At 61.5% G+C, this 57671-nt stretch carries 53 protein-coding genes (2 of these 53 running past the window's edge); 24 read left to right on the top strand and 29 right to left on the bottom strand.

The features are described 5' to 3' along the window. Positions 1-598, bottom strand: the 5' portion of a protein-coding gene (fabI, locus tag AC07OO_RS20635; protein WP_495084024.1) for an enoyl-ACP reductase FabI. 194 nt of this gene lie to the left of the window's left edge; the window shows 598 of its 792 coding nt (coding positions 1-598); its start codon is at positions 596-598; its stop codon lies off the left edge, out of view. A 269-nt stretch (positions 599-867) separates the two neighbouring features. Here fabI and rimP point away from each other — a divergent pair, with 269 nt between their 5' ends. The 8 genes from rimP (at position 868) to AC07OO_RS20595 (ending at position 11517) form a co-directional block, all read left to right on the top strand. Next, a complete protein-coding gene (gene rimP, locus AC07OO_RS20630; protein ID WP_495084023.1) occupies positions 868-1482 on the top strand; it encodes a ribosome maturation factor RimP in 615 nt (204 codons plus the stop codon). 90 nt (positions 1483-1572) lie between these two features. Next, the gene (gene nusA, locus AC07OO_RS20625) at positions 1573-3069 is read left to right on the top strand and encodes a transcription termination factor NusA (RefSeq protein ID WP_495084022.1); all 1497 of its coding nucleotides are present in this window, start codon (positions 1573-1575) and stop codon (positions 3067-3069) included. Positions 3070-3149: 80 nt separating this feature from the next. Beyond that, positions 3150-6032, top strand: a complete 2883-nt coding sequence (gene infB / locus AC07OO_RS20620; protein WP_495084021.1) for a translation initiation factor IF-2 — start codon at positions 3150-3152, stop codon at positions 6030-6032. Positions 6033-6044: 12 nt separating this feature from the next. Further along, complete coding sequence (rbfA, locus tag AC07OO_RS20615) at positions 6045-6419, top strand: 30S ribosome-binding factor RbfA (RefSeq protein WP_495084020.1); 375 nt, start codon at positions 6045-6047, stop codon at positions 6417-6419. Position 6420: 1 nt separating this feature from the next. Beyond that, positions 6421-7533 carry a tRNA pseudouridine(55) synthase TruB gene (truB, locus tag AC07OO_RS20610; protein ID WP_495084019.1) on the top strand — a complete coding sequence of 371 codons (1113 nt, stop codon included), beginning with the start codon at positions 6421-6423 and terminating at the stop codon, positions 7531-7533. Next, on the top strand, positions 7523-9352 hold the full coding sequence (typA, locus tag AC07OO_RS20605; protein ID WP_495084018.1) for a translational GTPase TypA: 1830 nt from the start codon (positions 7523-7525) through the stop codon (positions 9350-9352). Before truB ends, typA begins: the two co-directional genes overlap by 11 nt. Positions 9353-9490: 138 nt before the next feature. After that, complete coding sequence (locus AC07OO_RS20600) at positions 9491-10375, top strand: DMT family transporter (RefSeq protein WP_495084017.1); 885 nt, start codon at positions 9491-9493, stop codon at positions 10373-10375. Next, entirely contained in the window at positions 10372-11517 is a 1146-nt protein-coding gene (locus AC07OO_RS20595) for an enoyl-CoA hydratase/isomerase family protein (protein WP_495084016.1), read from the top strand. Before AC07OO_RS20600 ends, AC07OO_RS20595 begins: the two co-directional genes overlap by 4 nt. A gap of 110 nt (positions 11518-11627) precedes the next feature. On the opposite strand, the gene smpB is transcribed toward AC07OO_RS20595, so the two are convergent. Further along, the gene (smpB, locus tag AC07OO_RS20590; protein ID WP_495084015.1) at positions 11628-12101 is read right to left on the bottom strand and encodes an SsrA-binding protein SmpB; all 474 of its coding nucleotides are present in this window, start codon (positions 12099-12101) and stop codon (positions 11628-11630) included. An 80-nt stretch (positions 12102-12181) separates the two neighbouring features. Here smpB and AC07OO_RS20585 point away from each other — a divergent pair, with 80 nt between their 5' ends. Together AC07OO_RS20585 and AC07OO_RS20580 are read left to right on the top strand one after the other, a co-directional pair. Continuing rightward, positions 12182-12625 carry a type II toxin-antitoxin system RatA family toxin gene (locus tag AC07OO_RS20585; RefSeq protein WP_495084014.1) on the top strand — a complete coding sequence of 148 codons (444 nt, stop codon included), beginning with the start codon at positions 12182-12184 and terminating at the stop codon, positions 12623-12625. 1 nt (position 12626) lies between these two features. After that, entirely contained in the window at positions 12627-12965 is a 339-nt protein-coding gene (locus tag AC07OO_RS20580) for an RnfH family protein (RefSeq protein WP_495084013.1), read from the top strand. Positions 12966-12989: 24 nt separating this feature from the next. On the opposite strand, the gene AC07OO_RS20575 is transcribed toward AC07OO_RS20580, so the two are convergent. Next, positions 12990-13667, bottom strand: coding sequence for a DUF4124 domain-containing protein (locus AC07OO_RS20575; RefSeq protein ID WP_495084012.1), 678 nt, complete (start codon positions 13665-13667; stop codon positions 12990-12992). On the opposite strand from AC07OO_RS20575, the gene guaB reads away from it, so the two are divergent. The 7 genes from guaB (at position 13666) to AC07OO_RS20540 (ending at position 22647) form a co-directional block, all read left to right on the top strand. Beyond that, complete coding sequence (guaB, locus tag AC07OO_RS20570; RefSeq protein ID WP_495084011.1) at positions 13666-15135, top strand: IMP dehydrogenase; 1470 nt, start codon at positions 13666-13668, stop codon at positions 15133-15135. The two genes, AC07OO_RS20575 and guaB, sit on opposite strands and share 2 nt — an antisense overlap. After that, a complete protein-coding gene (locus AC07OO_RS20565; protein WP_495084010.1) occupies positions 15125-16393 on the top strand; it encodes an MFS transporter in 1269 nt (422 codons plus the stop codon). Before guaB ends, AC07OO_RS20565 begins: the two co-directional genes overlap by 11 nt. Before the next feature lie 10 nt (positions 16394-16403). Beyond that, the gene (gene guaA / locus AC07OO_RS20560; protein ID WP_495084009.1) at positions 16404-18017 is read left to right on the top strand and encodes a glutamine-hydrolyzing GMP synthase; all 1614 of its coding nucleotides are present in this window, start codon (positions 16404-16406) and stop codon (positions 18015-18017) included. A 23-nt stretch (positions 18018-18040) separates the two neighbouring features. Beyond that, positions 18041-18268 (top strand): hypothetical protein, encoded by a 228-nt coding sequence (locus AC07OO_RS20555; protein ID WP_495084008.1) that lies wholly within the window; start codon positions 18041-18043, stop codon positions 18266-18268. 56 nt (positions 18269-18324) lie between these two features. After that, positions 18325-19722: a tRNA adenosine(34) deaminase TadA gene (gene tadA / locus AC07OO_RS20550; RefSeq protein WP_495084007.1), complete on the top strand. Its 1398-nt coding sequence runs from the start codon at positions 18325-18327 to the stop codon at positions 19720-19722. 143 nt (positions 19723-19865) lie between these two features. Beyond that, positions 19866-21623 (top strand): putative bifunctional diguanylate cyclase/phosphodiesterase, encoded by a 1758-nt coding sequence (locus AC07OO_RS20545; protein WP_495084006.1) that lies wholly within the window; start codon positions 19866-19868, stop codon positions 21621-21623. A gap of 34 nt (positions 21624-21657) precedes the next feature. After that, a complete protein-coding gene (locus AC07OO_RS20540; RefSeq protein ID WP_495084005.1) occupies positions 21658-22647 on the top strand; it encodes an LD-carboxypeptidase in 990 nt (329 codons plus the stop codon). Positions 22648-22665: 18 nt separating this feature from the next. Here the strand turns inward: AC07OO_RS20540 and AC07OO_RS20535 are convergent, their stop codons facing one another. Then, the gene (locus tag AC07OO_RS20535) at positions 22666-23007 is read right to left on the bottom strand and encodes a hypothetical protein (RefSeq protein ID WP_495084004.1); all 342 of its coding nucleotides are present in this window, start codon (positions 23005-23007) and stop codon (positions 22666-22668) included. 214 nt (positions 23008-23221) lie between these two features. On the opposite strand from AC07OO_RS20535, the gene AC07OO_RS20530 reads away from it, so the two are divergent. Then, entirely contained in the window at positions 23222-24139 is a 918-nt protein-coding gene (locus AC07OO_RS20530) for an adenylate/guanylate cyclase domain-containing protein (RefSeq protein WP_495084003.1), read from the top strand. A gap of 67 nt (positions 24140-24206) precedes the next feature. Here AC07OO_RS20530 and AC07OO_RS20525 read toward each other — a convergent pair whose 3' ends face one another. From AC07OO_RS20525 to mltG, 6 genes are read right to left on the bottom strand one after another with little or no spacing between them, the layout of a single operon-like run. After that, a complete protein-coding gene (locus AC07OO_RS20525) occupies positions 24207-24863 on the bottom strand; it encodes an ankyrin repeat domain-containing protein (RefSeq protein WP_495084002.1) in 657 nt (218 codons plus the stop codon). Further along, positions 24860-25654, bottom strand: coding sequence for a TatD family hydrolase (locus AC07OO_RS20520; RefSeq protein ID WP_495084001.1), 795 nt, complete (start codon positions 25652-25654; stop codon positions 24860-24862). Before AC07OO_RS20520 ends, AC07OO_RS20525 begins: the two co-directional genes overlap by 4 nt. 47 nt (positions 25655-25701) lie before the next feature. Continuing rightward, the gene (locus tag AC07OO_RS20515; RefSeq protein ID WP_495084000.1) at positions 25702-26067 is read right to left on the bottom strand and encodes a PilZ domain-containing protein; all 366 of its coding nucleotides are present in this window, start codon (positions 26065-26067) and stop codon (positions 25702-25704) included. A 9-nt stretch (positions 26068-26076) separates the two neighbouring features. After that, positions 26077-27099: a DNA polymerase III delta subunit-related protein gene (locus AC07OO_RS20510; protein WP_495083999.1), complete on the bottom strand. Its 1023-nt coding sequence runs from the start codon at positions 27097-27099 to the stop codon at positions 26077-26079. After that, positions 27096-27755 (bottom strand): dTMP kinase, encoded by a 660-nt coding sequence (gene tmk / locus AC07OO_RS20505; protein ID WP_495083998.1) that lies wholly within the window; start codon positions 27753-27755, stop codon positions 27096-27098. The genes AC07OO_RS20510 and tmk overlap by 4 nt, the downstream gene beginning before the upstream one ends. A 3-nt stretch (positions 27756-27758) precedes the next feature. Next, complete coding sequence (gene mltG / locus AC07OO_RS20500; protein ID WP_495083997.1) at positions 27759-28745, bottom strand: endolytic transglycosylase MltG; 987 nt, start codon at positions 28743-28745, stop codon at positions 27759-27761. Between the two features lie 68 nt (positions 28746-28813). On the opposite strand from mltG, the gene ygfZ reads away from it, so the two are divergent. After that, on the top strand, positions 28814-29755 hold the full coding sequence (gene ygfZ, locus AC07OO_RS20495) for a CAF17-like 4Fe-4S cluster assembly/insertion protein YgfZ (protein ID WP_495083996.1): 942 nt from the start codon (positions 28814-28816) through the stop codon (positions 29753-29755). Positions 29756-29869: 114 nt separating this feature from the next. Continuing rightward, positions 29870-30493 (top strand): protein phosphatase CheZ, encoded by a 624-nt coding sequence (locus tag AC07OO_RS20490; RefSeq protein ID WP_495083995.1) that lies wholly within the window; start codon positions 29870-29872, stop codon positions 30491-30493. 18 nt (positions 30494-30511) lie between these two features. On the opposite strand, the gene AC07OO_RS20485 is transcribed toward AC07OO_RS20490, so the two are convergent. Beyond that, positions 30512-31381 carry a YbgC/FadM family acyl-CoA thioesterase gene (locus AC07OO_RS20485; RefSeq protein WP_495083994.1) on the bottom strand — a complete coding sequence of 290 codons (870 nt, stop codon included), beginning with the start codon at positions 31379-31381 and terminating at the stop codon, positions 30512-30514. Next, positions 31382-32365, bottom strand: a complete 984-nt coding sequence (locus tag AC07OO_RS20480) for an alpha/beta hydrolase (protein WP_495083993.1) — start codon at positions 32363-32365, stop codon at positions 31382-31384. A 55-nt stretch (positions 32366-32420) separates the two neighbouring features. Here AC07OO_RS20480 and gbd point away from each other — a divergent pair, with 55 nt between their 5' ends. After that, positions 32421-33557 (top strand): 4-hydroxybutyrate dehydrogenase, encoded by a 1137-nt coding sequence (gene gbd / locus AC07OO_RS20475; protein ID WP_495083992.1) that lies wholly within the window; start codon positions 32421-32423, stop codon positions 33555-33557. Positions 33558-33596: 39 nt separating this feature from the next. Then, the gene (locus AC07OO_RS20470) at positions 33597-34157 is read left to right on the top strand and encodes a cysteine hydrolase family protein (protein WP_495083991.1); all 561 of its coding nucleotides are present in this window, start codon (positions 33597-33599) and stop codon (positions 34155-34157) included. Between the two features lie 6 nt (positions 34158-34163). Here the strand turns inward: AC07OO_RS20470 and AC07OO_RS20465 are convergent, their stop codons facing one another. The 4 genes from AC07OO_RS20465 to AC07OO_RS20450 all read right to left on the bottom strand — a co-directional run bounded on the left by AC07OO_RS20465 (position 34164) and on the right by AC07OO_RS20450 (position 40105). Beyond that, positions 34164-35498, bottom strand: coding sequence for a M1 family metallopeptidase (locus tag AC07OO_RS20465; RefSeq protein ID WP_495083990.1), 1335 nt, complete (start codon positions 35496-35498; stop codon positions 34164-34166). Next, a complete protein-coding gene (locus AC07OO_RS20460; RefSeq protein ID WP_495083989.1) occupies positions 35495-36634 on the bottom strand; it encodes a patatin-like phospholipase domain-containing protein in 1140 nt (379 codons plus the stop codon). The genes AC07OO_RS20465 and AC07OO_RS20460 overlap by 4 nt, the downstream gene beginning before the upstream one ends. A gap of 124 nt (positions 36635-36758) precedes the next feature. Beyond that, entirely contained in the window at positions 36759-37565 is an 807-nt protein-coding gene (locus AC07OO_RS20455) for an HDOD domain-containing protein (RefSeq protein ID WP_495083988.1), read from the bottom strand. Between the two features lie 83 nt (positions 37566-37648). After that, complete coding sequence (locus AC07OO_RS20450) at positions 37649-40105, bottom strand: Tex family protein (protein WP_495083987.1); 2457 nt, start codon at positions 40103-40105, stop codon at positions 37649-37651. Between the two features lie 392 nt (positions 40106-40497). Between AC07OO_RS20450 and AC07OO_RS20445 the strand changes: the two genes are divergently transcribed. Beyond that, on the top strand, positions 40498-41088 hold the full coding sequence (locus tag AC07OO_RS20445) for a substrate-binding periplasmic protein (protein WP_495084121.1): 591 nt from the start codon (positions 40498-40500) through the stop codon (positions 41086-41088). Between the two features lie 13 nt (positions 41089-41101). Here the strand turns inward: AC07OO_RS20445 and AC07OO_RS20440 are convergent, their stop codons facing one another. From AC07OO_RS20440 to AC07OO_RS20425, 4 genes are read right to left on the bottom strand one after another with little or no spacing between them, the layout of a single operon-like run. After that, on the bottom strand, positions 41102-42073 hold the full coding sequence (locus AC07OO_RS20440) for a response regulator (RefSeq protein ID WP_495083986.1): 972 nt from the start codon (positions 42071-42073) through the stop codon (positions 41102-41104). 42 nt (positions 42074-42115) lie between these two features. Further along, complete coding sequence (locus AC07OO_RS20435) at positions 42116-44812, bottom strand: response regulator (RefSeq protein ID WP_495083985.1); 2697 nt, start codon at positions 44810-44812, stop codon at positions 42116-42118. A 21-nt stretch (positions 44813-44833) separates the two neighbouring features. After that, the gene (locus tag AC07OO_RS20430; RefSeq protein WP_495083984.1) at positions 44834-45841 is read right to left on the bottom strand and encodes an ABC transporter substrate-binding protein; all 1008 of its coding nucleotides are present in this window, start codon (positions 45839-45841) and stop codon (positions 44834-44836) included. Positions 45842-45848: 7 nt separating this feature from the next. Beyond that, positions 45849-48620 carry an ATP-binding protein gene (locus AC07OO_RS20425; protein WP_495083983.1) on the bottom strand — a complete coding sequence of 924 codons (2772 nt, stop codon included), beginning with the start codon at positions 48618-48620 and terminating at the stop codon, positions 45849-45851. A gap of 56 nt (positions 48621-48676) precedes the next feature. Here AC07OO_RS20425 and AC07OO_RS20420 point away from each other — a divergent pair, with 56 nt between their 5' ends. After that, on the top strand, positions 48677-49699 hold the full coding sequence (locus AC07OO_RS20420) for a Gfo/Idh/MocA family protein (RefSeq protein ID WP_495083982.1): 1023 nt from the start codon (positions 48677-48679) through the stop codon (positions 49697-49699). 68 nt (positions 49700-49767) lie between these two features. Here the strand turns inward: AC07OO_RS20420 and AC07OO_RS20415 are convergent, their stop codons facing one another. The 9 genes from AC07OO_RS20415 to AC07OO_RS20375 form a co-directional block, all read right to left on the bottom strand. After that, positions 49768-51801 carry a glycosyl hydrolase family 18 protein gene (locus AC07OO_RS20415; protein WP_495083981.1) on the bottom strand — a complete coding sequence of 678 codons (2034 nt, stop codon included), beginning with the start codon at positions 51799-51801 and terminating at the stop codon, positions 49768-49770. A 306-nt stretch (positions 51802-52107) separates the two neighbouring features. Next, positions 52108-53016 (bottom strand): SDR family oxidoreductase, encoded by a 909-nt coding sequence (locus AC07OO_RS20410; protein ID WP_495083980.1) that lies wholly within the window; start codon positions 53014-53016, stop codon positions 52108-52110. A gap of 78 nt (positions 53017-53094) precedes the next feature. Continuing rightward, positions 53095-53577, bottom strand: a complete 483-nt coding sequence (locus AC07OO_RS20405; protein WP_495083979.1) for a GNAT family N-acetyltransferase — start codon at positions 53575-53577, stop codon at positions 53095-53097. After that, positions 53574-54512 (bottom strand): glutathione S-transferase family protein, encoded by a 939-nt coding sequence (locus AC07OO_RS20400; RefSeq protein ID WP_495083978.1) that lies wholly within the window; start codon positions 54510-54512, stop codon positions 53574-53576. Before AC07OO_RS20400 ends, AC07OO_RS20405 begins: the two co-directional genes overlap by 4 nt. 8 nt (positions 54513-54520) lie before the next feature. Beyond that, entirely contained in the window at positions 54521-55537 is a 1017-nt protein-coding gene (locus tag AC07OO_RS20395) for an NADP-dependent oxidoreductase (RefSeq protein ID WP_495083977.1), read from the bottom strand. 81 nt (positions 55538-55618) lie between these two features. Continuing rightward, the gene (locus AC07OO_RS20390; protein ID WP_495083976.1) at positions 55619-56104 is read right to left on the bottom strand and encodes a PaaI family thioesterase; all 486 of its coding nucleotides are present in this window, start codon (positions 56102-56104) and stop codon (positions 55619-55621) included. After that, positions 56097-56891 (bottom strand): SDR family oxidoreductase, encoded by a 795-nt coding sequence (locus AC07OO_RS20385; RefSeq protein WP_495083975.1) that lies wholly within the window; start codon positions 56889-56891, stop codon positions 56097-56099. The genes AC07OO_RS20390 and AC07OO_RS20385 overlap by 8 nt, the downstream gene beginning before the upstream one ends. Positions 56892-56957: 66 nt before the next feature. Beyond that, positions 56958-57212 carry a hypothetical protein gene (locus tag AC07OO_RS20380; RefSeq protein WP_495083974.1) on the bottom strand — a complete coding sequence of 85 codons (255 nt, stop codon included), beginning with the start codon at positions 57210-57212 and terminating at the stop codon, positions 56958-56960. Further along, a protein-coding gene (locus AC07OO_RS20375; RefSeq protein WP_495084120.1) for an acyl-CoA dehydrogenase crosses the window boundary here: on the bottom strand, positions 57212-57671 show its final stretch. The gene runs 1397 nt beyond the window's last position; 460 of the gene's 1857 nt are visible here — the last part of the coding sequence; the start codon falls outside the window, past its right edge; the stop codon is at positions 57212-57214. The genes AC07OO_RS20380 and AC07OO_RS20375 overlap by 1 nt, the downstream gene beginning before the upstream one ends.

The raw sequence follows: 57671 nt of genomic DNA, 5'->3' as shown, positions 1-57671 counted from the left end.
TGCCGCTGGCAGCCAGGGTCTTGATGGCACCGGCGCTGATACCGTTCACGCGCATGCCACGGGCGCCTACGGCCTCGGCCAGGTAGCGCACCGAGGATTCCAGCGATGCCTTGGCCAGACCCATGGTGTTGTAGCTGGGCACCACGCGCACGCCGCCCAGGTAAGACAGCGTCAACAGCGAGGCGTTGTCGTTCAGGTAGGGCAAGGCGGACTTCGCCATAGCCGGGAAGCTGTAGGCGCTGATGTCGTGGGCAATGCGGAAGTTTTCGCGGCTCAGGCCGTCCAGAAAGTTTCCGGCAATGGCCTCACGTGGGGCAAAACCAATGCTGTGCACAAAGCCGTCGAACTTGGGCCAGTGCACGGCCAAATCGGCAAACAGCTTGTCGATCTGCGCATCGTCGCCCACATCGCAATCAAATACCAGCTTGGAGTTGAAATCGGCCGCGAATTCGGTAATGCGGTCCTTGAAGCGCTCGCCCACGTAGCTAAAGGCCAGTTCGGCCCCCTGCTCGTGGCAGGCCTTGGCGATGCCATAGGCAATGGAGCGGTTGGACAACACACCCGTAATCAATAATTTTTTTCCTGCTAAAAATCCCATTTCGTCCTCATGTGTATGGCATGTCTCAATGTGGAATTGTCGCACGCCTAGGAGGGGCTTATGGCTAGGCCGCAGCCGCAGCCCGACGGACCTCCATATAAGCCGCCCTAATCGGCGATATTTCCTGCAAGCCACTCGAATAAGCCTTACAAATCAAGGCACTTAGCACATTTTTGCGTTACAATTCAGATTCACGACCAAACGGGCGGGTAATTACCGCCCGTTTTTTTTGGGCGATTGTTTTTGAACCTTGATCGGGCTGATCCTAAGTGGCATTGCAGGACATTGTTGAACAAACCGTAAGTGGTCTGGGATATGACTTGGTGGAGATTGAACGCTCCGCCGGCGGTTTGCTGCGCATCACCATTGATCTGCCTTGGGTGCAGCCTGCAGAAGGCACTGCCGCTACGGAGCAGTTTATCAATGTTGAGGACTGCGAAAAGGTCAATCGCCAATTGCAGTTTGCGCTGGAAGTAGACGGCATTGAATACAAGCGGCTCGAGATTTCCTCGCCCGGTATCGACCGTCCGCTGCGCCATGCGCAGGATTACGAACGTTTTGTCGGCCATGTGATCGACATCACGCTGAAGGCCCCGATGGGGGCTGCGGCTGGCGGGCAGGTGCATGCCAACCGCAAGAAGTTTCGCGGCACGCTGGAGAAGGTGGTCTCGGCCGACGGAGCAACGTCCTGGCAAATCGTCTGGAGCGATGCGCCGCCGGTCAAGCCGGGTCAGAAAGTCAGCAAGAAGCGTGTGCCGCCACCGCTGCAGGCACTGGGCTTCACGCTGGACGAGCTGCGTGAGTCGAGGTTGGCGCCGATTGTCAGTTTCAAAGGCCGCGGCGCGGCTGGCGGGACTGATGGCGCAGAGGTCGACGCGGAATAAAAGGTAAGGGTGGCAGGCCGGTCAGGGGTCTGCATCGGCGGGTTTTGAAATTTTGTATTGGTTAAATCGAGTGTTCAGGAGAGTCATGGCATGAATCGCGAACTGTTGATGCTGGTAGAGGCAATTTCACGTGAAAAGAACGTGGAACGTGATGTGGTGTTGGGTGCCGTGGAAGCGGCCCTGGCCCAGGCGACCAAAAAGCTGTATCCCGGCGATGTGGATATTCGCGTTGCCCTGGACCGCGATAGTGGCAATTACGAGACCTTCCGTCGTTGGCACGTGGTGCCCGATGAGGCTGGTCTGCAATTGCCCGACCAGGAAATCCTGCTGTTTGAAGCCAAAGAGCAGATCGCTGACATCGAGGTCGATGAGTACATCGAAGAAACGGTGCCCTCCGTGCCGATCGGCCGTATCGGTGCCATGGCGGCCAAGCAAGTCATCTTGCAAAAGATCCGTGATGCCGAACGCGAAATGCTGCTCAACGACTTCATGTCGCGCGGCGAAAAGATCTTTGTCGGCACCGTCAAGCGCATGGACAAGGGCGACATGATTGTGGAGAGCGGTCGTGTCGAAGGCCGCCTGCGCCGCAACGAGATGATCCCCAAGGAAAACCTGCGGACCGGTGACCGCGTGCGCGCCATGATCATGGAAGTGGACCTGACACTGCGTGGCGCACCCATCGTGCTATCGCGCTCTGCACCCGAGTTCATGATCGAGCTGTTCCGCCAGGAAGTGCCTGAGATCGAACAGGGCCTGTTGGAGATCAAGTCCTGTGCCCGCGACCCCGGCTCTCGCGCCAAGATCGCCGTGCTGTCGCACGACAAGCGCGTGGATCCCATCGGCACCTGCGTCGGCGTGCGTGGCACCCGTGTCAACGGTGTGACCAACGAGCTGGCCGGTGAGCGCGTGGACATCGTGTTGTGGAGCGAAGACCCGGCTCAATTCGTGATTGGTGCTTTGGCCCCGGCCAATGTATCGAGCATCGTCGTGGACGAAGAGCGCCACGCCATGGATGTGGTGGTCGATGAAGAAAACCTGGCCATTGCGATTGGCCGTGGCGGTCAGAACGTGCGTTTGGCGTCTGAGTTGACCGGCTGGCGCATCAATATCCTGGACGCCGCCGAGTCTGCCCAGAAGCAGGCCAGCGAAACCGACCAGGGTCGCAAGCTGTTCATGGAAAAGCTGGATGTGGACGAGGAAATCGCCGACATCCTGATTGCCGAAGGCTTTACCAGCTTGGAAGAAGTGGCCTATGTGCCGCTGCAGGAAATGCTGGAGATCGAAAGTTTCGACGAAGAAACGGTGACTGAGCTGCGCACGCGCGCCAAGAACGCGTTGTTGACCATGGAAATCGCGCACGAAGAAAGCGTGGAAGAAGTGTCACAAGATCTGCGTGATCTGGAAGGCCTGACGCCCGAGTTGATCGGCAAGTTGGCCGATGCCGGCGTGCATACGCTGGATGAATTGGCGGATCTGGCGGTCGACGAGTTGACCGACATCACCGGCCAGTCCGCAGACGATGCCAAGACCTTGATCATGAAAGCGCGCGAGCATTGGTTTACCGATGAAGCCGCTTCTCAAGAGTAATGGTTATGTAAATAGAGTTTCAGTTCAGGCCTGCAACTGCTCCAAGGGCAGTTGGGCCACCGCCAAAGGTTACACAAACAATGTCCAGTACGACCGTCGCCGAGTTTGCCAATGAACTCAAAAAATCCACTGACACGCTGCTCGAGCAGCTGAAGTCGGCCGGAGTCGCGAAAGCGGCCGCCTCCGACGTCCTGACCGATGCCGACAAGCACAGCCTGCTCAGCTTTCTGCAGAACAGCCATGGCACCGTGAGCCTCGAACGCAAAAAGATCACTCTGGTCAAGAAGCAGACCACGGAGATCAAGCAGGCGGATGCCACCGGCAAGGCACGCACCATCCAGGTGGAAGTGCGCAAGAAGCGCACCTTTGTACGACGCGATGACGACGTGGTGGCAGCGCCCGAGGCCGTGGAAACTGAAGTTGCAGTCGCAACGCCCGCTGCGCCGGTGATTGATAACGCCGAACTAGCCCGCCGCGAAGAGGAAGCCCGTCGCCAGGCCGAACTGATCCGTCGCCAGGAAGAAGAACTGGCTCAGCGTCGCCGTGACCGTGAAGAGCAGGAAGCCCGGGACCGCGAAGCTGCAGAAAAAGCAGCAGCCGAAGCACAGGCCCAGAAAGCGTCTGAAGCCAACAAGAAAGCCAAGAGCCAAGCCGCCAACGAGGCTACAGAAGCCCAGGCGCAGGCTGATGCCGCTGTGGCACTTGAAAAGTCTGTTGCTGCAGCCGCTGCAGCCAAGGCAGTGGCCGACGAAGAAGTGGCACGTGCCGTGGATTTGAGCGACCGCAGGCGCAAGGCCGAGGCCGAGGCTGCCGCCATCCGCTCCATGATGGCCGCACCCAAGCGCGTGTTGACAGCCGCCAAGAAGCCAGAGGAAACCAAGCCTGCAGCCGATGCCAAGGCTGGAATGAAGGGTACGCTGCACAAGCCCGCTGCCGGAACCACGGCAGCCAAGCCTGCCAAGGCGGCTACCGGCAACGACACCGGCAGCGCACCTAGCGGCGGCGGCAAGGAAGTCAAATCCGCCAAGCTCTCCAGCAGTTGGGCGGGCGATCCCGCCAAGAAGAAGGCTATCCCGACCCGAGGCGATACAACCAGCGCAACCGCCGGCCGTGCGACCAATTGGCGTGCTGGCCCCCGTGGCCGCCGTGGCTCCAATGATCGGGACCGCGAGAGCCAAACCGTGGTGTCCGCACCCACAGAGGCCCGCATCATCGAAGTGCACGTGCCCGAAACCATCACGGTGGCCGATCTGGCGCACAAGATGGCGGTCAAGGCCTCGGAAGTGATCAAGTCGCTGATGAAAATGGGCCAGATGGTCACCATCAACCAGCCGCTGGACCAAGACACCGCGATGATCGTGGTCGAGGAAATGGGCCACAAGGCAGTTGTTGCCGCACTGGACGATCCCGAAGCCTTCACCGACGACGAAGTGCAACAGCAAGACGCTGAAGCGCTGCCGCGCGCACCGGTGGTTACCGTCATGGGCCACGTGGACCATGGCAAGACGTCGCTGCTGGACTACATCCGCCGCGCCAAGGTCGCTGCGGGCGAAGCAGGCGGCATTACCCAGCACATTGGGGCTTACCACGTGGAAACACCGCGTGGCGTGGTTTCCTTCCTGGATACGCCCGGTCACGAGGCCTTCTCGGCCATGCGTGCCCGTGGTGCCAACGCGACCGACATCGTCATTCTGGTGGTGGCTGCCGACGACGGCGTGATGCCGCAAACCAAGGAAGCCATCAAGCACGCCAAGGCGGCTGGTGTTCCCATCGTCGTGGCCATCAACAAGATCGACAAACCTGATGCCAACCCCGAGCGCGTGAAGAACGAGTTGGTGGTGGAAGAGGTGATTCCCGAAGAGTTTGGCGGCAGCTCGCCTTTCGTACCCGTGTCGGCCAAGACCGGCCAGGGTATCGACGAACTGCTGGAGCAAGTGCTGCTGCAGGCCGAAGTGCTGGAACTGAAGGCACCGGTCGATGCCATGGCCAAGGGCCTGGTCATTGAAGCGCGTTTGGACAAGGGTCGCGGCCCGGTTGCGACCATCCTGGTGCAATCCGGCACGCTCAAGACCGGCGACGTGGTGCTCGCAGGCCAGACCTATGGTCGCGTGCGCGCCATGCTGGACGAAAACGGTCGCGCTATCAAGTCCGCAGGACCTTCGATTCCGGTCGAAATCCAGGGCTTGACCGAAGTGCCGCAGGCCGGCGATGAATTCATGATCCTGGCCGACGAGCGCCGCGCCCGTGAAATCGCCACCTACCGCGCTGGCAAGTTCCGCAATACCAAGCTGGCCAAGCAGCAAGCGGCCAAGCTGGAGAATATGTTCAGCGACATCACGGCTGGTGAGGTCAAGATGCTGCCCATCATCGTCAAGGCCGATGTGCAGGGTTCGCAGGAAGCATTGGCGCAGTCCCTGCTCAAGCTGTCGACCGACGAAGTCAAGGTGCAGATGGTTTACGCCGCGGTCGGTGCCATCAGCGAATCCGACGTCAACCTGGCGATTGCCGCCAAGGCCGTCATCATTGGTTTCAACACCCGTGCAGACGCCGGCGCGCGCAAGCTGGCCGAGAGCAATGGTGTAGACATTCGTTACTACGACATCATTTACGACGCCGTGGACGACCTGAAGCTGGCCATGTCGGGCATGCTGACACCGGACAAGAAGGAAGAAGTCATCGGTACTGCCGAGATTCGCCAAGTGTTCAAGGTTTCCAAGATCGGTTCCATCGCGGGCTGTATGGTCACCTCAGGCGTGGTGCGCCGTACCGCACGTGTCCGCCTGTTGCGCAGCAACCTGGTCATCTACACCGGTGAGCTGGATTCGCTCAAGCGCTTCAAGGACGACGCCAAGGAAGTGCGCGAAGGTTTCGAGTGCGGCTTGAACATCAAGAACTACAACGACATCCAAGAAAGCGATGTGCTGGAGTTCTTCGAAATTCGCGAAGTCGCTCGTACTCTGTAAACGGAAATTGGCATGGTGCGCAAGAAGTCATCCACCCCCAACCGCGGTTTCCGCGTGGCCGATCAGATCCAGCGCGATCTGACCGAGCTGATCGCGCGCGAGCTCAAGGATCCGCGGGTGGGCATGGTGACGATCCAGGCCGTGGAGGTCACGCCGGACTACGCCCATGCCAAGGTTTTCTTCAGCTTGCTCAAGGGTGACCCAGTGGAGACCGCCGAAGGCCTGAACCAGGCCGCCGGATTTTTGCGCAATGGTCTGTTCAAGCGCCTGCACATCCACACCGTGCCCACGCTGCATTTCGTGTTCGACCGCACCACCGAGCGTGCGGCCGATATGAATGCATTGATTGCGCAGGCCGTGGCATCGCGCTCCAAGAACGAGGAATAGCATGAACACCGCCAGGCCACTCCAGGGTGCGCAGGCGCCCCTGGGGGGCGGCGATGGCGTGCCCGCGGTTAAACCAAGCAGGCACAGTGGTGAGCCGCGCCAGCGTACCGTGCGTCGCCCCGTGCATGGGGTGTTGTTGCTGGACAAGCCTTTGGGCTGGTCGAGTAATGACGCCTTGCAAAAGGTGAAATGGCTGCTGCGGGCCGAGAAGGCTGGCCACACCGGCACGCTGGACCCGCTGGCCACCGGCGTACTGCCCCTGTGTTTTGGCGCTGCCACCAAGTTCAGCCAGATGCAGCTGGATGCCGACAAGCAATACGAGGCCACCGCGCTGCTGGGCATCAAAACCAGCACTGGCGATGCGGAAGGCGATGTGATTGAACAGCGTCCGGTGCAAGTGGATGCGGCAGACATTGCGCGGGTGGTACCCCAATTTACGGGAGCCATACGCCAAACGCCGCCCATGCACAGCGCACTGAAGAAAGACGGCAAGGCCTTGTACGAATATGCGCGGGCCGGAGTTGAAGTGGAACGGGAGGCCCGCAGCGTGACCATCCATAAGCTGGATGTGGCGCTAGCCCTCGCGAATACTGAGCAGCTCGCTATCAATATAATAGTCAGCTGCAGCAAAGGCACGTATATCCGTACCCTGGGTGAAGACATCGGGGAAGCTCTGGGCTGCGGCGCACACCTTACGCGCTTGCGCCGAACGGCTACGGGCGGTTTCACGGCAGCGCAGTGCGTGACGCTGGAGGCCCTGGAGGCCATGACGGAAGCCCAGCGGCTGGCATGCCTGCTGCCCGTGGATGCGCTGCTGGAACGCCACACACCGGTCACGCTGGACAGCGAGAATACGGGGCGTTTCCTGAGCGGGATGCGCCGCCGCGGAAGCTGGCCGGATGCGGAGCAAGTCGCGGTGTATGGCACTGCGCCGCGCGCCTTGTTGGGCACGGCCCGCACCGAGGCAGGGGAATTGATACCGGGGCGCTTGCTGAGCCCGCTGGAGATTGCGCAATCTCAGACCCAGCAAGCAGGAAACCAGGAAGCCCCAGGTAGCGCCCCGGCGTCTGGCGCAACAACAGATTCAACAGAGAAAGTGAACCATGAGCTCTAGCAAACAAATTCGCAATATTGCGATCATCGCCCACGTTGACCACGGCAAGACCACCATGGTCGACCAGCTGTTGCGCCAGTCCGGCACCTTCGCCCAGCACGAGAAAGTCGTCGACACGGTGATGGACAACAACGCCATTGAAAAAGAACGTGGCATCACGATTCTGGCCAAGAACTGCGCTGTCAGCTGGGAAGGCACCCACATCAACATCGTCGACACCCCCGGACACGCGGACTTTGGCGGTGAAGTGGAACGTGCCCTGTCCATGGTGGACGGTGTGCTGCTGCTGATCGACGCCCAAGAAGGCCCCATGCCACAAACCCGCTTCGTGACCAAAAAGGCGCTGGCCTTGGGTCTGAAGCCCATCGTTGTCGTCAACAAGGTGGACAAGCCCGGTGCCAACCCCGACAAGGTCGTCAACGCCGCGTTCGACCTGTTCGACAAGCTGGGCGCGACCGACGAGCAGTTGGACTTCCCCGTGGTCTATGCCTCCGGTATCAACGGCTGGTCGTCGCTGGAAGAGGGCGGCCAAGGCGAACAGTGGGGTCCCGACATGTCGGCCCTGTTCAACACCGTGCTGAAACACGTGCCCGCCAACTCGGGTGACCCCACCGCCCCGCTGCAATTGCAGATTTCTGCACTGGACTTCTCCTCGTTCGTGGGCCGTATCGGCGTGGGCCGTATCAGCCAGGGCACCATCAAGCCCGGCATGGATGTGCTGGTGATGGAAGGCCCCGAAGGCAAACAGGTCAAGGGCCGTATCAACCAAGTACTGACCTTCCAGGGCCTGGACCGCATGCAGACGCCCGAAGCCGGCCCCGGCGACATCGTGCTGATCAACGGTATCGAAGACATCGGTATCGGCGTGACAGTGACCGACCCCGCCAACCCTGCACCGCTGCCCATGCTGAAGGTTGACGAGCCCACGCTGACGATGAACTTCTGCGTCAACACCAGCCCGTTGGCCGGCCGCGAAGGCAAGTACGTCACCAGCCGCCAGATCTGGGACCGCCTGCAAAAGGAACTGCAACACAACGTGGCACTACGCGTCAACGAAACGGACGAAGAAGGTATCTTCGAAGTCATGGGCCGTGGTGAATTGCACCTGACCATCCTGCTGGAAAACATGCGCCGCGAAGGCTATGAAATGGCGGTGTCCAAGCCCCGCGTGATGTTCAAGGACATCAACGGCGAGAAGCACGAGCCCATCGAAATGGTGACCGCTGACATCGAAGAAACCCACCAGGGTGGCGTGATGCAGGCACTGGGCGAACGCAAGGGCGAGCTGGTGAATATGGAGCCGGACGGCCGCGGCCGTGTCCGTTTGGAATACCGCATCCCGGCCCGTGGCCTGATCGGTTTCACCAATGAGTTCTTGAATCTGACGCGTGGTTCCGGCCTGATCTCCAATATCTTCGACTGCTACGAGCCACACAAGGGCGACATCGGCGGCCGCAAGAACGGCGTGCTGATCTCCATGGACGCCGGTGAAATCTTCACCTACGCCCTGGGCAAGCTGGACGACCGCGGCCGCATGTTCGTGCGCGCCAACGACCCGGTGTACGAAGGCATGATTGTGGGCATCCACAGCCGTGACAACGACCTGGTGGTCAACGCCACACGTACCAAGCAACTGACCAACTTCCGCGTGTCCGGCAAGGAAGACGCGATCAAGATCACGCCCCCGATCGAACTGACGCTGGAATACGGCGTGGAATTCATCGAGGACGACGAGCTGGTCGAAATCACGCCCAAGTCGGTGCGCCTGCGCAAGCGCCACCTGAGCGAGAGCGATCGCAAACGCGCAAGCCGGTCGTAACCCCCCGAAGCGGCCTGGCGGCCGCCTCCCCCCCAGGGGGCGTTACCTGCGGCCTGGCGAAGCCGGTTCCGCGGTAACCCTGGATTGAGGCACGCGCTCCGTGTTGGTGCGCGTCCTTGTGAAGTCTCCGTTCAACGCATGAAACTGACACACAACCGGGCGGTTTTACTCATGGTCTTGGTGACCTTCATGTGGGCAACCGCAGGGGTGGTGTCGCGCCATCTGGATGGTGCGCGCAGTTTTGAGGTGACCTTCTGGCGGGCGCTGTTCACGGTGCTTGCCATGCTGTTCATCCTGCCGATGATGCGGGGGCGGGCAGTCTTCGCCAATATCCGGCACGCCGGACGGGCCTTCTGGATATCGGGCGTGTGCTGGAGTGTGATGTTCACCGCCTATATGGTGGCCATCACGCTGACCAGTGTGGCGAATGTGCTGATTACCATGTCGCTGGGGCCACTGATGACGGCCTTGATCGCCCGAATTTTTATCGGCCATCGCATTGCCTTGCGCACCTGGATGGCCATTGTTGTGGCTGGCCTGGGGATCGCCTATATGTACGCTCCGCAGATCGCAGGCGGCCAGATGCTGGGTACTTTGGTGGCCCTGTGTGTGCCGATTGCGGGCGCCACTAACTGGACAGTCACGCAAAACGCCCACGCTCAAGGGCATGACGTCGATCTAGTGCCGGCCGTGTTCGTGGGTGCGGTGATCAGCGCGCTGGTGACTTTGCCGTTGGCGTATCCTTTCCAGGCCACGGCCCATGACCTGGGCCTGCTGGGCTACCTCGGTGCCTTCCAACTGGCCGTCCCTTGTGTCTTGTCCGTGCTATGCGCTCGCGTGCTGCAGGCCCCAGAATTGTCCCTGCTGGCCTTGCTGGAAGTGCCATTCGGCATCCTGCTGGTTTGGCTGGGCGCTGGAGAGGCTCCGGGCAGTACCGTGCTGGTCGGCGGAACGCTGGTCATCGGGGCCCTGGTTGCCAACGAGCTGCTGGGCTGGAAACAAAGGAATCAACCAACACCATGAACGACAAAAACACCTCCGCCATCGCTGAAGTCCACACCACCGTTGCTGGCGGTGTTGGGCTCATCACACTGAACCGTCCCAAGGCCCTGAACGCCCTGTCTCTGCCCATGGTGCAGACCCTGCTGGCTACGCTGAGGGCTTGGCGCGATGACCCGGCCGTGTTTGCAGTGGCCATCCGCGGCACCAACAGAGTCGGTGCTCCCGGCAGCCCGGAGAGCTTCTTCGGCAGCTTCTGTGCCGGTGGCGACATCCGTTTCTTCCACCAGGCCGCCTTGGCGGGTGATGCGGCGCTGGACACGTTTTTCACCGACGAATACACCCTCAACCATCTGATTCACAACTACCCCAAGCCCTACATCGCCTTCATGGACGGCATCGTCATGGGCGGCGGCATGGGGATCAGTCAAGGGGCCAGTCTGCGCATCGTGACCGAGACCACCAAGATGGCCATGCCCGAAACCGGCATCGGTCTGTTCCCGGACGTGGGCGGTGGCTACTTCCTGAGCCGCTGTCCGGGCCATGTCGGTGAATACCTGGCCTTGACCGGCGACACCATTGGCGGCGCCCAAGCCGTCGCCTGGGGGCTGGCCGACGTTTGTGTACCGTCCAATGCATTGCCTGCACTGTGGGATGCGTTGCAAACCCAGGGGAGCCTGGACACCCTGCAGCAGTGGATTGCTGCGAATGTGATAGCAGAATATTCAATTGCGACGAGGGCTAGCGCCATATTGGATGTAAGCGACTTTGCTGCGTTCGGGCTGGACACTATACCCGCCATCGTGTCGGCACTGGAAGCCTCTGGTACGGACAAAGCACTGGCCATTGTCAAGACCCTGCGACACCGCAGCCCGCTGATGCTGCATGTGGTGCTGGAGCAGATTCGCCGCGCCCGTGGCCTGACGCTGGCCGACGACCTGCGTATGGAGCGTGACCTGGTACAGCATTGCTTCTACACGGCCCATCTGGACCGCTCAGGCACCCGTAGTGAGACGGTGGAGGGCATCCGCGCCCTGGCCATCGACAAGGACCATAAACCGGTGTGGAACCCGTCGCGTATTGAGGATGTAACGCTGGATATGGTGGAACCCTTCTTTACCAGCCCGTGGCCGGCAGGAACCCACCCCCTGAAAGATTTGGCCTAAGCCTACACAAAGAGGCTGGGCGCCAGAGCGTTTTGCGTAGGTAAAAGGAGGAGGCCGCTTGCGGCCGGGGGACACGGAGCAAAACGCTCTGGCGCCCAGCCGCCCGGCCTCTAACGTGCTTTACTCTTCATAGCCCGCTCAACTTCCCGCTTGCCTTCACGGTCCTTGATCGTGTCGCGCTTGTCGTGCTCGGCCTTGCCCTTGGCCAGCGCGATCTCGCATTTGACCTTGCCGTCTTTCCAGTGCAAGTTGATCGGCACCAGCGTGTAGCCCTTTTGCTCGACCTTGCCAATCAGCCGCAGGATCTGCTCCTTGTGCATCAACAGCTTCTTGGTACGCACCTTGTCCGGGCTGACGTGGCTGGATGCGGTGTGCAGAGGATTGATCTGCAGTCCGATGATGAACAGTTCGCCACCGCGTATCACCACATAGCCATCAGTCAGTTGCACCTTGCCTTCACGCAGGGATTTGACCTCCCAGCCTTCCAGTACCAGACCCGCTTCAAAGCGCTCTTCGAAGAAATAGTTGAACGCTGCTTTTTTGTTGTCGGCAATGCGGGTATCGATCGCGGGTTTTTTGGCCATGGAGCTTAAATAGGGGTGACAGACGGGAATGAAAGGCGTGCTTGAGTGCTTGTCTACAATCCCGCGCAGACCTCCATTCTATGAAAACCGTTAACAAGTCCGTTTTGCTCTGGTACAGCCCGCATGAGATGTATGAACTGGTGACCGATGTGACGCGGTATTCCGAATTCTTACCCTGGTGCGAGGGGGCTCGGATTGTTGAAACACATGATGACGGCATGACCGCCGAACTGGCCATTTCCTTTGGCGGCGTACGCCAGACCTTTGCCACGCGCAATGTGCACATCCAAGACAAGCAGGTCGATATGGAGCTGCTCAATGGCCCGTTTTCCCATCTGGATGGGCAGTGGAGCTTCCTGCCGCTGGGAGACGGGTCGCAACGCGCCTGCAAGGTGGAATTGGCCGTCAACTACCGCTTGAACAGTTCCACACTGGGCAAACTGGCTGGCCCCGCGTTTGACAAGGTCGCCAGTGAATTGGTCGACGCCTTTGTCAAGCGTGCCGAGCAGGTATATGGTGACTGACATGGCCATTCGCATTACCGTCGTCTATTCTGCCAAGGCACGTCACGTCGTCGAGCAAACCATGCTGATAGAGGAGGGCGCTACGGCCTTGCAAACCTTGCAAGCCAGTGGGCTGACGGCACGATTTCCAGAACTGGCAGCACCGACCGCAGGCGTGGGCATTTGGGGCAAGAATATTGCGCCCAGCCATGTACTGCGAGACGGAGACCGTCTGGAGGTCTACCGCCCGCTGACCGTAGACCCTAAAGTGGCGCGGCGTGAGCGCTTTATGGGCCAAGGCGCAAAGAAGGCGGCCGGTTTGTTCGCCAAGCGTCGGGTTGGAGCCAAGGCTGGGTATTAAAGGACGGCCCGGAGACCGTCTCAATTACTTGCAGTCTCTCGCAATGATCGCTTCGGCGCGCTTTAGGCGTTCTGCGCGCGCGGCATCATCCAGGAATTCTTTTTCACCAGCCGCGTTGGTCCGTCCGATTCTCACGCCTGACTCATACGCCGTTTTTGCTTGTTTGGCGTTTGCGCAGCTTTCAATCTTGGCTTTGGTGACTTGTTCCTCGGCGGCTTTTTTCTTCGCGGCCTCGGCTTCTTGTGCCTGTTTCTTCTTGGCTTCCAATTCCTTTTCCAGGGCGGTAGGCTTGGCGCCAGAAGCAGGCGTTGCAGGAGCGGGAGAGGGAGCGGATGGCACCGCAGCGCCACTGGAGTCGGCGGGGGCACTGGCATCCGTGGCTGGTGCCGCCGGCGGTTTGTAGCTTCCTGGCCGCTTCAGGATATTCTTTTCCTGAATATCCGCGGGCGGCGGCCGGTCGCTGAAGACTTTGCGTCCGTCTTTGTCAAGCCACTGCCACTGGGCCGATGCCGTAAAACTCAGGCCCAACAACGCTGTTACCAAGAGTGTCTGAATCAGTTTCATGGCCAAAGTGTAGCCTTCCAGGCCGCGGCAGGCAGCAAAAATCGAACGAACTGCTGTATTTTTGCCCTTCAACCGTGCCCTTTGCCAGCCAAGGGCCCTGGCGCCACGGGTACAATTCGCTATTTGGAGCTTTGACATGCGCCTCCTCGGCAAAGCGCTCACCTTCGACGACGTGTTGTTGGTCCCTGCGTACTCCCAGGTCCTGCCCAAGGACACCTCCCTCGCCACCCGCTTCTCCCGCAACATCGCCCTGAACCTGCCACTGGTGTCTGCCGCCATGGATACGGTCACCGAAGCCCGCTTGGCTATCGCCATTGCGCAAGAAGGCGGCATGGGCATCGTCCACAAGAACCTGACCGCTGCCGAGCAGGCCGCCCAGGTGTCCAAAGTCAAGCGTTACGAGTCCGGCCTGCTGCGCGACCCGGTCGTCATCACCCCCGACACCACGGTGCGCCAAGTCATGGCGCTGTCCGAACAGTTGGGTGTCTCCGGTTTCCCGGTTGTGGATGGCGGCAAGGTGGTCGGCATCGTCACCGGACGTGACCTGCGTTTTGAAACCCGCTACGAGCAAACCGTGCGCGAGATCATGACACCGCGCGAACGTCTGATCACCGTACCCGATGGCACCACGCCCCAGGCCGCCAAGGCCCTGCTCAACAAGCACAAGCTGGAGCGCCTGCTGGTCGTCAACGATGCCTTTGAACTCAAGGGCCTGATCACCGTCAAGGACATCACCAAACAGTTGAACTTCCCCAATGCCGCCCGCGATGCCACTGGCCGCCTGCGCGTTGGCGCCGCCGTGGGCGTGGGCGAGGGAACCGAAGAGCGCGTCGAGGCCTTGGTCAAGGCCGGCGTAGATGCCATCGTCGTGGACACCGCCCACGGCCACAGCAAAGGCGTCATCGATCGCGTGCGTTGGGTCAAGCAGAATTTTCCACAGGTCGACGTGGTCGGCGGCAACATTGCCACCGGAGCAGCGGCACTGGCATTGGTTGAAGCGGGCGCGGACGCGGTCAAGGTCGGCATCGGCCCCGGTTCCATCTGCACCACCCGCATCGTGGCCGGTGTGGGTGTGCCTCAGATCATGGCCATCGACAGCGTGGCAACTGCACTTAAGGGAACCGGCGTGCCATTGATTGGCGACGGTGGCATCCGCTACAGCGGCGATATTTCAAAGGCCATCGCGGCCGGTGCCAGCACCGTGATGATGGGCGGCATGTTCGCCGGTACCGAAGAGGCGCCGGGCGAGGTCATCCTGTACCAAGGTCGCAGCTACAAGAGCTACCGCGGCATGGGTTCCATCGGTGCCATGCAGCAGGGTAGTGCAGACCGTTACTTTCAGGAGTCCACAAGCGGCAACCCGAATGCGGACAAGCTGGTGCCTGAAGGTATCGAAGGCCGTGTGCCGTATAAAGGCTCCATGGTCGCCATCGTGTTCCAGATGGCCGGTGGCATCCGCGCCAGCATGGGCTACTGTGGTTGCGCAACCATTCAGGACATGCAGGACAAGGCAGAGTTTGTGGAAATCACAACCGCCGGTATCCGCGAAAGCCACGTGCACGACGTGCAAATCACCAAAGAGGCTCCCAATTACCGTGCCGACTGATACCCCGGCCGCCACCGTAGTCCTGGCCGAGGGGCGGCCCGCAGCGATGCGCTTCATCATGATCGCCGTGCTGATCGACATGGTGTCGATCGGCCTGATGATCCCGGTGTTGCCTCACCTTGTGGGCCAGTTCACGCATTCGCAAGGCGACCAGGCCTTCTGGTTTGGCGCCATGATGTTTGCGTTTGGCATCGCCAACTTCTTTGGCGCGCCGATTCTGGGCGCGCTGTCCGATCGTTTTGGACGGCGACCTGTCTTGCTACTGGGTTTTTGCGGCCTGGCCTTCACCTTTTTCATGACCGCTGCGGCCCACAGCCTGTGGATGCTGGTGGCGGTGCGCCTGGTGGGTGGCGCCATGCAGGCCAACATCGCCGTGGCCAATGCCTATGTGGCGGATATCACACCTGCCGCAGATCGGGCACGCCGCTTCGGGCTGTTGGGCGCCATGATGGGCCTGGGTTTCATCATGGGGCCGGCCCTGGGCGGCATTCTGGGGGATGTGGATTTGCGCCTGCCCTTTGTGGCGTCGGGCTCACTAGCGGTGGTCAACTGGATCTACGGCTTCTTCGTGCTGCCCGAGAGCCTGCCAGCCGCCAAACGCAGTGCTTTCGAATGGCGCAAGGCCAACCCTGTCTCCTCGCTGATGGGCCTGATTGACCTGCGCGGCATTGGGCCGCTGGTTGCCGTGCTGGCGCTGACCACACTGGCGCAGTTCATGCTGCACGCTACCTGGGTGCTGTACACCACCTTCAAGTTCGGCTGGGGCCCCAAGGAAACCGGCTGGTCGCTGATGGTAGTGGGGGTGGTCAGCGTGCTGATGCAGGGCGTGCTGCTCAAGCACATCCTCAAGCGCATCTCCACCCAGCGCCTGGCCGTCATCGGCATGTGCAGCGCCAGCCTGGCCTATGTGGCCTATGGTCTGGCTACCGAATCCTGGATGCTCTTCGTCATCATCGTGCTGAACATGTTCTCGGCGGCCACCGGCTCCAACCTGCAGAGCATCGTGTCCGGCGCGGCAGACGAAAAGATCCAAGGCCGCACACTGGGCGCCGTATCTTCCGTCAACAGCCTGATGGCGGTACTGGCACCCGTGGCCGGCGCCGGCCTGCTGGCATTGGTATCCGACGCCCCCCGCGGCGACATCCGCCTGGGCCTGCCCTTCTTCGTCGGCGGCCTGATCCAGCTGCTGGCCCTGGGCCTGGCGGTTTGGCATTTCCAACGCCAGCGCGCACTGCGGGCTGGCATATCCCAAGCTTGATCTCCTCCCCATGACACACGAACGCATCCTTATCCTCGATTTCGGTTCCCAGGTCACCCAGCTCATCGCCCGCCGCATCCGCGAAGCCCATGTGTTCTGTGAAGTGCATCCCTGCGATGTGAGTGACGATTGGGTGCGTGAATACGCCAAGGACGGCAAGCTCAAGGGCGTCATCCTGTCGGGCAGCCACGCCAGCCTGTGGGAAGACGAAACCCTGCGGGCACCCAAATCGGTGTTCGAACTGGGGGTGCCTGTATTGGGCATCTGTTTCGGCATGTACGCCATAGCAGAGGCGTTGGGCGGCAAGGTCGAAGGCGGGCACAAGCGCGAATTTGGTTATGCCGAGCTGCGTGCCCGTGGACACACCAAGCTGCTGGACGGCATTGCCGACTACACCACGCCAGAAGGCCATGGCATGCTGCACGTGTGGATGAGCCATGGCGACAGCGTGACCGAGATGCCCCCAGGCTTCAAGCTGATGGCCACCACCGACAGCTGCCCCATCGCCGGCATGGCAGACGAAGAGCGCAAGTTCTACGCCGTGCAGTTCCACCCCGAAGTGACCCACACCACACAGGGCGCCGCCATCCTGAACCGCTTTGTGCTGGACATCTGCGGTGCCAAGGCCGATTGGGTCATGGGCAACTACATCGCCGAAGCGGTGGAGCATATCCGCGCACAGGTCGGCAGTGAAGAAGTCATTCTGGGCCTGTCGGGCGGTGTCGATTCATCTGTGGCCGCGGCGCTGATCCACCGCGCCATCGGCGACCAGCTCACTTGCGTGTTTGTCGACCACGGCCTGCTGCGCCTGAACGAAGGTGACATGGTCATGGACATGTTTGTCGGCAAGCTGCACGCCAAGGTCATACGTGCCGATGCCAGCGACCTGTTCCTGGGCAAGCTGGCTGGTGTCAGCGACCCGGAAGCCAAGCGCAAGATCATCGGTGGCGAATTCGTTACCGTGTTCAAACAAGAGGCTGCCAAGCTCAAGGGCGAGGGCGCAAAGGGTGCCAAGTGGCTGGCCCAGGGCACGATTTACCCGGACGTCATCGAATCGGGCGGCGCCAAGAGCAAGAAAGCCGTCACGATCAAGAGCCACCACAACGTGGGCGGCTTGCCCGAGCAATTGGGCCTGAAGCTGCTGGAGCCGCTGCGCGAGCTGTTCAAGGACGAGGTGCGTGAACTGGGCATCGCCCTGGGTCTGCCGCACGACATGGTCTACCGCCACCCGTTCCCCGGCCCTGGCTTGGGCGTGCGGATTCTGGGCGAAGTCAAGAAGGAATACGCCGACCTGCTGCGCCGGGCCGATGCCATCTTCATTGAAGAGCTGCGCAACTTCAAGGACGAAGCCACCGGCAAAACTTGGTACGAGCTGACCAGCCAGGCCTTCACCGTGTTCCTGCCCGTCAAGAGTGTGGGCGTCATGGGCGATGGCCGTACCTATGAATACGTGGTGGCACTGCGTGCGGTGCAGACCAGCGACTTCATGACTGCCGACTGGGCCGAGTTGCCCTATGCCTTGCTGAAAAAGGTATCCGGGCGCATCATCAACGAAGTGCGCGGCATCAACCGCGTTACCTATGACGTGTCCAGCAAGCCGCCGGCCACGATTGAGTGGGAATAACACCAACTGCAACAGGAGGACCTATGCGCGGATTGTTTGGAATTGTTGGCCTGCTGCTGACGCTGGCCATCATTGGTGTGTTGGCCAAGAAACAACTGAGTGCGGTCACCACTGTTGCACCGCCTGCGGGTATGGCCAGCGCACCAGCAGGCACTACCGTCAAAGAGCAGAGCCAGCTCATTCAACAACAGGTCAAGCAAAGTGTGGAAAGCACGATGCAACAGGCGCGGCCCATGCCGGAAGACAAGTAGGCCTTAGAAAAAAAATACCTCTAGCCCTCATAAACTCTATATAGGGCGCTATCGTAATGCTAGCAAGCGCGCGTGACATCGACTTTATGGAGATGGCGCTGGCACAGGCGCGTGCAGCCGCCGAAGCCGGCGAAGTGCCGGTGGGTGCGGTCGTGGTCAAAGATGGCCAAGTCGTTGCTACCGGCTGCAATGGCCCTATCGCCTCCCATGACCCCTCGGCCCATGCGGAGATCGTCGCTCTGCGCGCTGCAGCCCTGCATCTTGGCAACTACCGTCTGGACGGCTGCGAACTATTTGTCACGCTGGAGCCTTGCGCCATGTGCAGTGGCGCCATGCTGCATGCCAGGCTGGCGCGGGTGGTCTACGGTGCCGCCGACCCCAAGACGGGGGCCGCTGGGTCGGTCGTCAATCTGTTTGCCAATCCACAACTCAACCACCAGACCGAGATCACCGGCGGCGTACACGCCCAGGCCTGCGGTGCGGCGTTGCAGAGCTTCTTCCAGAATCGGCGCGACGTGCAAACACAAGAGAAGAGGGCGCAACACCCCCTGCGGGACGATGCCCTGCGCACGCCCGATGCCCGGTTTGCGGATCTGCCTGGTTACCCGTGGGCACCACGCTATATCAGCGATCTGCCAGCACTATCGGGCTGGCGCATGCATTACCTGAACGAAGGCCCCGCCGATGCCGAGTTGACCTACCTGTGTCTGCACGGCAACCCGGCTTGGAGCTACCTGTACCGCAAGATGATCCCGGTCTTTCTGCAGGCTGGGCACCGTGTCGTGGCCCCTGACCTGATCGGTTTTGGCAAGAGTGACAAGCCTAAGAAGGAATCCGCGCACAGTTTCACATTCCATCGCCAGAGCCTGCTGGAATTGATCGAGCGGCTGGATCTACAAAGCGTCGTGCTGGTCGTGCAGGATTGGGGCGGTTTGCTGGGCCTGACCCTTCCCATGGCCATGCCGGAGCGCTTCAAGGGTTTGCTGGTCATGAACACCACGCTGGCCACCGGTGACATACCCCTGTCCCCTGGATTTCTGGCTTGGCGCGACATGTGTGCCAAGCAACCAGAGTACGACATCGCGCGCTTGTTCGCGCGGGGGAATCCTCATATGTCTGCGGCGGAGTGTGCGGCCTATGCGGCTCCATTCCCCGATAAAGGCCACCGTGCCGCTACGCGGGTTTTTCCGGCCTTGGTTCCGGACAGCGAGGCAAGCGAAGGAGCCGCAATTTCCCGCGCCGCACGCGACTTTTGGCAGACCCAGTGGCGGGGACGCAGCATGATGGCCATTGGCATGCGCGATCCAGTGCTGGGCGAACCTGTGATGCTGCAATTGCGGCAGACCATACGTAACTGTCCTGAGCCATTGCGCATGGAAGAGGGCGGCCATTTCCTGCAAGAAGTGGGGGAACCTATTGCACAGGCGGCTGTCCGCTTCTTTCAATCTCTCTGAGAGGGATTTCAAGGGTTATCCCCAAACCGGGGCGCCGGGTTTTTCAAATGTTTTGCGATGTTTTGGTTGTTTGCCAACATTTTTCTTTTTTGGTGGTGCACAATGTTTCAAAAGACAACGGACAGACAACATTTGTAGTTTGAATGCATACCGATACTGACACGCTGCATTTCCTGGACGACGAAAGCGAAACCGGAGTCGCTGCGGGACTGGTCTGGCGCCTGATGGTGATCGACGACGAGCCAGATGTCCATCGGGCGACGACCTTTGCGTTGGCTGGAGTAAAAATACTGGGAAGGCCTTTGCAGTTTCTGCACGCCTATTCGGCTGCCGAAGCGACATTGCTGTTGGGATCGGAACCCGATGTCGCCGTGGTGCTGCTGGATGTGGTGATGGAGCGCGAAGACGCAGGTCTGGCCCTCGTCAAGACCATCCGCCAGGATCTGCGCTTGGCAGAGCTACGCATCATCCTTCGTACCGGCCAACCCGGCTATGCACCCGAAATCGAAACCATTCACGATTTCGATATCAACGACTACAAGACCAAATCCGAACTCACCCGTACCAAACTCTACGCCACCGTGACGGCGGCCGTACGAGCCTATGAACAGATCCGCAAGTTGGATCAATTGGCGTTTTACGACCGCCTGTGCAGCCTACCCAACCGCAATAAATTCATCGACCTGGCCGATGAGCGGCTGTTGTCCGGCCAATTCACATCGGATGTGATTGCCATCCTGGACATCGATGACTTCTCTGAAATCAACGATGCCCTGGGCCATCAACAGGGTGACCGCTTATTGCAGGCGGTAGCTGAGCGCCTGAAGCTGGAACTGGGGTCCGACGTAGTCCTGGCCCGCTTGGGCGGCGACACTTTTGGCCTGATGGGTGATTGCTGCGTGCTGGACCCCTTGACGGTGTTGGACCTGTTCCGCTCACCGTTCAAGGTGCAGGATGATTCGATGGTGGTCACGGCCACCATGGGCTTGACCCAAGAGCTGGGCGCAGGCATTGCGGGGCGCGATGCGCTGAAGGATGCCAACATTGCGCTCAAGCTGGCGAAGAAGAATCGGCGTGGCGGTTTCGTCATGTTCTCGGCGCAGATGGGCGCCGATATCCGTGAACGGGTGCGTCTGCTGCAGGCCTTGCGCCATGCGGTGGAAAGCGAGCGCCTGTTTGTGGTCTACCAACCCCAGGTCAATCTGATCACCGGCAAGTTGGTGGGCGTAGAGGCGCTCATACGTTGGCGCAATGAAGATGGCAGTTTTGTGCCGCCGGACCGGTTCATCCCGTTGGCGGAAGCTTCCGGCATGATCGTCGCCATCGGCGACTGGGTGTTGCGCGTATCTTGCCTCGAATTGGCGCGTCTGCAGACCCTGGGGCTGCCGGATCTGCGTATGTCGGTCAATGTGTCGCAAATCCAGTTCCGCCACCCCGGCTTCCTGGATAAATTGCGTTCGGCGCTGACCGACACTGGCATCAACCCAAAGTGCCTGGAGCTGGAAATCACCGAATCGGTGGCCATGGAAGACCCGGACTTCATGTTGGAGACCCTGCACAAGGTGCGCAAGATGGATATTTCCATCGCCATCGACGACTTTGGCACTGGCTATTCGTCGCTGAGCCACTTGCGCCAGTTGCCGATAGACCGTCTCAAGATCGACCGTGCCTTTGTGACTGAACTGAACAGCGCGGTTATGGGCGGGCATATCGCCTCCATGGTGATCGAATTGGGGCGCAACCTCAACCTTACGGTGATCGCCGAGGGCATTGAAGAAGAAGAGCAGGCCCAGACCCTGCTGAAGATGGGTTGCCACGAGGGTCAGGGCTATTTGTACGCCAAGCCCATGATCGCCAACGATCTGGTGCAGTGGATCCAAGGCCGCGGCGCTGCGAGCTGATTTTTCCGGTTGTTCACTGCCCGATAATGGCGCGGTGAAAAAACACATCTACATCTATTCCCCATCCGGTGCGGTCCGCGACAAGGCCGCTTTCAAACGTGGCGTCAAACGCCTGCAAACCCTGGGCCATGAGGTGGAGGTCGATGTCGATGCATTGAGCAACCACATGCGCTTTGCGGGTGACGATGCCACCCGTCTGGCTGCCATCCACCGCGCCGCCGCCAGCGGTGCGGACGTGGCGATGATCTCCCGGGGTGGCTATGGCCTGACCCGTATCTTGGGCAGCATCCAATACAAAAGCCTGGCTAAGGCCATTGAGCGTGGTACCCAGTTTGTGGGCATCAGCGACTTCACTGCGTTGCAAATGGCGCTGCTGGCCAAAACAGGCAGTGTCACGTGGGCCGGTCCTGCACTGTGCGAGGGGTTTGGCGTGGGCGGCAAGCCCGATCTGCTGGACGGTCATGGTCATGCTGAGGCACCGGTTCCCGATGACATCATGGAGGATTGCTTCAACGACATGCTGACAGGGCAAGGGGAGGGCACAGGTTGGCGCCAAAACCGCGAAACCGGGCAATCGCAGGACACCGTCGTCCGCGCCAAGCAGGCCACGATTTGGGGCGGTAATTTGACGCTGCTGACTTCGTTGATGGGCACCCCATACTTCCCCGACGTCAAAGGCGGCATCTTGTTCCTGGAAGACGTGGGAGAGCACCCATACCGTATTGAACGCCTATTGACCCAGTTGCTGCACGCCGGCGTTTTGGCTCGGCAGAAAGCCATTCTGTTGGGGCAGTTCACCGAATACAAGCTGTCATCGCATGACAAGGGATTCAAGTTGCAAACGGTTGTAGATTGGCTGCGTACGCAGATCAAGACACCGGTATTGACGAATCTACCCTATGGCCACGTTGCCACCAAGGTGCTGTTACCGGTGGGTGCCAAGGCCGATTTGCTGGCGGAAGGGCGCGACACCCTGCTGTTCTGGGGCCACCAGCATCCCCACCACCATCATGAGCACCACTAAGCGGCGCAATGGCAGCAATCACCCCAAGTTGTTAGGGCGGGCCGTCAGGGCCTTGGGCAGTAAGCCGCGAAACATGGCGCTGATTTCATCCAATTTGCGCCGGGCCTGTGCTTCGCCAGAAATAGCGGAGATGGCGGCCATGACGTCACCACGCAGGTACCACAGGTCGTGCAGGTCGTTGGCGTGGGTCACTTTCAGTTCCAGCTTGGAGGCTGTAACGGCGCCGGTGACGCCCAGTCCATCCAGCATGGCTTCGCGGATATCTTCCAACGCAGACTGAATTCGCGCTGCCTGCTTGCCGCTATGTCCGCTGAAAAGTTTTTGCACCCCTGCTACCAAAGGCGAAGAAGTCCAACTCATTTTTTGGCTTTTGAAGAAAAGGAAAGGGTGCGCGACCTTACCAAAGAAAGCACTGTTTGGGCAATAGGGAAAAGCGCCGAGTTGCGCAATTTCTGTTGCTGTCTGTCGGCTCCGCACGGTCGTTCGTGTTTTGGACAGGCAAAATGCCATCGGGTTCTCAAGACCGCTGCAATGCCCTAAACTCTGTACAAGATACGAATCGGAACAATCGGGAATGGGCGTTCAAACCACCGTCGTTTTTACAGACTTGCACGGCAGCACGGCGGTGTTTGAGGCTATCGGCAATGCCGTGGCAACCGATACGGTTACCGAAATTACAACCCGCATTGCTCGGCAATGCGTTCAAAACGGCGGCCATGTTGTCAAGACATTGGGCGATGGGGTTTTGGCGATGTTTCCCGATGGCCAAAAAGCCGTCAACGCCGTCGTAGAAATTCAAAGAACCCATTCCAAGTGGCTTCAGACCTTGGATGCCGAGTTGCGCATGCCCATGCGCGTTGGCGTGGCCAGCGGCGAGGTGGAGATCGTCGCGGGCGACTGCTACGGTGACGCCGTTAATGTCGCATCTCGCTTGTGTGATCTTTGCGGCCCCTACCAAATATGGGCCAATGCAGCGGCTCTGGTGTTGGCGAATGAATCCCAAGGCACCAGTTTTCGAGTGCTGGGCCCCATCAACATCCGCGGACGCGCGGAGCCATGCATCGTCTACCAAATCGAGTGGCACGAGGACGTCGCGTCGGATTTCCTGACGATGCAGGGTGCCTTGGACCCGGCCTTGGTATCGGGCGAGCGCGATGTGCTGGGCCGCGAGGTCGAACTCACATGGTCAGGCACCACCAAACGCTTTCGATCTTTTGAATTGCCGGTGCAGTTGGGCCGTGTGCGAGATGCAGACTTCGTAGTGAACGACCCCCGCGTATCCCGCATCCATGCACGGCTGGAGTGGCGCAACGGCAGCGTGGTGTTTGTGGATGCCAGCAGCTACGGCAGTTGGGTACGCTTTTCGGGCACCACTGGATCAGACGTTTTGCTGAGGCGTGCCGAGTGCGTACTGCACGGCAAAGGGGAGTTGGCTTTGGGTGCGTCGTTCGCAGATGCCAGTGTTCCGACGGTAGCATTTGCCATCCTGTAGAGGGTTGGTATTTTTTAGAACATTAAACTTAACATAATATACATCGTATCAAGTAAAATGCGAGGCGCTACCAGGCTCCCTTGTTCATCTTTCGGATCCCGGCGGCAATTAAAGAAACCGTTTCTTCACGTTGCACCTGCCGAGCGAAATCGATCGCGCTCAAGCCCAAAGTATTCTTCAATGTGGGATCTGCACCGGCTTCCAACAACAACTTCACGGCATCATCCGTTCCGTACTGGGCGGCCATCATCAACGGTGTGCTGCCATTGGGCGATGCGGCGTCGATATAGGCATGGTTGTCCAGCAACAGGCGCATGACGGCCAGATGGCCGCCTGTGGCCGCGTAATGCAGTGGCGCCCAACCGGGCTTGTTGACGTCTGCGTCGCGCGCTATTAGCTGCTGGCAAATCGTCAGCAGGCCTTTGAGCGCAGCCAGCATCAGTGGGCTCTCATCCTGCGCGGTCCGAACCTCCACCTGGGTAGCCGGGCTTTCCAGCAAAGCCGCCGCGGCAGCCGGCCATGGCTCACGCAAGGCCACGATCAATGCAGGATCGCCCTTCGGGTTCACGGTATTCGGGTCAAAGCCGCGTTTCAATAGCGCACGTACCACAGTCGCATCATCCCGCCGGATGGCGTGAAAAAAATCGTCATAGGAACCACCGTGTGCGACAGAAAATCCAATAAAAACATACAGGTATAAAAAATACCTAATGTGTTTTCTCATGATTGAACGCCGGCAAACAAGCGGGTGAAGTTGTCGCTGCTAGCCTGCGCAATGGTTTCCACACTACAGCCTTTCAGGTCAGCCAATTGCTTGGCCACATACGGCACATAGGATGGGTTATTGGTCTTGCCGCGGTACGGAACCGGGGCCAAATAGGGGCTGTCGGTCTCAATCAGCAGGCGGTCCATCGGCACCCAGGCCGCTACGTCCCGCAGATCCTGCGCTGTCTTGAATGTCAAGATGCCGGAGAAGGAGATATGGAAACCCAGGTCCAGGGCTTGTCGCGCCACCTCGTGGGTTTCGGTGAAGCAGTGGAACACCCCGCCGGCAGAGCCCGAACCACCGTCCTCCCCCTCCTCCCGCAACAAAGCCAAGGTGTCGTCGGATGCGCTACGGGTGTGTATCACCAGGGGCTTTTGCAACTGCCGTGCGGCGCGAATATGGGTGCGAAAGCGTTCGCGTTGCCAATGCATATCGGCAACGGTTCTGTCGCCTAGCCGGTAGTAGTCCAGCCCGGTTTCGCCAATGGCCACCACACGTGGCAATTGCCCGCGCTGCAAGAGATCGTCCAGCGTGGGTTCGGTAACGCCTTCGTTGTCGGGGTGTACACCCACGCTGGACCAGAAATTGTCATATTGCGTGGACAGTCGGTGCACGTCTGGAAACTCTTCCAGCGTGGTGCAGATACACAGGGCGCGGTCGACCTGGGCGTCGGCCATGGATTGGCGGATGGCGGGCAGTGAAGCCGCCAACTCTGGAAAGGTCAGATGGCAGTGGGAATCAGTGAACATGGCTTGCGCCTGGGTAGGGCGCCGTACCCTTGGCTACGGCAAAAAACTCAAATGGTTTGAGTGGGGCGCTCGGACGCCATGTGGGCGCCCAAAATTTCTTCAATCTTCAGCTTCAGCGCGTGTGACTTTTCGTCCTTGGGGAAGGTGATACCAACGCCCTGCGTGCGCCCACCGGCGGCCTTGGCTGGCGTCACCCACGCCACCTTGCCAGCCACTGGATAGCGTTGCATATCTTCCGGCAGTGACAGCAGCACATAGACATCGTCTCCCAACACATACTCCCGCGCGGTTGGGATGAACACTCCCCCCTCGGCAAAGATGGGGATGTAAGCCGCGTACAGCGCTGCCTTTTCCTTGATGGAGAGCTGGATGACGCTGGGCCGGGGAGTGGAGGTAGTGGGTGCTGTGCTCATGGTGCAGATTCAGTGTGCCGAGTTTAAGACCGATTTGGCCTGTCCCACAAGGGCTTCGAGCATCAGGCCGGCATTGAAAGGGTGTTCTACAGTGCGCATGGCCCGTGACAAGGCTTTGGACCAGGTGCTCAGTGCCGCCAGCGGCGTACCAGTGACCAGGTCCGTTGCCGCAAAAAAACGAGGGGCCGCACCGGCTTGCAAAGCCATCAGGTCGTGGCATAGCTTGTGCAGGGCATCCAGCACCTGGGCCAGCGTCCAGTCTTTGAAGAAAGCGGTATCCCCCCTAGCAACCGCCTTGGGCAGCATGGCCCAGGCGCTTGGCTCACGGCCCGAGGCAGCGAAGGCGGCGGCATCCTCCGGGCGTCCACCCATGGCTTGGAGTAGCAACTGGGCCTGTGCAGCATCGAAGCCGTGGGTTTGCAACCATTGTTGGCTAGCCTGAGTTTGCGGCCAATGCATGCTATGGCCCAGGCATCGGCTGCGGATTGTGGGCAGCAATTGGTGGGCTGACTCGCTGGCCAGTACAAACTTGACATCGCCGGGCGGCTCTTCCAGGGTCTTCAACAGCGCGTTGGCCGTGATGGTGTTCATTTGCTCGGCTGGGAACACCAGCACCACTTTGCCGCGGCCACGCGCACTGGTCCGCTGGGCGAACTCTACGGTGTCGCGCATGGCGTCTACCCGTATCTCCTTGCTCGGCTTGCGTTTCTTGTCGTCGATTTCGGTCTGGGCCTTTTCGCCCAGGGGCCAGCCCAGCTCCAGCAGTGTGGTTTCCGGCATCAGAACACACAGATCGGCATGGGTACGCACATCGATCGCATGGCAGCTTCCGCACACGCCACAGGCCGTGCCATCTGAAGTGGCCTGCTCACACAGCCAGGCCCGCGCCAATGCCATGGCCAGGCTGTATTGCCCCAGGCCCGACGGACCGTGCAGCAACCACGCGTGGCCGCGTTGGGCCAGCAGCAACCGGGCCTGCGCCTGTATCCAGGGGGGCGGTGCCGGGTCCACGGCTTCCGTTTCGCTACTCATGCCAACAAACCCTTGTTGCGCACGGCCTGCAACACGTCGCGCCCCACGGCGTCGGGTGCCTGGTCGGCATGGATCCGAGCAAAACGGCGAGGGTCGGCTTCCATGCGCCGGGCGTACCCGCCCGCGACCTGTTCAAAGAATGCCAGAGGTTGTGACTCAAAACGGTCGGGCACGCGGGCTTGGCTCAGGCGTTGTGCAGCTACACCGGGTGGTAAATCAAACCAGATGGTCAGATCCGGTTGCAGCGCGCGACTGGCCGTTGGATCGGGTTCACCCTGAGCCGCCCTGCCCTGCACCCACTCTTCCAGCACCAGCAGCGTCTGCCAATCAAAGCCGCGGCCCGCGCCCTGGTAGGCAAAGGTCGCATCGGTGAACCGGTCGCACAGCAGTACCTCGCCCCGTGCCAGTGCTGGCAGGATGATCTTTTGCAGGTGGTCACGCCGCGCTGCAAACACCAAAAGGGCTTCGGTCATGGCGTCCATGGGGGCATTCAGAACCATGTGCCGCAACTGCTCGGCCAACGGTGTGCCGCCCGGCTCGCGGGTCAGCGTGACCACGCGACCTTGGGCCTTGAAGGCCTGTGCCAGGCTGTCGATGTGCGTGGATTTTCCGGCACCGTCTATGCCTTCAAAGCTGATGAAAAGTCCATTGCTCACTGTTTACTGTCTTCCACGCTGGTATTTGTTGACCGCCCTATTGTGCTCGTCCAGCGTGGTGCTGAATTGGCTACTGCCATCACCACGGGCGACAAAGTACAGGGCTTTGGACGGGGCCGGCTGCACGGCCGCCAGCAACGAGGCCTTGCCGGGCAGCGCAATAGGCGTGGGGGGCAGGCCGACACGGGTGTAGGTGTTCCACGGTGTGTCGGTCAGCAAATCCTTCTTGCGCAAATTACCGTCAAACGCCTCGCCCATGCCATAAATCACAGTCGGGTCGGTCTGCAGCCGCATACCTATGGCCAAGCGGTTGCTGAAGACGGCGGCAATGGCCGCACGGTCGTTGGGCGAGCCGGTTTCTTTTTCCACAATACTGGCCAGTATCAGGGCCTGCTCGGGACTGGCCAGCGGCGATTGCGGTGCGCGCTGGGCCCAGGCCGCAGCCAGACGCTTGTCCATTGCACGCAAGGCCCGCCTCAACACCGCCAGATCACTGGAGCCCTTGCTATAGGTGTAGGTATCGGGAAAGAAGTGCCCTTCAGCGGGCACACCGGGCTGACCCAATTGCACCATGATGTCCCCGGGAGTCAGCGGCGCAGTGTCGGCCTTGAGCTGCTCCGCCTTTTGCAGGGCCTCACGTACCTGGCGGAAGGTCCAGCCCTCGACCAATGTGACGCTACGCAGCGCCTCTTCGCCACGGACCAGTTTTTGCAGCAGGCTGCGGGGCGTGGTGCTGCGGTCCAGTTCATAGCTACCGGCCCGAATCTGGCGTGACTGACCCGATAGGCGGAACCAGATGTGCAACAGCAAGGCATTGGTCTGCACGCCGGCTTGCACAACGGCCTGCGCCGCATCGCGGGCGCCTACACCGGGTTCAATCGACAGGTCGACGGTGGCGGTGGGCAAATCGAAAGGTTGGTTCAGCCAGACATAGGCCGCGCCCGATGCACCCAGGGCCAGTGTCAATACGACAGCAAAGAAAAAGCGCACAGCCCTACAAGCCAAATGAAATCATGGGAGGAATGATAATTCAGCGCATGAACACGACGACGCCCCCGATGCACTCCTCCCCCCCAACCAGTGCCCTCACCCTTTTGAATGGTGTAGCTCCTTTGCCTAACCTGGGCGTCATCAAGGTTGAAGGCGAAGACGCCGCCAAGTTCATCCACGGTCAACTGACCCAGGACTTCTCGTTACTGGACCTGCACACCGCGCGCCTGGCAGCCTTTTGCTCAGCCAAGGGGCGCATGCAAGCCAGCTTCATTGGCTTCAAACGCAGTGCCACCGAGATTCTGCTGGTGTGCAGCAAAGACCTGCTGCCCGCCACCCTCAAGCGCCTATCCATGTTTTTGTTACGGGCCAAGGCCAAGCTCAGCGATGCCAGTGCAGAGTTTGAGGTGCTGGGCCTGCTGGGGAATGCTACAAAACCGATAGCCGGATATGCAGATTCCACGTGGGCCAAGGCCGAGATCGACGGAGGGTCGGTTGTCAATCTGTACCCTGCCCAGGGCGTGGCCCGTCAACTATGGGTGGCGCCCATGGGCACGCCCGCACCACAGGGCGCCGCGGTATCGACGGCACTGTGGGCATGGTCCGAGGTCCACAGCGCGGTGGCCACGGTTTCCACCCCGGTGTTTGAGGCCTTCGTGCCCCAGATGCTCAACTACGAATCGGTCGGCGGCGTTAATTTCAAAAAGGGCTGCTACCCCGGCCAGGAGGTGGTGGCGCGCAGCCAATTCCGCGGCACGCTCAAACGCCGAGCCTTCGTGGTGCATGCGCCAACCAGCATGGCTGCGGGTGACGAGTTGTTTGGTGCGGACGACGACAGCCAACCGGTCGCCACCGTCGTGCAGGTCGCGCCGGCCCCTGATGGAGGTTACGACGCCATTGTGTCCGCGCAACTGTCCGCCATTGAGCGCGGGCCACTGCACCATGGCTCCGGCCGTGGCCCCGCATTGCAAATGTTGCCCCTGCCCTATGCGTTGCTCGACGACATTTGATACCGGTGCGACGCAAACGCAAAATTTGCAGGTAAATTGCAGGGCGTGGGTATTTGGACCATTCATAATGGAGCCAAAATCCAACCAACTGTCTAGAAGGGCTTGGTTCCAAAGATGTCAAATCCGATAAGCAAAGAAGAAGCATTTGCCCGTCTGGGTGCCATTACCCGGGAGATGCATGAGGCCTTCAGCGTCTTGGGCGGCAGCAATGAATTGCACGACGTCGTGGAAGAGTTTCCCAATGCGCGTGAGCGTTTGGCCCACGTCGGCAAAATGACCGAAAACGCAGCTAATACCGTGCTCAATCTGGTCGACGCGGCCAAGCCCGAGTGCGATGACCTGGCCAAGCGCGGCGAAGAATTGAGCCAGTCCCTGCACCGCATGGCGGCGTCGGAAGATCTGACCGTGGAGCGTGCCCGTGCACTGATGGGCGTGTGCGCCAAGTTTGTCGAACGCACGTCGGAGTTTGCCGGCAAGCAAGGCACCATCCTCAGCGACATCATGATGGCGCAAGACTTCCAAGATCTCTCCGGCCAGGTCATCAAAAAAGTCATTGACATCATCAATCGCACCGAGCTGCAGTTGGTGCAGTTGTTGGTCGATAGCGCTCCCGACCGAGCCGACAAGCCGGTCGAAGAATTCACCGGGGAGACCCACCAATTGCAGGGCCCACAGGCCGCATCCGAAGCGCTGGCGCAGGGCGATGTGGACGATCTATTGGCGTCGCTGGGCTTCTGATATCCCTGGCCGTGGGGCTCACACCAGCGGCAGCGCCATTTCGATGTGCCGTACGCCGGCTTCTTCAAATACCGCTCCCCGTGCGGTGAACCCCAATCGCTGGTAGAAGCCCTCTGCGCTGCACTGGGCATGCAGCATCACCTCGGTATCCCCGCGCTGGCGGGCAGCGTCCACCAAGGCCATCAAGACGTCTCGCCCAAAACGGGAGCCCCGCAAACCCCGATCCACCGCCATTCGCCCGATGCGGCCTACCCGCGGCGCATGCTGCAGCAAGCGCCCGGTAGCTACAGGGCGGCCCATGTGGTTGCACAACAGGGCATGAATGGCCGTTGCGTCCACGTCATCCCACACCATATGGGCGCCGATGCCCTGCTCCTGGACAAAGACATCGGTGCGCAGCGCTGATGCCAGCTCCGCCACGCTGTCCCAACTGCCCACTTGCAGGTGCGTCACCGGCTTGCCGGCTTCGTAGGCATCAAACACTGCGCGCAACGCATCGGGCACGGGCTGCGAGGTCTGGCTGCCCGGGTTGGCATAGACGTAGACCAGTTCGGCGGTGATCAGCAGCGTATCGCCCCGGAAAATGGCGCCTTCAAAGAGCACGGACGATGTGCCAACGCGGGCACAGCGCAGGCCTATGTCAATGGTGTCGTCGTAGCGGGCCGAGCCGTGGTACTCCACGCTGGCCTTTTTGACAAACAGGTCACCGCCCAGGCTTTGCAAGGTGGCCTCATAGGGCAAGGCCAGCCTGCGCCAGTAGTCCGACATAGCGGTGTCGAAATACATCAGGTAGTGGGCATTGAAGACAATCTTCTGCATGTCCACCTCGGCCCAGCGCACCTGCAGGCGGTGGAAGTTGCGGAAGTCGGAGCGTTGGGTGTTTGCCATTTACATCATCTCCTTGAAAGCATTCGCCAGTGCATGGGCCGCGTCGGCGTGGGACCTGGCCGCTTCCGGTATGGCGCGGCCCATCTTGATGAATTCGTGCACCACGCCGCGGTAGATGTCCAGCTCCACCGGCACGCCAGCCATGCGCAGCCGGTCGGCGTATTGCACGCCCTCGTCTACCAACGGGTCGCATTCGGCCAGGCCCAGCCAGGCTGGAGCCACGCCATCCAGCTCTACTGGGTAGCCGGTGGCGTCCACCCCATCCAACGGGGCGAAACGCCAGTCGTCCCAGTCTTCGGGGGTGCGCAGGTATTGGTTGAAGAAGTATTGGATATGTGGTTCTTCCAGCACAAAACCTTCGGCGAACAGGCGGTGCGAATCCGTGTGCTGGTGCGCCGCCGTGCCGGGGTAGAACAGCAGTTGCAGGGCCAGGCGGATATTGGCGTTGCGCGCCAGGATGGCGCAGACTGCGGCCAGTGTGCCGCCGGCGCTGTCGCCACCGACAGCGATATGGGAATTCAGAATGTTGCGCGCGGCACCCTGCCCCGCCACCCACTGCACTACATCCCAGGCATCGTCCACCGCAGTGGGAAATTTATGCTCCGGTGCCAGCCGGTAGTCCACCGACAGCACCGCGCACTGCGCCCGGTGCGCCAGTTGGCGGCACAGGCCGTCGTGTGTCTCCACGCTACCGATGGTGAAGCCGCCGCCATGGAAATACACCAGCACCGGCAAGCGTTCCTGGCTGGGTGCAACCAGGCGTACGGGAATGGCAAAACCGTCGCGGGCCGTGATGTGGAAATCCTCGACCCGCGCCATAGTCTGCACCGGCAGTTCCAGAATGTCGGCACCCGCTGCATAGGCTGCGCGCGCCTGCACGGGCGCTAGTGTGTAAAACGGCGGGTGGCCGGCCCGGGCCATGCGCTGCAGTACGCCGCGCATTGCGGGTGTCAGCAGGGCCTGGGGGTTACGTGGGTGACTCATGCTTCTATGGGTTCTTGCTACAGTGCAAACTTTCAATCCTAACCCCAAACACACCATGGCCTTGATCTACTACATCACCCAAATTCAGTTCGATTTCGGTGCCGTCAAGCTGCTCAAGCAAGAGTGTGAAAGGGTCGGCATTACCCGCCCGTTGATCGTTACGGACGCCGGCGTCAAAGCAGCGGGCGTGTTGCAAAAAGCCTTGGACGCCCTGCCCGGCCTGCCGGTGGCCGTATTTGACCAAACCCCATCCAACCCCACCGAGGCCGCGGTGCGTGCCGCGGTGGATGTCTACAAGGCCAACCAGTGCGACGGGCTGATTGCGGTGGGCGGTGGCTCCGCCATCGACTGCGCCAAGGGCGTGGCCATTGCCGCCACGCACGAGGGCCCGCTGACCCACTACGCCACCATCGAAGGCGGCTCGGTGCGCATCACGGAACGCGTGGCCCCCATCATCGCCGTACCCACCACCAGCGGCACCGGCAGCGAGGTGGCACGCGGGGCCATCATCATCGTCGACGACCACCGCAAGCTGGGTTTTCACTCCTGGCACCTGGTGCCCAAGACCGCCATTTGCGACCCGGAGTTGACCTTTGGCCTGCCGCCCAAGCTGACCGCAGCCACCGGCATGGACGCCATCGCCCATTGCATGGAAACCTTCATGGCGCCGGTCTTCAACCCACCGGCCGACGGCATTGCGCTGGATGGACTGCAGCGCGGCTGGTCAGCCATTGCCCGTGCCACCCAAGACGGCCTGGACCGTGAGGCGCGCCAGAACATGATGAGCGCCTCCATGCAAGGCGCCATGGCCTTCCAGAAGGGCCTGGGCTGCGTGCACTCCTTAAGCCACAGCTTGGGCGGTGTAGACCCGCGCCTGCACCACGGCACGCTCAATGCCATGTTTTTGCCGGCCGTCATCGCCTTCAATGCCAGCGCCGAGTCCATGGTCCAGAACCAGCGGCTTCAGCGCATGGCCCATGCCATGGGATTGCAGTCGGCCAGCGACATCGGCCCGGCGATCAAGGACATGAATGCCCGCCTGGGCCTACCCAGCGGCTTGGCCGAGATGGGCGTACAGGCATCGCAGTTCGACCAGATCATCACCGGCGCACTGGCCGACCACTGCCACAAGACCGGGCCGCGCCTGGCCACGGCGGACGATTACCGGGCGATGTTGACGGAGGCGTTATAAACGCAGCATTCAACCACTATTCGCCCCGAGGAAATCACCATGGCAACCGTTCGTGAAGGTAACAAGTCTGTTCTGCTGGTCGTTGATGTGCAGGTGGACGTCGTCAAAGGCGCATGGGAGGCGCCGCGCGTCGTCGGCAATATGGTGCAGGCCGTGGAGCGGGCGCGTGCCCAGGGTGTGCCTGTCATCTGGGTGCAGCATGCGGACGAAGACTTGGTCAAGGACAGCCCCGGCTGGCAGTGGACGCCCGAATTGGTGCCCGCCGCTGGCGAGCCGCTGATCCACAAGAACTTCAATTCGTCGTTTGAACAGACCACACTGGATGCCGAGCTGGCCAAGCGGGGGGCCACGCACATCGTGCTGGCCGGCTGCGCGACCAACTGGTGCATACGGGCCACGGCCTATGGCGCGTTGGAGCGTGGCTATGACCTGACCCTGGTCAAGGATGCCCACACCACCAAGACCATGGACTTGGAAAATGGTGCCAAGCTGGACGCCGCAACCCTGGTCCAGGACCTCAACATCGCGATGACCTGGCTTAGCTACCCCGGCCGCAAGAATGCAACGGCCAAGGCGCAGGAACTGGTGTTTGCCGTCTAGGTCTGACTATTGACTTCGGGTTGGCGCAATCTCGACCCATTGCGCGAAGAACTGCGACAGGTCGCGGCCTGTCGCCTCCTCCATCGCCTTTTTGAAATCAGCCGTTTCTACCGACTTGCCCCAGTGCTTCCGGGTGTAGTGCTTCAGGCCCTTCCAGAACTTCGCTTCGCCCAGTTCGTTGCGCAGCTCGTGTAGCACCAAGGCGCCTTTGTCGTAGACCAGTGAGCGGTCGGTTGCGGTGGGCTTGTCCCAGTCTGGGAAAACCAAGGACCGGTCCTGGCCTGCGGCCTTGATCGCCAGGTACTTTTCGCGCGCGGCCTCGATGTTGTCCGCATAGGTTTCAACGCCGAACCGGTGCTCCAAATAAGCGGCTGTCATAAAGGTGGCTATGCCCTCATTCAACCAAAAATGCCGCCAGGACCGGTTGGTCAGGCCATTGCCCCACCATTGGTGCGCCATCTCATGCGCCCCAAGCCATACGGACTCGGGCTTGGCCAGTACGCGGTTGCCGTAACGCACACCCATGGTGGAGTAGCCCGCCATCTCCTGCGCGGCTGGCCCCGCCAGCAACACCTGCCGGTAGGTCGCAAACGGATAGGGAACGCCAGAGCGCCGCTCGTAGAAGGCCAGCATGTCGGCACTTTCGGTAAAGACCTTCTGCAGGGTTTGGGGCGTGAACGGGTGCGGGCCAAAGTACTGCAACGTGGTCTTGCCCGCAGTCTGTTGCACCTGTGCAAACGGGCCGGCGGCAAAGCCGTACAGGTAACTGGGCATGGGTTTGTCGAGCTGCCACACGTGCTGGCTCAGCCCATCTGGACGCTGCGCGGGTGGCACTGAATTGCCGTTGCCCACGCTGACCAACTGAGACGGCAATAGCAGCGTCAATGCAAAACTGGCGCGCACCGAGGGGTCGTCCAGGCAGGGCATCCACTGGCTGGTGGAGAACGCGGTTGCCACTTGCAGGATATCGCCATCGAAGCGCAGGCCGCTACCTGGCATTCCGTGGTAGCGGATACGCAGGTGCTGGCGCGTATGAAGTGCCAAGTCATCCGGCAGCGTGACGCGCAGGCGTTGACCGGCTTTTTCGAAGGCCAAGACACGCTCACCCAAGGTGACGGAGTCCGCCACCAGCTCGCCTGCATCCAAGTCCAGGTGCCGCAGCGTGCGGTCCTGCAACACAAATTCCAGGTCCAGCGCGCCAATGATGGTCTTGCTCTCAAACTGCGGTTGGAGTTGCAACGCGAAATGCTGGGCGCGCCAGCCCTGCTGCGCCCACACTGGCGACGACGCCAGCACCCATACCCCTAGCAGCCGCTTCAATACCGAACAAACTTTCTTCACAGTGACTGCACCCGTGCGATGTCGGGCTTCTCCAGCCAGGCCGCGAACTCATCCACCAACTGGTTGCTGGCGCTGCAGGCGGTGTTCCAGGCCTTGACGCGGCTGGCCAGGTCGTTGCCATAACGCGTGAAGTCCGTGCGGTCCGGCAGCTTGCCATTGGGCAGTGTCTTGACCCACTCCGGGTTGGGTGCCAGCAGCACCATATTGTCCAGGTGGTGGGTGGCGCGGTGGCGCCATTTCAGGCCTTTGTCCAGCCAGCCCGGCACCACGGCTTTCTGGAAATGGGGGTACAGGACCAGGCTGCTTTGATCAAATTGTCCGCTATCCCTCGTCGCTGCTGATTGACTTGCTCCTGAATCCGCAGCAAATGCCGAACCCGCCCGGTAGTTCAAATGCAGGTGGTAGTCGGTGATGCCCCCATCCCAATAGGCACCCGGTGGCGCACCGGGGATGTTGTGCACGGCCTTGAGCACAAAGGGGATGGAACAACTGGCTTGCAGGGCCTGGTTGAAGTTGCGTTCGCTCAAAGGCACTTGGCGGGTGCGGTAGTCGTCGGCACCAAAGGGTAATGCTGTGTCGGGTGTAGAGAACACCACCCGCTCAAGCCAGGCTCCCATGGCCTTGCGGCGCACGGCGTTGGTCACGAAGGCGCCAAAGTAGCCCAACGGCGTGCGCAGGCCGTGCTCCGTGTTGAGCAGATGCCGCCCTCGCGAGGTGACGATGTGCAGCCGATAGCGCGGGTTCTGCAGCATCTCCGGTATGCGCCCGCGGTAGAAAGCCTCCAGGTTCTGGCCAAACAGCTCGCTGACCATGGCTGCGCTGGGGCGCTTCTCGCCAGGCGCCAGCTCGTAGTGCTGGTGGATGTAGTCATGTTCCAAGCGCCTGAACCCAAACGTGGACTGGTTGAGGCAGGCCGTGGCCATACGCCATGCGCCAATCGATGCGCCGACCAGATCAATCGGCTGGGTGGAGCCGGTGAGCCACTCACCAAAGATGAAGCGGTCCAGTGCTCCGAGGATCAGCCCCTTCGGGCCACCGGCTGCGGCGGGAATAGTGTGCACAGCGCTAGCTTGCAGGCCCTGCTGGGCAATGGTTTGGCGTGCCAGCGGACCGGCATGGATGTGGAGTGCTTGCATGCTTGAAATCTGATTGGAGAAGCGTAACTGCCCGTAGGAAGCGCAATTTTCCGCAGGGCCGCCCCAAGGAAAATTAGCCCCCTTGGGGGGCAGCGACCCGCGCAGCGGCGGAGCGTGGGCGCTATTATGTATGCGCAGCCCAATCGAATGGGTCTTGCTGCAGCACCGCGTCAATGTCCAGGTCCAGCACCACACCTACGGCGTCGGGGAAGGTCACAGCCATGGCGCGCTCGTCCATCCGTGCTTCGCGGGCACGGGCGCGCCAGGTGGCCAGGTGAATGACTCCGGCCAGGGGTTCATAGACATTGTTTTCAAACGGAGCGTATTGGTGCTCCAGCGCATCGACCATGGGCTGCGGAAAATTCCACATGCGGGCATACCCCGCACCCACCGCGGCGTAGCAGTAGCCGAACTCACGGCGCTCCATGCGGGCGCGGCGCAGGTCCAGCGGCGAGACATCCACGTTCAGCACGGCCATCGCGTCGGGCATGGCCAGGTGCATGGCCAACTCGCCAATGGCATGGATCAGTCCGCAGGTAAAGGCCGCTTGCTGGTTCTGCCGCACCAAGCCCGCCAGCGCCCGCGAGACCTTGCCCACATTGAGGCTGTATTGCCAGAACTGCGCCAGCTGGATGCCGGGCACCGCCTTGGGGGATGACACACCCGCGGCGGCCTGGGCCATGGTTTTCACGTGGGCCAGCTCCAGCACGGCCAGCGCCTCGGACACGCTGCTGATCTTGCCCTGCAGCTGGAAGAAATCGGAATTGGCCAGTTGCAGCAAGCGCGTGGTTAACGCGGGGTCGGTGCTGATGAGCTGCGTGACCTTGCGCAGGTCCACCTCGGCCTTTTCCAGCTCGGTCAGCAGCAAGGCCACCACCTTGGGGATGCTGGGCAGATAGAACTGCTGCTCCAACAAGGCACTGAGATTCATGGCAAACAGTCTCCAGGCATCAATGGGACCAACGATGTTTTGTCAACATTATGGCCCGTCGATTACAAGGCTTGGCGCTGAATCTAGCGTTTTAGTTTTGCAAAGGCAGACGCCATGGCCGAATTGCCCACAGCCGCGTTGTTGTCCCGATAACTGCCCTGCTGGCGCTCACCCCGCGCCGGGCCCTGGTAGCGGTTGTCCCCTGCCCTGTCCTTGCTGCCGGCGGGTGCCGAGCCTATCTTCATCGTCAGGCTGATGCGCTTGCGGGCCACATCCACTTCCTGCACCTGCACCTTGACGATGTCGCCGGTCTTGACGACCTCGCGCGCATCGTTGACGAACTTGTGGGCCAACTGGCTGACGTGTACCAGGCCGTCCTGGTGCACGCCCAGGTCCACAAAGGCGCCGAACTGCGCGACATTGCTGACCGTGCCTTCCAGAATCATGCCTTCCTTCAGGTCCTTGATGTCGTCCACGCCGTCGTTGAAGCGGGCCACCTTGAAGTCTGGGCGCGGGTCGCGGCCCGGCTTCTCCAACTCGCCCAGGATGTCCTTGACGGTGATCACGCCAAATTGTTCGTTGGCGAACAACTCGGGGCGCAACGTCTTGAGCATGTCGGCGCGGCCCATGATCTCGGCCACCGGCTTGCCGGTCTTGGCGATGATCTGCTCCACCACCGGATAGGTCTCGGGGTGCACGCCGGTCATGTCCAGCGGATTGTTGCCGCCGCGTATGCGCAAAAAGCCTGCCGCCTGCTCAAAGGTCTTGGCGCCCAGGCCGGTGACCTTGAGCAGATCTTGGCGGCTTCCAAAGGCGCCATTGGCCTCGCGCCAGCGCACCACGGCCTTGGCCACGGCGCCGGACAGGCCGGACACGCGGGACAACAGCGGTATGCTGGCCGTGTTCAGGTCTACGCCGACGGAGTTCACGCAGTCTTCGACCACGGCATCCAGCGTGCGGGCCAGTTCGCTCTGGTTGACGTCGTGCTGGTACTGGCCCACGCCAATGCTCTTGGGGTCGATCTTGACCAACTCGGCCAGTGGGTCCTGCAGGCGGCGTGCAATGGACGCCGCGCCGCGCAGGCTGACGTCCACATCGGGCATCTCCTGCGACGCGAATTCGCTGGCGGAGTAGACGGAAGCGCCTGCCTCGCTAACCACCACCTTGTCGATCTTGATTTCGGGCGCGCCGGCCTGGGCCGCCATTTTGGCCAAGAGCTTGATCAGGTCACCCGCCAGCTTGTCGGTCTCGCGGCTGGCGGTACCGTTGCCGATGGCGATCAGGTTGACGCTGTGCTTGGCGCACAGCTTGCCCAGCGTGTGCAGCGAACCTTCCCAGTCGCGCTTGGGCTCATGCGGGAACACGGTGGCGGTTTCGACCAGCTTGCCAGTCGAATCGACAACCGCCACCTTGACGCCGGTGCGGATGCCCGGATCCAAGCCCAAGACCACGCGGGGGCCGGCGGGTGCCGCCAGCAGCAGGTCGCGCAGGTTGTCCGCGAATACCTTGATGGCCACTTTTTCGGCCTCTTCGCGTAGACGGGTAAACAGGTCGCGCTCGGTGGACATGGACAGTTTGACCTTCCAGGTCCAGGCCACGCACTTGCGGATCAAGTCGTCGGCTGCGCGGCCAGAATGGCTCCATCCCAGCTTCAGCGCGAGGCGCCCTTCAGCCAGCGTCACCGCAGCAGCGGCACGGGCCGCCACTGCCGATGCTACTGAATTGGTAGCGGATGGTGCAGATTTGGCGAGGGCTGGAGCCCCATTTGGCATAAGCGGCTCAGGCTGGACTAGTTTCACGTCCAGAATATCCAGAGCCCGGCCACGGAACACCGCCAGTGCGCGGTGGCTGGGCACGCGGCCCATGGGTTCGTCGTAGTCGAAGTAGTCACGGAACTTGGCCACGTCGGGGTTGTTCTCGTCCTTGCCCTCTGCCAGCTTGGACTGCAACAAGCCCTCGGCCCACAGCCATTCGCGCAGGTCCTGCACCAGGACGGGGTCTTCGGCCCAGCGCTCAGACAGCAGATCGCGCACACCGTCCAGCACGGCGAACACGGTGGAGAAGTCGGGTTGCTTGTCAGCAATCTGCTCCGCGGTGAGCGGGGGCTTGAGGTAGGCCTGCGCCGCCTCGGTAGGCACTAGCGTGGGGTCGGCGAACAGTGCGTCAGCCAGTGGTTCCAGACCGGCTTCCTTGGCCAGTTGGCCCTTGGTGCGGCGTTTGAGTTTGAACGGCAGGTAAATGTCTTCCACTTCCTGCTTGGTGGCGGCGTTGTGCACAGCGGCCATCAGCGCCGGGGTCAGCTTGCCCTGCTCGTCGATGGCCTTGATGACAGCTTCCTTGCGGTCGGCCAGTTCACGCAGATAAGCCAGCCGGGTTTCCAGTTCACGGAGCTGGATGTCGTCCAGCCCGTCGGTCACTTCCTTGCGGTAGCGGGCGATGAAGGGTACGGTGGCCCCACCGTCGAGCAAGGCCACGGCGGCTTCGACCTGGTTGGGGCGGATACGGATTTCTTGCGCGAGCTGCGCGATGATTTTTTGCATGACGAAAATGACTGACGCTACGGTGAAAGACTAACCCACCGCAGGTGGCGCTAACTAAAACGGAATCAAGGCCGGGAGTGTGCCACAGGCCGGACCCCGGGGATTTTCCTCACGCCTGCCTATGGCGCGATGGGGCCTCGGTCGCAGGGTTTCAGTGCGCACTCCCGCCTTGTTGCTGCCAACCCACAGCGGTTTGTGGCACAGTGCAGACCGTGCCATTCACACAACTGCCAGCAACACGGAGTAGGCCCACGCCATGGCTGCGATGGGTCATTCTGTGCGCCCTTGCGCTGCTGAGGCCGGCGTGGGCTGCTGATACCTTGGCAGTGGCCACCGGTGAATACGAGCCCTTTACCGGTGAATTATTGCCGGGCGGGGGCCCCTTGACCGAGATGGTTCGGCTGGCTTTTGCGGAAGCAGGCATGGCTATCAAAATCGATTTCCTACCCTGGAAAAGAGGCTACGCCAGTACGCTGGACGGCCAATACGACGCCACCTTTCCCTACGGTCGCAATGCAGACCGCGAGAAGGACTTTCTGTATTCCGAGCCCTTCTATACGTTGGACCGCCGTATGTTCTACCGAGCCGACGGCGGCGTCGATCCCGATGACATGGCGAGCCTGGTCGGAAAGACCTACTGCAGCCCTGTGGGCTACACGCTGTACAAGGAGTTCAGCGGTTTGGTCGAGCGCAAAGAACTGCTGGTGCAGACTGCACCCAACCATAGCAGTTGCGCCAAGATGATGGCGGCCGGCCGGGTGGATTTTTTCGTTACCACGCTGGATGCCGGGCGCATCGCCATTGCAAAAGCCGGCTTGCGGATACCCTTGCAGAACAAGTCATTTGGCAGGAGCGAGAACCATTTGCTGGTGCCGCGAAATCATCCCAGGGGGGCGGACATCATCGCAGCCTTCAACAAATCGGTCGCGGCGCTCAAAACCAAGGGCGCCTGGACCAGCATCACCGCCAAGCACCCGTTGTAGACAACGGAAGGCCCTAGCTGGTTTTCAACACCGGCGCTTGGTAGAAACGGATCTGGTTGCGCCCGGCATCTTTGGCGTCGTACATGGCGACATCGGCCCACTTGATGACGTCGGCGGTCGATGCATTGCGGCCAAAAAACAGCGAGACCCCGATGCTGGCGGAGCAGCGGTGTTCCACCATGCGGGGTGCGGAACCCTCCTGCTCCACCGGCAGATGGTAGGGCTCGGCCAGTGCATTGCGGATTTTTTCGGCCACGGTGGTCGCGCCCTCCAACGATTCGCTACGTTCGGTCGCCAGGGCACTGAGCAGAACCACGAATTCGTCGCCACCAAAACGCGCGACGGTATCGACCCCGCGCACGCACTGGAGGAGTCGCCGCGAAACCTCGGTCAACAGCAGGTCGCCGACCTCATGCCCATGCACATCATTGAGCGGCTTGAAGTTGTCCAGATCCAGAAACATCAAGGCGCCAAGGCAGGCGCTGCGCTGGCTGGCCGCCATGGCCTGGCTCAGGCGGTCATTGAGCAGACGGCGGTTGGGCAGGCCCGTCAGGGCGTCGTGAAAGGCCAGCTCCCAGACCTGGTGCAAGGCCTGGCGCAGTTGCAGGTGCGTGCGCACCCGGGCCCGCACCACGGCGGCGTTGACCGGTCGTGGGATGAAGTCCACCGCCCCCACACGCAAGCCCTCGGCTTCTTCACGCGGGTCGTTCTGCACGGTAACGAAGATGACGGGGATGTCCTTGGTGCGGCTATCGGCCTTGAGCCGCCTGCACACCTCATGGCCATCCATGTCCGGCATCATGACGTCGAGCAGCACCAGATCGGGCAATTGTTCGGCGCAAATGGCCAGTGCCTCGGCGCCACTGCTGGCCGTCAGCATGGTGTGGTCGGGGCGAAAGATGTGGACCAGTATCTGGATGTTCACCGGCTGGTCGTCCACTACCAACAAGATGGGCAGTTTGGGGTCAGATGCTTGCAATGTCATGTCCTCTCCTCGCTCTTGTACCGCCGCTGCGGGCCACCCGCCCTAAGCCGCAGGCGCATGGGCCTCCAAGGCCTGCAAAGTCAGTGTCAATTGTTCATCCAATTGGGCCATCGCTGCCTGCAAGCTTTCCGATGTGCCGTCTTCGGCTTCGGGGCTGTTCAGCCGCTTGACCATCAACTCGGCCTGCGCCGCCGCTGCGGCCAGCGGGTTGGCGCCAACCGTTGCTGCCAGACCCTTCAGTGTATGGGCATTGCGCAGCGCCGTGGCGTAGTCGTTTTGTGCAATCCGCTGGGCCAGTTCCTTGAATTGTTTGACACCGTCGTGCAGAAACACCCCAACAATGGTCTGGTAGAACTCCTGGCTACCCCCCAGGCGCTGCACGGCCATGCCCACATCAACGACGGCCTGGGCCAGCGGTTTGGCCTGTGCAGGGGGGACGGTATGGCGCAGGATGGCGGCAATCAACTGCTCCAGATTGATGGGCTTGGCCACATGGTCGCACATACCGGCGGCACGGCACTCAGCCTTGTCCGACTCCATGGCGTTGGCCGTCATCGCAATGATGGGGATGCCATGCAGGCGCGGCTCGGCGTGTATGCGCCGCGTTGCCTCAAAACCGTCGATGTCGGGCATCTGCAAATCCATCAGGATGGCGTCAAACGGCGGGTCGGAGGCCAGGGCCAGTTCCACACCGGTCAGGCCACCGTCCGCAATGCTGGCTTGTGCGCCACTGCGTTCCAGCAGCTCGCGCGCGACCTGCTGGTTGAGCACATTGTCTTCGACCACCAACAGCCGCAACCCCGCCAGTTGGTGGCCGACTGCGGCCGCAGCCTGCATCGGCTGGCCGCCAGCGCGCTGCGCCCGCACATCGTCGACGGCATGCAGCAGCATCGCAGCCGTGATGGGTTTGACCAGCGTGCCATTGATCAATTCCAGCTCGCGGGGCGACTTCTGGTGCTGGTGCTCATGCCCGGTGGCAGCAGTCATCAGCACGATGGGCGGCGCGCCGCTGTGCGGCAGGCGGCGGATGCGCCGGGCGGTCTCCCAGCCATCCATGCCCGTCATGTGCCAGTCGATGACGATGAGCTGGTGGGGCCGCGTGGCGGGATCCTGCAGATAGGCCAGCGCCGCCTCGCCGCTGCCGACACAGGTGCAGGCCCAGCCCAGTGACTCCACCATCGCGGCCAGCAACTCCTGGGCCAAGGGATAGTCGTCGACGACCAGCACCCGCATCGCCGTCGGTGGATCGACCGGTTTGGCTGCCGCCAACGTTGCCGGTGCCATGGCCAGACGCACCGTGAAGAAAAAGCGGCTGCCCTTGCCCACCCGGCTCTCCACCTGCAAATCGCCGCCCATCAATCCGACCAGGCGCTTGCTGATGGCCAGCCCCAGGCCGGTGCCACCGAAGCGGCGTGTGGTGGAAGATTCCGCCTGGCTGAAGCCCTCAAAGATGTAGCCCAGCTTCTGCTCGGGAATACCAATGCCGGTGTCGCGGACGGAAAACTCCAGGGACGCATAGTCCGCATCCTTTGACACCAGCCGCACGCCGACGACCACTTCGCCCTGCTCGGTGAACTTGATCGCATTGCCGGCCAGATTCAGCAAAACCTGGCGCAGCCGCAACGCGTCGCCCACCAGAGCCATGGGCACATCCGCCGGCACGGAAAACAGTACCTCCAGCCTCCGCTTATCGCCGCTGGCCGAGAGCATCACCGAGAGTTCGCGCAGCAATTCGTCCAGCCCGAAACGCGCACTGTCAAGCTCCAGCTTGCCGGCATCCACCTTGGAGAAATCCAGTATGTCGTTGATGATGCCCAACAGCGACTGTGTGGCGCCCTCGGCATTGCGCACGTAGTCGGCCTGGCGTGTCGTCAATTCGGTGTGCTGCAGCAGCTTGAGCATGCCCAGGATGCCGTTCATCGGCGTGCGGATTTCATGGCTCATCGTGGCCAGGAAGTCGGACTTGGCATGCATGGCCGCTTCGGCGGTATCCCTAGCCTGGGAGAGTGCCGCAGTCTGGCGTTCCAATGCCGTGGTCATCTGGTTGAAGGCCTGCGACACATCACCGAATTCATCGCTGCGACCCTCGGGCAACTTCAGGCCAAAATTGCCCTGGGCAACCTCCTTGCTGGCGGCTTCCAATTGCGACAGCGGCAGTATCAGGCGCCGCATGGCAACGGCGATCACGAGCCCCAAGGCCAACGCAAACACGGCCAACAAGCCCCTGGCCGCCCAGCGCAGGCTGTCCTCGCTCTTGTCGCGCTCCTCAATCACCAGGTTCTCCCAGCGGTTGGTTTCCTCTACCATGGCCGCCACTTCGATCAGGAGCCGACCAACCATCAGGGTGCGGCGCCTGGCCATCAGCCGGGGCTCCAGATCCACGCTGTTATCGAACACCCCGCGGAAGAGCTCACCCACCCGTTGGTGCCGCTCGCGCAAACTGCCGACCAAGTCGGCAAAAGGGCCGCCCGTCGCACCAGAATCCGCCGAGCCCAGAATGGCGGCAATGTCATCGTGGCGCACCCACCACTGCTCAGCCGCACGGTCCGAATGCTCTAGAACGGCGTCATCGGTAATCAGCAACAGCGAGGTTGTATCGTCGGCAATGGCCTTGACACGCTGCAATTCGACCCCGACCTCAATCAGCCGTTGGGAGAGCTTGACGACCACCAGGCCCACGGCCAGCGTCGTCACCACGCTGACCACGCTGATGAGTTTCAAGAGTCTGCGCAGGCGCATGGGTGAAGGCCCTGTGGGGACTTATTTGATGACCGTCACCGCCGATGGCTGCACGCGCTTGAGCGGGCGCACGTCGATGAAGTCCAAGTAGTTGGGCGCTACGCTGGCCTTGACCAGTTGCTCCTGGATGGCCCAGTGTGCGGTGGACTCCAGCGCAGCGATCAACGACTGGTTCAGGCTGAGTGCGAAGCGGTAATCGGGCCACAGGGTGGCGATGTCGCTGGCATCCATCTTCAGGCGCTCTTGCAGTATGCGCATGCTGAGCACCGGCTCGGCCTTGATGTAGTCCACGGCACGGGCCAGCGCCCGCAGCAGCTTGACCTGATCCTCTTCGGACGGGCCGGGCTTGTCCCGCAGTGCCACCAGGTTGAAGGTCAGCGTGTAGAGGCGCGGCGCGGGTATCACGTAAGTGTCGGAGCCCAGCAGTTTGCGCAATGCCTGCGCGCCCGGCTGGAACAGGGTATAGGCATCGATCTGCGGATTCGCAGCGGCCGCATCCAGATGCTGTACGTCCAGGTCCACGATGGTGACGGTGCGCGGGTCCAGCCCGGCGGCCAGCAGGGTCAGGTCCAGCACATACTGCCCCGAGGTGCCGCGCACCAGCGCGACGCGGCGGCCTTTGAGGTCCTTGGTGGATTTGATGCCCGAGCTTTTTCGGGTGATCAGGTGCACGTCGTTGCTGGACATCGCAAACGTGGCCAGCACCCGGAATGGCACAGCTTCAAAGCTGCGAAAGGTGATGGGCAGATCAGACGCCGTGGCGAATTGCACATCGGACTCCAGCAACTGCTTGAGGCAAGCCCCACCAGATGGGCAAGCAACCGAGACGACGTCCAGGCCCTCGTCCTTGAAATAGCCCTGTTTGTCGGCCACAAAAAAAGGAGTGGATAGCGGACTGCTGGCCACGGCGACGCGCAAGCCGGCGCCCCAGGCAGGCAGGCCCACCAACAGGCAGATGCCTGCGCAAGCCAGCAGCCCTTGGGTCAGGAGCCGCCGAACCCGGTTGCGGTTGAGATGGGGTGCATGCATGACAGGATCACCCGTTGACGATTTGGGAGAGTTGGTCAAACGCAATGGGCTTGGCCACGTATTCGTCCATGCCAGCCTCCAGGCACATCTGGCGGTCGGATTCGAAGGCCCCGGCGGTCAGCGCAATGATGCGCAAGCGCGGGGCGCCGCTGGCTTGCTCGCTGGCGCGTATGGCGCGGGTGGCGGCATAGCCGTCCATGATCGGCATCTGGCAATCCATCAGTACAAAGAGCGGCGGATCGGATGCATAGGCCGACAGGGTGTCCAGCGCTTCCTGGCCATTTTCGACACAGCGCACCTGCAACCCCAAGCGCAGCAGCATGTTCTGCGCCACCATGCGGTTGATGACGTTGTCATCCACCACCAGCACCCAGCCGCCGCGCAAAGCCGCATCCGCCGACGTGGAACCCTGATCCTGATCACGCCCAATGCGCCGGGCGTCCGGGTTGCGCACCACGCGCGGGCAGACCACGGTGAACCAGAAGCGCGAGCCCTCTCCGACCTGGCTGTATACCCCCACGTCGCCCTGCATGCGCTGGGCCAGGCGGCGCACGATGGACAGGCCCAAGCCGGTGCCCCCAAAACGCCGGGTGGCCGAGGCGTCGGCCTGGACAAAGGGCTTGAACAGTTCGGCCAGCTTGCCCTGGTTGATGCCCATGCCCTGGTCGCGCACCGAGAACTCCAGCGTGGTCTCGCCCTGCGGATTCACGCCCTCCGCCAACTCAATGGCGATCTCGCCCTTCTCGGAAAATTTGATGGCATTGCCCACATAGTTCGACAGCATCTGGCGCAAGCGTATCGGGTCGCCCATGTAGCGGGCGCCGTTGTCGACCACCCGCACCACCAGGCTCAGGCCCTTGGTCTTGGCCGACTCACGGAACAGGGCCGCCACATCCTCGACCAGCGCCACCGCGTCAAAGGGGCTGAGGTTGAGCTCCATCTTGCCGGCCTCGATCTTGGACAGGTCCAGGATGTCATTGAGTATGGCCAGCAAGGCCTGGCCCGAGCCCAGAATGGTGCGCACGAACTCCTTGCGCTTGGCCTCGGTCTGCCCATCCATCATCAGCAGCTGGGCCATGCCCAGGATGCCGTTCATTGGCGTGCGGATTTCGTGCGACATCGTGGCCAAAAACTGGCTCTTGGCCAGGTTGGCACTCTCGGCCAGTTGCTTGGCCTGCTCCAGCGCCTCCTGGTAGGCCTTGCGGTCTGCGATTTCGGCATTGAGAGCAGCGGTTTTTTCCTGAACCTCGGCCCGGATGCGCTCCTGCTCGCCGGTGCGTATCAATGCAAAGTGGGCCACCATGGCGCAAGCGAACAAGGCCATCATCAGCACCAGCAGCGGGCTGCTGCTGGTGTCGGCGGCCAGGCGGCTATGGGGCAAGTGCAGCAGTAAATGCCACTCCTTGCCGCCCATCTTGACACGCTGCTGGCTGTAGACGCCCACTCGGTCCAGAAAGGTGCTGCCCACAAACTCCGGCATCACGAGCTTGCTGCTCTGCCAGATGGTGCGCTCCCCGGTGGTTAGCCCCTCGCGCAGTTCCCAGACCGCGCCGGGTATGGCCTGCAGCGCCTGGTCTATGACGCGCAGATTGATGACGCCAGACAACACCCCCTGTGCCGTTCCGGTCTGGATGGGGGCGAACAGCAACACAGCGCCGGGGCCCTGCGGGTCTTGCGTCAGCCGCACCGGCGAAGTCATCGCCAGTTGCCCGCTGACCAGTGCGTTGCGCAGCGCGACCGCGCGCGTGGGCTCACCCAGCAGATCCATACCCAACACGGGTTCATTGCCGGGCAAGGGGTAGATCATGGTCACTGGGGCCACGAGCCCATCGTCGCTGCGGCTGAACCCGGTGGGCCAATGCACGGGTCGGGGTGCGCCAGCGGCAGTGGCGTCAGCTTGCTGCACGGCCTTGGCATAGGCCACCTGTGCGGCGGCATCAAGCACAGGCGCCCAGGAAATGGCCCGTAGGCTGGGCAGAGACTTGGACACCTCGGCCGCCACCGGGGTGAATTCCGCACCGGGCAGCGTGCCCCGTAGGCTGTAGCTGGCCGCGAGTTGGCGCAGGGCTTGGCCATTGGTTTGTTCCAGCGCGCGGAACTCGTTCTCAAAGGGGGCAACCGCGGCGGCGAAATCGCGACGCAGCTGACGCTCATCGGCATCGCGCACAAACAGGTAGATGGCGCCGGACAATAAAAAGGCCACCAACAAGGGCAGCCCGACCGAGACACGGCGCTGGCGCCATACCCTGTCAGGGGCCAGCACCACCAGCGTCAGCGGGGCGAATATTTGCACTCCAAAAGCGTCGCCCAGCCACCAGGTCACAAAACTCTGCGGTACCTGCGCCAACGCGATATAGCCATGGGCCAGCAAGGTCAGGTTGCCCACCGTCGCGGCGATCAGGCACGAGGCCACCCCCAGCAGCGAGAAGCGCACCACGGTGCGCGGGTCGTTGAGTTCCAGCTCAGGCATCAGGCGTTTCAGCGCGGTGCCACCGATGGCCGCCTGCACCGCGGAGCCGACGGCGATACAGACCGCAACCATGCTCAGATGGAAGCTACCACCTACCGTTGCATTGGTCACAACGGATCCAAGGAAGATGCCCAACCAAGTGGCCTTGGCGCCCCGCACCACGGTAACGGCAAAGGCAAAACCGGCAGCGGGCCAGATGGCGGACACATAGCCCGGTGGCAGGGCCGAGGCCAGGCCCAATTTGCCCAGTAAAAAATAGCACAGAGCGATGCCTGCAGTCAGTGCTACTCCCTGGCCTATTTTGTTCATGGACACATAATACGGCAGCCTGTCTACATTGCAATGCGCATAACACCGGGTTTGCTATGACCACAACATTCACATGGGCCCTGGTGGGGCCGGGGCGCATTGCCCACCGTTTTGCACAGGCCGTGCAAGGCCTGCCCGATACGCGTCTGGCCTGGGTTTTGGGGCGCGACGCCGCGCGCGCCCAGGCCTTTGCCGCAAGCTGGTCCAAGCACAGTGACGGCACGGTTCGCGCCGCCACCGACTGGGATGCGGTGCTGACCGACCCCAGCGTGGACGCGGTGTACATCGCCACACCCCACGCCCAGCACCACGACGCCGTGCAGCGCTGCCTGGCGGCTGGCAAACCGGTGTTGTGCGAAAAACCGCTAGTGCCCAATGTGGCACAGGCCCTGAGCCTGATGGCATTGGCACAGCGCAACAAGGTCTTCCTGATGGAGGCGCTATGGACACGCTTTCTGCCGGCCTATGCGCATATGGGTGACTGGCTGCAGAGCGGCGCCATAGGCCGTGTGCGGTCCATCCAATCGAGCTTTTGCTTCGCCGCCACGGAAGGCCTGGACAGCCGTCTCTATGCGCCCGAACTGGCCGGCGGTGCGCTGCTGGACATCGGTGTCTACAACCTCAGCGTCACACGCTGGGTGCTGCAAATGGCACTAGGCGCCTGCCCTGCCCTGCGTGACCTGCAGGTACACAGCGTGCTGGCACCGACCGGCGTAGACCAGCGACTGGCGGCCACGCTGGCATTGGATGGCGATGTCGTGTCGCAGTTGGTGTGCGGCTTCGATGGCCAAGCCGACAATGCGTTGCGTATCCAGGGCGAGCGCGGCTGGATCAGTGCCCCGCACAACTTCTGGGAAGCCACCGAAGTTGTCTTACAGGCCGGTACCGCGCCGCAGCAGCGGGTGCAAGCGCCGTTTGCGATCAATGGTTTTGAGGGTGAAGTCGTGGAGGCCATGCGCTGCATTCGCGCCGGACTGATCGAAAGCCCGCATATGTCCCATGCCGAGACACTGGCGACTCTGGGCTGGATGGATGCCATGCGTACCCAGATGGGCGTGCGCTACCCGTTTGAGGTTTGAAAACAGCCGTAAAAAAACCCGCTGCAGCAAAGCAGCGGGTGTTCTTTGGATAAACGTGCCGCGCGCGATTACTTCAAACCGTCGCTTACGGCCTTGAGCAAGGTGGAGTTGCTGTCATCGCCGCTGAACTCCCAGAAGAAGGCACCGCCCAGGCCGTTGGTCTTGGCGTATTGCATCTTCTCGGCAATCTGCGCAGGCGTGTCGTAGCTCCAGAACGTGCTGCCGTTGTAGATCCACTGGGCGCGCGTGACCGGGTCGACAAAGCTGGGGTAGTTGAGGTTCTTGAGCACCTTGTAGTCCTCAATGCCGCTCTCGTAGGTGCCCGGTGCACCGGTGCCGCTTTGGTACTTGCCGTTGTTGATGTTGGGCACGTTGGTCCAACCCCGGCCGTAGAAGCCAATGCCCAGTGTCAACTTCTTCGCGGGCACGCCACGTGTCAGGAAGGCCTGCAGCGCCTGGTCGGTGTTGTAGCTACGCGCATCCCCGGTGGATGGGTCCGCGGGTGAACCGTACAGTGGCGAATGGAAGTTGGTGGTGCTTTCGAAGGCGCCATGGAAGTCATAGGTCATGACGTTGATGGCATCCACATAGGGGTGGTACTTGTCGGGCTGCGTGACACGGATTTTGTCAATGCCGGCACCCGTTGCAATGGTCAACAACAAGCCGGGACGCACCGCATCGAGCTGGCGACGGAACTCTGCCAGCAGCGCCGTGTAGTTGACGGTGTCTTCGCTGCCACCGCAAGCCAGACCGCAGGCAGCCGGGTATTCCCAGTCGATGTCGATGCCGTCAAATACGCCTGCAGCCGCCCCGGGTCCGCCAGCGCCGTCCGACACCGGCAGGTTGCCGCGGATGTAGGCATCGATGCAGGAGGCAACGAAGGCTTGGCGATTCTCGGGCCGGGCCGCACTGCTGAAGCCTCGGGAGTAGGTCCAGCCACCCAGTGAAATCAGCACTTTGAGCTGCGGGTACTTAGCCTTCAGTTTCTTCAACTGGCCCCAGCTTCCGCGCAGAGGCTTGTCCCAGGTGTCGGCCACGCCATCCACACTCTGTGCTGCCTGGAACGCCTTGGTGTAGTCGGCAAACGCATCACCGCCCGCGCCGGTGCTTTCGCTTGACGGCACCGTCAAGCCCACTTCGCAGATGTTGTTGCGCACATTGCCAAAGGCGTAGTTGATGTGGGTCAGGCGCGCACCAGCGCCACCGGCATCAATGTCCTTGACCAGGTAGTTGCGCCCATAAATACCCCACTGTGCGAAGTAGCCCAGCACCCGTTTGGCGCCGGTTTGGGTGGCCGCGTCCGTACGCACGCTGATAGCCGCGGACGGTGGGGATGACCCTGCCTGGTTGACTGCGACCACCGTATAGCTGTAGGTGGTGTCGGGTGCTAAGCTACCAATCAGTGTGGCGGTGGTGGCCGATTGGGCGGCCAGCTGCCCGCCTTGCATCACCCGGTACTGCACCGTGCAATTGGGGCCGGCAGCGGATGCAAACCACGCCAAGTTGACCGAGTTGGAGCTGTGGCTCGGCGAATTCAGACCGGTGGGCGCCAAGGGTGCGCTGGTGCAAGCTCCGTTGCTGGTGTTGACCATCAGGGCAGCGCTGGCGGCAGATACATTGCCAGCCTGGTCCCGCGCGCGAACCGTGTAGCTGTAATTGGTGCCAGCGCTCAGGCCGGTGTCGGTGTAGCTCGTCGTGGTGGGCGATGCCACCAACGCGGCTCCGCGGAAGACCTGGTAGTTGGCCACACCGCTTCCGGCATCCGTGGATGCGCCCCAGGTTAATGAAATGCTGCTGCTGGTCTGGCCCGTGCTGGTCAAACCACCCGGTACTGTGGGTGGCGTGGTGTCGGTCGGCGGGTTGCCCGTGCAGTCACCCAATGGACGCCAGACATCCCACTGGCCAGAGTTGCTGACCGGCGGGTTGTTCTGGGTCCACCATTTAGCTTGGTAGGCCTTGTTGTCAGATTTAACAAGGTTGTTGGCAACGTAAATATCGCTGCTTGTCCAGGTGGGCACACCGGTGCAGTCGTATGCCAGCGCCTGCCCGGCGCCACTGGTCATGGCCAGCACCGTCAACAAATGGGATAAACGAATTCGCATGAAAGAGACCTTTCTATGGATCGAGTCAAAGCAGACCGCACAGGAAAAGTCGACGTTTATGGAGTCCATCCAAGGTAGGCGGGGCCCAACGGCAACCAACTACAAGATCTGGTCTGAATTGATCTTATAGTGGTATGCAATGTAAATACCAAAGCGATTTTTGGTATCAGTGCTTACGCTAGGAAATCGACCATACCACTTGTAATTGGTGGTAACGCTCAATTACAACCCCGAACAGGCAATCGTCTCTATCGCATCAAAGATACCAGTTAAAAACCAATGCACTGAGATGCGGAGACTGCAGTCTTAGCCGCGCAACGCCTTCTTCAGCTCCACACCCAGCTCCGGCTTGTGGGCAAAGGGGTCGGTGGGGTTGCGGGCCAGTACCACGTCTTCCAGGCGCACTTGCACCGAGGATAGGGCCTTGGGGTGGCTGTAGATATAGAACTGGTTGGCGGCCACGGCATCAAACACCTTTTGCGCCACCTCGGCCGCCGAGACCTTGCCGCTGTGCACAGCCTTGTCACTCATGGCCTGGCCGATCAGTTGGCTGCGCGTGGGCTTGACGCCCTCGGCCTTGAACGCCTCGGGCCGGTTGCGGTGGCTCTGGCTGATGCCGGTGGCCACGAAGAAGGGGCACAGCACGCTGGCGCCGATCTGGTCGGTCACCAGCGCCAGGTCCTGGTACAGCGTCTCGCTCAAGGCAACGACTGCATGCTTGCTGACGTTGTAGACGCCCATGTTCGGCCCATTGACCAGGCCGGCCATGCTGGCGGTGTTGACGATATGGCCGCGGTAGCTGGGGTCGGCTTCGGCGGCCGCCAGCATCATCGGTGTGAACAGGCGCACGCCGTGCACCACGCCCATGACGTTGACACCCATGACCCATTCCCAGTCTTGCACTGTGTTTTCCCAGATCAGGCCGCCGGAACCGACGCCGGCGTTGTTGAACACAAAGTGCGGTGCACCAAAGCGCTTGAAAGTGGCGTCTGCTAATGCCTGCATCTGGTCGGCCTTGGACACGTCCACGCGCATGGCCAACACCGGTGCGCCTGCAGCCTGCATTTCAGCCACGGCCTGGTCCAGCGCGTCCTGCTGCACATCCACCAGCACCAGGTTCATGCCCAGCTTGGCGCCAATGCGGGCGCACTCCAGGCCAAAGCCGGAGCCTGCGCCGGTCAATACGGCGGTCTTGTTTTTGAAGTCAGAAATCATCGAAGGAAAACTCCTCTGGTTTTGGATAAGGACGCCGCCGGGACGCCCCAAGGTGCGAGGGCCCCGGAGCGTGGGGGGCTATGGACTCCAGACCATTTCGATATGGTCGATGCCGTCTTCGATATAGGGCACACCCACATCGACGAAACCATGTTGGCTGTAATAGGCCTTGAGCCGCGCCTGAGCGCCAATGCGTATGCGCTGTTGGCCCCACTGCTTGTGCACGGCCGCAATGGCCTCTTGGATCAAGGCATGGCCCAGGCCACCGCCACGGGCGCTACTGCGGGTGACCACACGGCCTATGCTGGCCTCGGCGAACTTGATGCCGGCCGGGAAGAGGCGCGCATAGGCCACCAGTTGACCGCCCCTGCTACCCAGCAGGTGCATGGCCTGGTCATCGCTGCCATCCATGTCCTGGAAGATGCAGTTCTGCTCCACCACAAAGACTTCGCTGCGCAACTGCAACATGGCATACAGCTCGGGGATGCTCAGTGCACCGAGGGCGCAGAGCTTCCAATCCAACGCGGCGGCAGGTGTTGTTGTCTGCGATGCGGTACTCATGCGGCCTGCACCGCCTTGAGCACGTAGCCGATGCGCGGAAAGTGCACATACACGGTGCCAGCCCGCGGGTCCACACGCTTGAGTGTGTAGCGCGTGCGGGTGGCGGCTACCAGTTCGCCCTCGGTCGCCTCGGGGCCAAAAGTCTCGGCGGCTACCGTCACCTGGCTACCCAGAGGGATGCCGTGCTCATCCTGGAAGGTATCGTCGATCAACGTTCCAGCCCTCGTGGAAGCTGCACATGCCGCTATCGCATCGATAGCAGACATCTCCTCTGAGCTGGCATGGCCTATGGCCGCCATGCGGTCCATCCACGCCAGCAACTGGGGGGTCGCGTCCAAGATGCCCGCCATCACTGGCACGCGCGAACGGGTGAACCACAGCGGGTGGTAGGCCGCGAAATCCGCCACGCAGGGGGTGTTGCCCATGAGGAAGCTACTGCCGTCATCCAGCATATTGGCCAGGCGGCGCAGGTAGGACCGGTAGGCCGCCGCGGCATCGCCGGGACGCAGCCGCGTCATGCCCACGCTCATAGCCGTGCGGTCCGCGCCAAAGGCCTTGGCCGTGTCCAGCGACTCGAACATCGTCATCGCGCCCTTGGGCTGCAGGTTGTAGGCCATGGCGGCCCAGAACAGCGTGGTGTCGGCCCACTGGGCCAGCACGCGGGCCAGGCCCTTGTGCGACTCAGGGTACAGCGTGGGCGCGGGCTGGATGTGCTCCAGCACGTCACAGATCAGGGCACTGTCGCAGTAGATGTCGGAACCGATTTGCAGGAACGGCGTCTTGCGATAGCCGCCGGTCAGCGCCTGCACATCGGGCTTGGGCATGATGGCCGGCACGAGGACAGACTTCCACGGCAGTTTCTTGTGGCCCAGTACGAGCCGCACTTTCTCAGAGAATGGCGACGTGGCGTAGTGGTGCAGGATGATGTCTGTCATAGTGGCTTTCAGATGAGCTTCACCAGTTGTTTGCCGAAATTCTTGCCCTTGAGCAGGCCCAGGAAGGCCTCGGGCGCCGCCGCAATGCCATGCGCAATCGACTCTCGGGCTTTCAACTTGCCGGTGGCCACCAAGGTACCCAGTTCGGTCAGGGCTTCGGGCCAGACTTCCATGTGCTCGCTGACGATGAAGCCGCGAACCGTCAGGCGGTTGGTCAGTATCAGGGCTGGATAGGTCAAGGGCAGCGGTGCGCCGTTGTAGCCGGCAATCATGCCGCACACTGCTATGCGGCCAAAGGCGTTCATGCGGGGCAACACAGCGTCCAGCACCATGCCACCCACGTTTTCGAAATAGCCGTCAATGCCATCGGGGCAGGCTTCGGCCACGGCCTTGGACAGCGACGCAGCGTTGTCATGCAATTTGTAGTCGATGCAGGCGTCAAAACCCAGCTCGTCGACCGCGTATTTGCATTTGTCCGGGCCACCGGCAATGCCCACCGTGCGGCAGCCGCGGGCCTTGGACAGGGCGGCAAACGCGCTGCCGACGGCACCCGTGGCGGCGCTCACGACCATGGTCTCGCCGGCCTTGGGGGTGCAGATCTTGACCAGGCCATACCAGGCGGTGACGCCGGGCATGCCGACGGCGCCCAGGTAGGCGCTTAAGGGCACGTGCGTGGTGTCGACCTTGCGCAGCGCGCCGGGTTGCGTGGCATCGACCACGCTGTATTCCTGCCAACCGCCCATGCCGACAACCTTGTCGCCGACAGCGAACTTGGGGTTGCGGGATTCGGCGATCTCGCCCACCGTGCCGCCGCCCATGGTCTGGCCCAGGGCCTGGGGTTGGGCGTAGCTCTTGGCGTCGTTCATGCGGCCGCGCATGTACGGGTCCAGGCTCAGGAAGTGGTGGCGCACCAGCACCTGGCCGTCTTGCACGGCTGGGGTCTCGGCAACGACCAGCTTGAAGTTGCTGGCAACGGCTTCGCCAACGGGGCGGTTGTCGAGGTGGATTTGTTGGTTGCGTGGCATGGTGGTGTACTCCTTGGGTGTAATGGTTTGCTATTGAATTGCTAGCTTCTCACGCAGATTTCGCGAGGGCTAGCGGCCAATTCAATCTGTAGAGATAGTCCCCAAAGGGGTATTCAGCGGCTGGGTGGTCTTGGCGCCTGTAGGCAGACGCTTGACGAACTTGAAGGTGCCGGTGGCGTGCGCGCAGGCACGCCCTGCCCCATCAAACACCGTAGCCTGGGTAAACGCCATGGTAGCAGTGCGGTGCATCAACTGCCCCTTGGCCACCAAAGCGCCTGCGCTGGGCAGGGCCGGTTGCATGAAGCTGGTCTTCATCTCGATGGTGACCACGCCCATCTCAGGCACCTGGCTGCGCGCGGCCGTGGCCATGGTCACGTCCAGCAGCGTCATCAGAGCGCCACCGTGCGTGACCGAGAACGAATTCAGATGTTCGGGCTTGGGTGCGTAGACGATCTCCGAATGCCCGCCATCAAACCGCGTCAGCTCGAAGCCCAGCAGCTTGACGAAGGGGATATCGACGCCAAAACCTACAGCGCGCTCCCAAATGGATTCTTTGGATTCAGCCACCGGTAACCACGGATACGCCGCCATCGACCGCCATCCACTGACCAGTGATGTGTTTGCCGGCGTCGGACGCAAACAGCAGGGTCAAACCCTTGAGGTCTTCATCGTCGCCAATGCGCTTGAGCGGCGCATGATCGGCCATCTTGTCCTCACCCATGGTTTCGATCAGCACTGCAGCCATCTTGGTCTTGAAGAAGCCGGGGCAAATGGTGTTGACATTGATGCCATAGGCGCCCCACTCGGCCGCCAGTGCGCGGGTGAAGTTGATGACGGCGCCCTTGGAGGTGTTGTAGGCAATAGTCTTCATCGCCGTAGGGTTGCCACCCAGGCCGGCAATGGAGGCGATGTTGATGATGCGGCCCGAGCGGCGCTCAATCATGCTCTTCTTGGCGATGGCCTGGCTCAGCAGGAAATAGCCGCGCACATTGAGGTTCATGACCTTGTCCCAGGCCGAGGCCGGATGGTCTTCGGCCGGTGCACCCCAGGAGGCGCCGGCGTTGTTGATCAGGATGTCCACATCGCCCATGCGCTGCAGGGTCTCATCGGCCAGGCGCTGGATGTCGGCATCCTTGGCGCAGTCGGCTGCGATCCAGCGGGCATCAATGCCGGCGGCTTGCAATTCGGCGGCGGCTTGTTCCAGGTCTTCGGCCTTGCGGGAGCTCAGCATGATCTTGGCGCCGGCTTCGCCCAGGGCGTGGGCCATTTGCAGGCCCAGGCCGCGCGAACCGCCGGTGACGAGGGCCGTCTTACCACTGAGGTCGAACAGTTTTTGGATGGTGCGTGGTGTCATGTTCATTCTTCCGTTGGATTGCAAATCGATACAGGATTGTCTTGGACAAGCCCAGCCAGGGCTGTCTCAAGGGTGATTCGTGGGCAGCGTCGCAAGCGCCTGGTGTTGCCGCTTCATGCGTGCACGCACAAAACCCAGCACGATCCCAGTGACTACCGCCAGCATGCCCAACACGCCCAACAGGCGGGCGGCATCAACGCTGGCGCTGGCCACAAAATGCCCAGCCACAAATACGGCAATCCCTCCACCTACCAGCAACCAGATGGTGGTCTTCAGTCGGTTCAGGGTTTGCTGTCGTTGTGGCTGTTCTTGTGATTCCATCAAAATGCCTCTAACGGTAGATCGGCGCAAGTGACATCGCGCGCGGCGACCACTTTAAGCCAAGCCCCGATTTTGGGCAATTCGTAGTGGAAGAAATACCGGGCGGCGCCCAGCCGGCCCACGGTGGCGGCCTTGGCGCTGCCGGGGTCGGTCTGCAAGGCTGTGGTAGCTACATCCAGCCAGATCCAGGCGATTACGGTGTGACCAAAGGCTTGCATATAGGGCACAGCATTGGCCAACGCTTCGGTCGGATTGCCGCTGGACCAGGCCGCTTGCGTGGTCGCACCTATTTGCTGCAAAGCCTTGCCGAGGTCTGCGGCGTGCGCAGCCAATGCGGGAACTCCGGCGGCCTTTTCAATCGTGGCGGTGATACGAGACGCCAGCAGCTGCAGGCCCCTGCCCTCCTCCATCAGCACCTTGCGGCCTAGCAGGTCGGTGGCCTGTATGCCGTGCGTACCT

This window comes from Rhodoferax sp. GW821-FHT07G04 (genome assembly GCF_059418585.1).
Note: the sequence above shows the minus strand (reverse complement) of the source record. Positions and strands in the feature narration are given on the sequence as shown.

Coding starts and splice junctions, on each gene's coding strand:
- nusA (WP_495084022.1), top strand. CDS start 1,573: ATGAATCGCGAACTGTTGATGCTGGTAGAGGCAATTTCACGTGAAAAG.
- infB (WP_495084021.1), top strand. CDS start 3,150: ATGTCCAGTACGACCGTCGCCGAGTTTGCCAATGAACTCAAAAAATCC.
- rbfA (WP_495084020.1), top strand. CDS start 6,045: ATGGTGCGCAAGAAGTCATCCACCCCCAACCGCGGTTTCCGCGTGGCC.
- truB (WP_495084019.1), top strand. CDS start 6,421: ATGAACACCGCCAGGCCACTCCAGGGTGCGCAGGCGCCCCTGGGGGGC.
- typA (WP_495084018.1), top strand. CDS start 7,523: ATGAGCTCTAGCAAACAAATTCGCAATATTGCGATCATCGCCCACGTT.
- AC07OO_RS20600 (WP_495084017.1), top strand. CDS start 9,491: ATGAAACTGACACACAACCGGGCGGTTTTACTCATGGTCTTGGTGACC.
- AC07OO_RS20595 (WP_495084016.1), top strand. CDS start 10,372: ATGAACGACAAAAACACCTCCGCCATCGCTGAAGTCCACACCACCGTT.
- smpB (WP_495084015.1), bottom strand. CDS start 12,101: ATGGCCAAAAAACCCGCGATCGATACCCGCATTGCCGACAACAAAAAA.
- AC07OO_RS20585 (WP_495084014.1), top strand. CDS start 12,182: ATGAAAACCGTTAACAAGTCCGTTTTGCTCTGGTACAGCCCGCATGAG.
- AC07OO_RS20580 (WP_495084013.1), top strand. CDS start 12,627: ATGGCCATTCGCATTACCGTCGTCTATTCTGCCAAGGCACGTCACGTC.
- guaB (WP_495084011.1), top strand. CDS start 13,666: ATGCGCCTCCTCGGCAAAGCGCTCACCTTCGACGACGTGTTGTTGGTC.
- AC07OO_RS20575 (WP_495084012.1), bottom strand. CDS start 13,667: ATGTCAAAGCTCCAAATAGCGAATTGTACCCGTGGCGCCAGGGCCCTT.
- guaA (WP_495084009.1), top strand. CDS start 16,404: ATGACACACGAACGCATCCTTATCCTCGATTTCGGTTCCCAGGTCACC.
- AC07OO_RS20555 (WP_495084008.1), top strand. CDS start 18,041: ATGCGCGGATTGTTTGGAATTGTTGGCCTGCTGCTGACGCTGGCCATC.
- tadA (WP_495084007.1), top strand. CDS start 18,325: ATGCTAGCAAGCGCGCGTGACATCGACTTTATGGAGATGGCGCTGGCA.
- AC07OO_RS20545 (WP_495084006.1), top strand. CDS start 19,866: ATGCATACCGATACTGACACGCTGCATTTCCTGGACGACGAAAGCGAA.
- AC07OO_RS20535 (WP_495084004.1), bottom strand. CDS start 23,007: ATGAGTTGGACTTCTTCGCCTTTGGTAGCAGGGGTGCAAAAACTTTTC.
- AC07OO_RS20530 (WP_495084003.1), top strand. CDS start 23,222: ATGGGCGTTCAAACCACCGTCGTTTTTACAGACTTGCACGGCAGCACG.
- AC07OO_RS20525 (WP_495084002.1), bottom strand. CDS start 24,863: ATGAGAAAACACATTAGGTATTTTTTATACCTGTATGTTTTTATTGGA.
- AC07OO_RS20520 (WP_495084001.1), bottom strand. CDS start 25,654: ATGTTCACTGATTCCCACTGCCATCTGACCTTTCCAGAGTTGGCGGCT.
- AC07OO_RS20515 (WP_495084000.1), bottom strand. CDS start 26,067: ATGAGCACAGCACCCACTACCTCCACTCCCCGGCCCAGCGTCATCCAG.
- AC07OO_RS20510 (WP_495083999.1), bottom strand. CDS start 27,099: ATGAGTAGCGAAACGGAAGCCGTGGACCCGGCACCGCCCCCCTGGATA.
- ygfZ (WP_495083996.1), top strand. CDS start 28,814: ATGCACTCCTCCCCCCCAACCAGTGCCCTCACCCTTTTGAATGGTGTA.
- AC07OO_RS20490 (WP_495083995.1), top strand. CDS start 29,870: ATGTCAAATCCGATAAGCAAAGAAGAAGCATTTGCCCGTCTGGGTGCC.
- AC07OO_RS20485 (WP_495083994.1), bottom strand. CDS start 31,381: ATGGCAAACACCCAACGCTCCGACTTCCGCAACTTCCACCGCCTGCAG.
- AC07OO_RS20480 (WP_495083993.1), bottom strand. CDS start 32,365: ATGAGTCACCCACGTAACCCCCAGGCCCTGCTGACACCCGCAATGCGC.
- gbd (WP_495083992.1), top strand. CDS start 32,421: ATGGCCTTGATCTACTACATCACCCAAATTCAGTTCGATTTCGGTGCC.
- AC07OO_RS20470 (WP_495083991.1), top strand. CDS start 33,597: ATGGCAACCGTTCGTGAAGGTAACAAGTCTGTTCTGCTGGTCGTTGAT.
- AC07OO_RS20460 (WP_495083989.1), bottom strand. CDS start 36,634: ATGCAAGCACTCCACATCCATGCCGGTCCGCTGGCACGCCAAACCATT.
- AC07OO_RS20455 (WP_495083988.1), bottom strand. CDS start 37,565: ATGAATCTCAGTGCCTTGTTGGAGCAGCAGTTCTATCTGCCCAGCATC.
- AC07OO_RS20450 (WP_495083987.1), bottom strand. CDS start 40,105: ATGCAAAAAATCATCGCGCAGCTCGCGCAAGAAATCCGTATCCGCCCC.
- AC07OO_RS20445 (WP_495084121.1), top strand. CDS start 40,498: ATGGTTCGGCTGGCTTTTGCGGAAGCAGGCATGGCTATCAAAATCGAT.
- AC07OO_RS20440 (WP_495083986.1), bottom strand. CDS start 42,073: ATGACATTGCAAGCATCTGACCCCAAACTGCCCATCTTGTTGGTAGTG.
- AC07OO_RS20435 (WP_495083985.1), bottom strand. CDS start 44,812: ATGCGCCTGCGCAGACTCTTGAAACTCATCAGCGTGGTCAGCGTGGTG.
- AC07OO_RS20430 (WP_495083984.1), bottom strand. CDS start 45,841: ATGCATGCACCCCATCTCAACCGCAACCGGGTTCGGCGGCTCCTGACC.
- AC07OO_RS20425 (WP_495083983.1), bottom strand. CDS start 48,620: ATGAACAAAATAGGCCAGGGAGTAGCACTGACTGCAGGCATCGCTCTG.
- AC07OO_RS20420 (WP_495083982.1), top strand. CDS start 48,677: ATGACCACAACATTCACATGGGCCCTGGTGGGGCCGGGGCGCATTGCC.
- AC07OO_RS20415 (WP_495083981.1), bottom strand. CDS start 51,801: ATGCGAATTCGTTTATCCCATTTGTTGACGGTGCTGGCCATGACCAGT.
- AC07OO_RS20410 (WP_495083980.1), bottom strand. CDS start 53,016: ATGATTTCTGACTTCAAAAACAAGACCGCCGTATTGACCGGCGCAGGC.
- AC07OO_RS20405 (WP_495083979.1), bottom strand. CDS start 53,577: ATGAGTACCGCATCGCAGACAACAACACCTGCCGCCGCGTTGGATTGG.
- AC07OO_RS20400 (WP_495083978.1), bottom strand. CDS start 54,512: ATGACAGACATCATCCTGCACCACTACGCCACGTCGCCATTCTCTGAG.
- AC07OO_RS20395 (WP_495083977.1), bottom strand. CDS start 55,537: ATGCCACGCAACCAACAAATCCACCTCGACAACCGCCCCGTTGGCGAA.
- AC07OO_RS20385 (WP_495083975.1), bottom strand. CDS start 56,891: ATGACACCACGCACCATCCAAAAACTGTTCGACCTCAGTGGTAAGACG.
- AC07OO_RS20380 (WP_495083974.1), bottom strand. CDS start 57,212: ATGGAATCACAAGAACAGCCACAACGACAGCAAACCCTGAACCGACTG.